Origin of the sequence: Amycolatopsis sp. NPDC024027, assembly GCF_040638975.1 — a bacterium.
Classification (GTDB): Bacteria; Actinomycetota; Actinomycetes; order Mycobacteriales; family Pseudonocardiaceae; genus Amycolatopsis.
Map to the genome: position 1 here is coordinate 54,050 of NZ_JBEZYY010000023.1, position 55,953 is coordinate 110,002.

The following is a 55,953-nucleotide window of genomic DNA, read 5'->3' on the forward strand; positions in this document are numbered from 1 at the left end:
CATTCATGTCGTCGGACGAGGTGAACGAGTCATTCACTACATCGCCGCGGCCGGAAATCCGCACTGACCGGGCCGGTTTCGGGAAGCGAGCCGGCTCCGGCCACCCCGAACGTCAAACAACTTGCGACGCCGCGGCACTAGCTCGAGAACCAGAAGATCGCGCCGCCGATGGCGAGGACGGCCGCGACGCCGAGCACCACCGCCATGAACTTCGCCGTCTTCCAGGTGGAATAGACCCCGCCCGCCAGGAAACCGCCCAGGGCGAGCAGGAGCACGCCGACGACTCCGTTGTTCACAGAACGCCCTTCGTCGAGGGGATGCCGCCCGCGCGCGGGTCCGGCTCGGTCGCCGCGCGCAACGCCCTCGCCACCGCCTTGTACTCCGCCTCCGCGATGTGGTGCGGGTCGCGGCCGTGGATCACCCGCACGTGCAACGCGATCTGGGCGTGGAACGCCAGCGAGTCGAACACGTGCCGGGTCAGCACGAACGGGTAGTTGCCGCCGATGGTGAACGTGGTGAACTGCTCCGGCTCGCCCACGTGCACGCAGTACGGCCGGCCCGAGACGTCGACGGCCGCGTGGGCGAGGGTCTCGTCCATCGGGATCCACGCGTCGCCGAAGCGGCGGATGCCGCTCTTGTCGCCCAGGGCCTGGCGGATCGCCTGGCCGAGCACGATCGCCGTGTCCTCCACCGTGTGGTGGGCGTCGATGTGGACGTCGCCGGTGGCCTCGACCTTCAGGTCCAGCGAGCCGTGGACGCCGAACGCCGTCAGCATGTGGTCGTAGAACGGGACGCCGGTCGAGATGTCGACTTCGCCCGTGCCGTCGAGGTCCAGCTGGACGAAGATCGAGGACTCCTTGGTGGTCCGTTCGACCTTGCCGATGCGGGTCATCGCGAGACTTCCTTACTCGCCTCGAGGAAGGCGTCGTTCTCTTCCGGGGTGCCGATGCTCACCCGCAGGTGACCGGGGATGCCCGGGTCGCGGATCAGCACCCCCTTGGCCAAATAGGACTCCCAGGCCGCGTGCGGGTCGCTGAACCGTCCGAAGAGGACGAAGTTCGAGTCGCTCGGCACCGGGTCGTAACCCAGGCCCGCCAGCGCTTCCACGACGCGGTCGCGTTCCGCGGCCAGCTTGTGCACACTGTCCAAAGTGGCGTCCGCGTGCCGCAGCGCCGCCCGCGCCGCCGCCTGCGTCAGCCGGGACAAGTGGTACGGCAGGCGCACCAGCTGCAGCGCGTCGACGACCGCCGGTGCCGCCGCCAGGTAGCCGAGCCGCCCGCCCGCGAAGGCGAACGCCTTGCTCATCGTGCGCGACACGATCAGCCGCGACGGGTAGTCCGCCAGCAGCTCGACCGCGCTCGGCTGCGACGAGAACTCCGCGTACGCCTCGTCGACCACGACGATCCCGGTGGCCGCGTCGAGCAACGTGCGCAGCTCGGAAAGCGGGATCGAACCGCCCGTCGGGTTGTTCGGGCTGGTGACGAACACGACGTCCGGACGACGTTCCGCGATGACCGCGGCCGCCGCGGCGGTGTCGAGGCTGAAGTCGGCCCGGCGCGGCGCCGGGAGCCACTCGGTGCGGGTGCCCGAGGCGATGATCGGGTGCATCGAGTACGACGGCTCGAAGCCGAGCGCGCTGCGCCCGGGACCGCCGAACGCCTGCAGGATCTGCTGCAGGACCTCGTTGGACCCGTTGGCGGCCCAGACGTTCGCCTCCGACAGCACCACCCGCGTCGACACGCTCAGGTAGTCGGCCAGGTCCTGCCGCAGCGCCACCGCGTCGCGATCCGGGTAGCGGTGCAGCTCGGCGGCCTCAGCGCGGACGGCCTCCGCGATGTCGGCGACCAGCTCCGGCGGCGGCGGGTACGGGTTCTCGTTCGTGTTGAGCCGGATCGGGACGTCCAGCTGCGGTGCGCCGTACGGCGACTTGCCGCGCAGGTCGTCCCGCAGCGGCAGCTGGTCCAGGGTGACCTCTTCGCCGATCGTCATCGGACCGAACCTCCGAAGCGCGCGGTGACGGCCTCGCCGTGCGCGGGCAGGTCCTCGGCGTCGGCCAGCGCGACGACGCGGCCGGCGACCTCGCGCAGCGCGTCCTCGGTGTAGTCCACGACGTGGATGCCCTTGAGGAAGCTCTGCACGGACAGGCCCGAGGAGTGGCGGGCGAACCCGCCGGTGGGCAGGACGTGGTTGGACCCGGCGCAGTAGTCGCCGAGCGACACCGGGGCGTACGCGCCGACGAAGATCGCGCCGGCGTTGCGGACCCGGGCGGCGACCGCGCGCGCGTCCGCCGTCTGGATCTCCAGGTGCTCGGCGGCGTAGGCGTCGACGACGCGCAGTCCGTCGTCCACTGTGGACACCAGGATGATGCCGGACTGCTTGCCCGCCAGCGCTTCCGCGACGCGCTCGGTGTGCTTGGTGGCGGCGACGCGGTTGACCAGTTCCTTGTCGACGGCGTCGGCCAGCTCGGTCGACGTCGTCACCAGGACGCTCGCGGCGAGGGGGTCGTGCTCGGCCTGGCTGATCAGGTCGGCGGCGACGTGCACCGGGTCGGCCGTCTCGTCGGCGAGGATGGCGATCTCGGTGGGCCCGGCCTCGGCGTCGATGCCGATCAGGCCACGCAGGAGCCGCTTGGCCGCGGTGAGGTAGATGTTGCCCGGCCCGGTGACGATGTCGACCGGGGCGAGCTCGGCGCCGTCGGTGTCCGTGCCGCCGTACGCCAGCAGCGCGACGGCCTGCGCGCCACCCGCCGCCCAGACCTCGTCGACGCCGAGGAGCTCGGCCGCGGCGAGGATGGTCGGGTGCGGCAGGCCGTCGAACGCGGCCTGCGGCGGCGAGCAGACGACCAGGGAGCCGACGCCCGCGATCTGCGCCGGGACGACGTTCATCACCACCGTCGAGGGGTACACGGCCAGCCCGCCCGGCGCGTACAGCCCGACGCGCTCGACCGGCACCCACTTCTCGGTGACCGTGCCGCCCTCGACGACGGTGGTGGTGACGTCGGTGCGGCGCTGCTCGGCGTGCACCTTCCGGGCGCGGGTGATCGACTCCTCGAGCGCGGCGCGCACGGCCGGGTCCAGCTCGGCCAGCGCCTTCGTCAACCGCTCGCGCGGCACCCGCACGGACGCGGGCCGCACCTTGTCGAACTTCTCGGTGTAGGAGAGGACGGCTTCGACACCGCGGTCGCGGACCGCCTCGACCACCGGGCGCACGTGATGCAGTGCCGCGTCCACGTCGTATTCGGCGCGGGGGAGCGTGGCGCGCAGTTCGGCGGCGGTCGGGACCTGCCCTCGCAGGTCGGTGCGGTTCAACATGACCACCAGGGTACGAGGTCACGCCGAACGGGTTTTCGGCGATACTCCCTGGTGCGGCGGAATGACGGCCGATCCCAGCATGCAGGAGGCAGCGGTGGCGCGAATCGCGTTGTGCCAGGTCAACTCGGGTGACGATCCGGAAGCGAACCTGAAACTCGTTCGCTCCCGCGTGGAGTCCGCGGTGGCGGACGGCGCGCGGATCGTCGTGTTCCCCGAAGCGACCATGGCGCGGTTCGGCCGGCCGCTCGAGCCGGTCGCGGAGCCCCTCGACGGCCCGTGGGCGTCGGCGGTGGCCGCGGTGGCCGCCGAGCACGACGTGGTGATCGTGGCCGGGATGTTCACCCCGGCGGACGACGGCCGGGTCCGCAACACGCTCCTGATCACCGGCGGCGGGCACCACCGCGGCTACGACAAGATCCACCTCTACGACGCGTTCGGCTTCGCCGAGTCGGACACGGTGGCGCCCGGTTCCGCGGCGACCACGTTCGAGCTCGACGGCGTCGTCTACGGCGTCGCGACCTGCTACGACGTGCGGTTCCCGGAGCTGTTCCGCGCGCTGGCCGACGACGGCGCCGACGTCGTGCTGCTGCCGGCGTCGTGGGGCGCGGGCGAGGGCAAGCGCGAGCAGTGGGAGGTCCTGGTGCGCGCGCGGGCGCTGGACTCGGGCTGCTGGGTGCTGGCCTGCGGCCAGGCCGACCCCGCGGCGACGGACGTCACGGTCAACCCGAAGGCGCCGACGGGCATCGGGTACTCGCTGGTCGCGGACGGCTTCGGCCGGGTGACCGCCCAGGCCGGGGCGGCGCCGGAGACGCTGCTGGTGGACGTGGACCCGGCGGTGCCGGCCCAGGCCCGCGCGGCGACGGGAGCCCTGGCCAACCGCCGCCTCTGACCACCGGACGCAGTGAATGACTCATTCCTGTCGTCGGATGACAGGAATGAGTCATTCACTGCGTCGGCGACCTCAGCGGAGCAGGCCTTCGCGGATGGCGACGCGGACGAAGCCCGCGCGTCGCCGTTCGCCGGTCTTGTCGCGGATGCGGTCCAGGTACGACCGCACCGTGCGGACGCTGATGTTGAGGATCTCGGCCACGTCGACGTCCCGCTCCCCCGCCGCCACCAGGCGGAGGACCTGCTTTTCCCGCTCCGACAGCACGATCTTCGGGCCCGCGTGCCGCTCTTCGCTGTCCTGGATGATCATCCCGGCCAGCGTCGGCGACACGTACGCGTTGTCGTCGGCGATCGTGCGGATCGCGCGCAGGAGCTCGTCGCCGTCGACGTCCTTGGACAGGAAGCCCTTCGCGCCCGCCTGCATCGCGCCGAGCACCTCCGGCTGCTCCGCGTGCGCGGACACCACCAGCACCTTGTGCCCCATCTGCCCGACCTCCAGGACCGCGGCCGCGTCCTGGACGCCCCGCAGCTTGAGGTCGAGGACGACGACGCTGCCCGCCGCCTGGTCCTGGACCGCGAACCGGGCCACCGAGTCCGCCACCGCGCCGAGCTCGATGTCCGGTGCCTCGGTCAGCACGCGGGTCAGCGCGTACCGGTAGAGCGGGTGGTCCTCGATCACGCCCACGGAGATCCGCCGGGAAGACGGCGCCGGCTCGCTCATTTGCGGCCGCCGCGCCGGGGGTTCGCGTCGCCGATCAGGCCGCGCCGGATGGCCTCCTTGACCAGGCCCGGCCGCCGCCGTTCGCCCGTCTTGTCGCGGATGCGGTCGAGGTAGCCGCGGACCGTCCGGACGCCGATGCCGAGGATCAGCGCGATGTCGACGTCCCGCTCCCCCGCCGCCACCAGCCGCAGCACCTGCTCCTCGCGCGGCGACAGCTCGGCTTCGGCCGACACGGCGGGCCGGTCGGCGTTGTCCTTCATGATCATCCCGGCGACCACCGCCGAGACGTACGCGCCGCCGTCGGCGACCGTCTTGATCGCGATCAGCAGCTCGTCCGCGTCGACGTCCTTCGACAGGAACCCGCGCGCCCCCGCCGCGATGGCGCCGAGCACGACCTCCGGTTCCGCCTGCGCGGAGACCACGAGCACGTGGTGCCCGAGCTCGCAGACCTCCAGCACGGCCGCCGCGCCCGCGACGCCCGGCAGGCCCAGGTCGAGCAGGACCACGCTGCCCGGCGGCTGCCGGTGCACGTGGAACCGGGCGACCGAATCGACGACCGCGCCGAGCTCGACGAAGTCGGCCTCGGCCAGCACACGTTCCACGGAGACGCGGTAGAGCGGGTGGTCTTCGATGACCGCGACCCGGACCCGCCCCTGGTCCAGCTCACCCTCGGTCGAACGCTCTTCTGTCATGTGCACGACTTTCACCCCGTTCCACCCGACGGAGCCGGCCGTCCGGCCGTGGCCGGGTCCAGCGCGGGGCCCGTCGGCACCAATGCCAGCAAACTACCTGTGACCGGCGGCTTGGCGACGCCTCCGTAGCCGAGCGAGGCCAAGGCCTGCGCGGTCACCACCGGGTACTTCCGGCCCGTGTCGGTCACCAGGTACGCGGTGGCCGAACCGGCTTCGACGACGACGGCTCCTCCCGAGGGAGGCACGAACACTTCGTCCGCCACCCTTGCTTCGGTCCGGGTGGCGACCTGGATGGCTTTGGCGCCGGCGGGAAGCGGGAATTCGGCCGAAACGAGCAACCGGCTGCCCTGAACGCACAGCGCCACGGCGTTGCCGGTGATCGGCGCCTTGCCGGGGATGCGGTCGGGGTAGGCGGCCGGGTCGGCGCCGCCGGCGCGCGGCGCGGCGGCCTTCGCGACCGCGGCGACGTCGGCCGCGCGGACCTCCACCGGCGCGGGCGGCCCGGGGTAGGCGGCGGCGTTGGCCTCCGTCGTCACCAGCAGGCTCGCCTCGGTCTGCCCGACGGGCTCGAGGCCCTCGCGGCGGACCAGGTAGTACGACGTGGCGGTGCCGGGCGCGGCCATCGCGTCGACGACGGCGAGGACTTCGCCGACCCGGGTGCCGCGGCCGCCCACCGCCGGCCCGGGGTCACCGGCGCCGGCGACCGGCAGCGCGGTCAGGTCGCGGCCGGCCGGGACGGTGTCGAGCCACCGCGACGACACCGCGATCGTCGGGTAGCTGTCGAACTGCAGCGCCGTCGCGGCCTCGTCGCTCAGCCGATAGCGCCGTCCCCCGGCCAGCAGGAAGCGCTCCCCCGCCGGCAGCCGCACGATCACGCCCTGGTCCCGCGGCAGCTCGACGCCGGACGCGGGCGCGGCCAGCAGGACGGCGGTGCGCGGCTCGGCCGACGCGGGCGCGTCCTGGGTGGTCCGGCTGCAGCTCGTCCAGGGTGTGGTCACGAGCGCGCTCGACGCCGGCAGCGAGTCGGGCGCGCCGGGGATGCCGATCTGGGTGCCGCGGCCCGCCTTGCCGAGGTTCTCCGGCGACACGGACACGGTCGCGTCGCCGGTGCCGCCGGCCAGCAGGCGCGCGGAGGCGTAGTTGAGGACCGGGTGCAGGACGCCGTCGGCGCCGAGCACGAACCGCGCGCCGGTGCCCTCCTCGACGATCACCTTGCCGCCGGCCAGCCAGTCCTTGCCGCCGGCGGGGTTCAGCAGGCCGATGATGCCGAAGACGGCGGTGACCAGGAGGGCGGCCACGACGCCCAGCACCGTGCCGAGCACGAGCCGGCGGCTGGGCGAGACGGGGTGGTTGGCGTCGGCGGCGACGAGCGCGGAGACGAGCCTGCGGCGGAGGAACTGGTACGCCTGGATCTGGTCCCGCTGCGTCCACACGCTGCTGTGCCCCCGGCTGTGTCCGTCGACCCTCCGAGTGCTTGATGCTAGGCACCGCACCAGCGGGCGGCGAGGGTAATTTTTACGCCCACGCGGTATCTGGGGAGGCAGTAGCGTCGAGGGCCGGGGAAAGGGGAGCCCGTGTCCGTCGATACCGCTGTCCGCCGCCCGGCACCGTCCCGGCCCGCGTCCACGCCGCTGCCGTGGCTGCTGCCGATCCGGCCGCTGCAGGCGGCGCTGTGGGAGCTCGCCGCGATCGCCGTGCTGCTCGCCTGGCTCGTCGACGGCGTCACGCAGCCGGCGCGGATCGCGGTCAGCGCGGTGGCCGGGTTGCTCGTGCTGCTGACGTCGGTGCGTTTCGCGGGCCGGCACCCGGCGGGCTGGGCGCTGACCTGGACGGCGTTCCGGTTGCGCCGCCACGACACCCGCCGCGACAGCCCGGACCCGCTGCTGCGCGTGGCGGGGCCGGTGAAGGTCCGCCAGCACGTCGACCGGGCGGGCAACCGCTTCGGCGTCGCGGAGATCGACGGCGGGTGGAGCGCGCTGATCCGCTTGACGCCGGACCCGGGCGCGCCGGGCCCCCTGGTCGAGGCCCTGCACTCGGCGTACCGGCGGGCGGACATCCCGCTGGCGTCGGCCCAGCTGCTGACCTGGGCGATCCCGCACGGCGACCAGGTGCTGCGGGTGCGCTGGCTGGCGGTGCGCTACCGGCCGGACCTGGCCCCGGTCGCGGCGCTCGCCCGCGGCGGCGGTGACCTCGGGGCGCTGCGGAGCACGGCGTCGGCGGCGTTGAGCTTGATGGGTGCGCTGGCCGAAGCCGGGTACCAGAGCACGGTGCTGGAAGCCGGGGAGCTGGCGAAGGAGCTGCGGGTGGCCCTGGGGGTCCAGGGCCCGGCGTCCGGGCCGCCCGAGCGGTGGAAGTCGTGGGTGTGGGGCGATTCCACGCAGGTGTGCTTCACCCCGCGTTCGCCGCGCCCGGTGGACTTTTCGGTGCCGGGCGCGGCTTTCACGGCAACGTCGTACACCCTGACCCGGACGCCGGGCGGCAAGGAGAAGGCGGAGGTGACGATCCGCGTCGGCGCGCGGCCGGATGCTTCGGTTCCGGTGCCGCCCTCGGCGGTCCCGCTGCACGGACGGCACGGCGCCGGCGTGCGGCGGACCCTCCCCCTCGCGCTGGACTCCTGAATGCGGCACCCAGCTCAGTTCACCACGAACGTCCGGATGCTGCGGGCCGGCAGCTGAGCGTTGAACGCCCCGTTCGAGATGGTGACGTCCGTGGAGCGCGCGAGGTTCGCGCTCGCGCTCGTCAGCCAGGTCTGGGCGGTCGCGGAACCGGTGTCCCGGAGGGTGAACGCGAGGTCGGCCGCCGAGGTGTTCTTGTTGATGGCGACGACGACGATCCTGGCTCCGCTCTTGAACGCCGAGACGTAGACGTTCGACTGCGGGTTCGCGGTCGCGGTGATCCGCGAAAAGCCGGGGCGGACCCACTTCGCGAAGTGCGCCATGCAGGCGCCGCGCTTGCTGATTTGCCCGTCCTCGCGCATCGGGCCGTACGAGCGGCGGATGTACCACCACACGTAGGTCTGGAACCGGCCGTCCACCAGCGCGCGGTGGACGTGCTCGCCGACGTCGAGCGCCTGCGGCCACAGGTCGGCCGAGTCGGTGCTGTTGGGGTAGTAGACCTCGGTCATCCACAGCTCCTTGCCGCCGCCCTTCTGCTGGAAGAGCGGGTAGGGCAGGTTCGCGAACGAGGTGCCGTAGAGGTGCGTGCCGATGATGTCCACGTTCGCCAGGGCGGTGGCGTCGTTGAGGATGGGATCGGACATCGCCTTGCGGTACTGGAACGACTCGGGCGCGATGACCTTGGTGGTGAGCACGCCGGCGTTCTCGCGCAGGAACTTGACGATCTCGGCGGCGGTCCACGCCGTCCACTGCTGGGCGTAGTCCGGCTCGTTCTGGACGGAGATCCCGTACAGGGGCGCTCCGTTGTTCGCCATGAACGCGGTGAAGTCGTTGAGGTGCTGCGCATAGGCGGCGTAGGAATTGTATTTCAGCCGCTTGCCGCCGGAGAAGCTCTCGGTCATCGAGGCGGGCGGGTTCCACGGCGAAGCGATGACCTTGGCGCCGAGTTCACTCGCCCGCCGGGCCGTGGCGACCTCGCGGCTCCAGTTGTTGCGGTCCTCGTGGACGGGGATGCGCAGCACGGTGAAGCCCAGCTGTCCCGTACCGTTGCCGAACGCCGTCTCGCGCTGGGCGGCGGTGAGGTCGCTGATCCAGACGGTGTGGTTCATCCCGCCGAAGCCCAGGATCGTCTGCTGCACGTTCGACGGCTCGACGACCACCGCGGTGGCCGCCGCGGCCGGCGTCCCCACCGCCAGCACCGGCAGGGCGGCGCCCGCCGCCAGCACGGTCCGCCGGCGCAGGAGCGGCGAACCCTCGATCTCGGAACGGTCTTGGCGTGCTGACATGGCATCTCCCTGGAGTCGACTGGCGGACAGCCTGGGAGCGCTCCCGAAACAGGTTTAACAGTGGCCGCGCCGCACCGTCAATGAAACGTTCAGTCGAATACATCGACGGCTGCCGGGCGCTCAGCCGCGGACGGCCTCGTACACCCCCGCGATCATCGCCACCATCGGCACCAGCGACAGCAGCACCAAGAACTCCGTCACGTCCAAAAGCCGTGACCAGTACGGCGAACGCAGGCCGCGCGCCACCCGCGTCGCGTACACCAGGCAGACCACCGCCGCCAGCACCACCGCGCACCCGGCCGCGAACACCGCCGTGCGGTGGCCCGAGGCCACCAGCCACACCCCCGCGGACACCAGCGTCGGGACGCCGAACCCCACCAGCACCAACCGCTGCGCGCGCCCGGCGTACGACCGCGACCGCAGGATCCAGGCCAGGCCCAGCAAACCGGCCAGCCCCGCTTCCCACGGCCCACCCGACGCAAGCACCACCGAACCGGCCAGCACCACCAGCCCGAGCGCCACCAGCAGCCCCGTCAGCACCGCCTGGGCGCGCGACGTCCGGCCGATCATCTCCGTTCCCAGCGACGGCTGTTCGTCCGCGCGGAACGCCGCCATGTCGTCCGGCACGCGCGGCAGCGGCAGCCGGGCCAGGCGCAACGCCAGCATCGGCGCCACCGCCGCCAGGGCCGTGCCCAGCACCGCGGCCACCGCCGCCGCCGACTGCGGGGAAACGCCCGCCAGGAGCACGACCCCGGAAGTGATCGCGCCGAAGCCCGCCGCGCCGGTGATCGCCACGAACCACGGCAGGCGGTCGGCCACCGAGACCGCCGCCAGCACGCCGTACACCGTCACCGCCGCGAAACCCGCGGCGAGCGGGCCTGCCGACAGCGAGAACAGCGGATGCGGTGGCAGCACGGCCATCCCCGCGAGCAGCGCGACGCCGACACCGGCCAGCGACCCCGCCGCGCCCGCCTCGGCGTCGCCGTAGGCGCGGCTCAACGCGCCACCGCCGAGCAGCAAAACCAGGGCCAGCAACCCCGTCCCGATCGGCGCCAGGACACTGCCCGACGCCGCCGCCTGCACCAGCAGGCCGCCCGCCAGGAGCAGCACCACCGCGGCCACCAGGCCGGACCGCCTAGCCACCGAGGGACCCCAGCCGCCGTCGGCGTCGGCCACACTCGCGATCGAGTCGACGACGTCGTCGAACAGCAGCGGACCCCGCGGGCGCTCCCGCGGGGTCAGGTGCAGCACTTCGCCGTCCCGGATCTGGGCGGCGGCGACGCTCAACCCCAGCGCCAGTGGTGCGCCGCCGAGGCGGGAGAGCACCCAGCCCGGATGCTCGGCCGACGCCTGCCCGGACGCCCCGGCGAGCCGAACGAGCTGCGGGACCAACTCGGCGAACGTCGACTGCTGCGGCAGCGCGACATCGACACGGGCCCGCGGCGTCACGACCGTGACCCGCCGGGTCGTACCGGTCAGAGCGGTGCTCATGCCGCCTCCGCGGGAAAGAGAACGTCGGCGGTGCTCATGCCGCCTCCGCGGGAAAGAGAACGTCGGCGGGCGTCATCACACGTCTTTCGCGGCCGCGATCACCGGGGCGAACTTCGCGGAACTGGCTTCGGCGAGCTTCTGCAGCCCGGCGTTCACCGCCTCCAGGACGATCTCCGAGAGGTTGCGGGCGTCGTACTCGCGGATCGCGCGGGGGTCGATGTCGATCGAGGTGAAGCGGCCGTCGCCGCGGAGGGTGACGGTGACCTCGTTCTGCCGCGAGTGCGCCTTGATCTCCATCGCCTCGACCGTGCGCTGGATCCGCTGGACCTCTTCGGTCTGCTTGCGCACCTGCGCCAGCAGCTCGTCCATGTCCGGCACCGCGTACGGATCGGTCACTGTTGCTTCCCTTCGTGCTGGCGGACGTGGACGCTGGCCACGAACCGCTGGAAACCGGGTGAGAGCGCCCGGGCGGTCGCGGGCGCGGCCGTGCAGGCGAGCTCGAGCACCACGCGGTCTTCCGGGGTGGCCCCGGGGACCGTCAGGTGCACCTGGGTCTGGATCAGCTCGGTGCCTTCGCCGGTGCGCAGGCGCAGCAGCTGCATGACGGCGGGCGCGGCCGGGTCGCCACCGGCGCGGCGGCTCAGCACCTCGAGCCCGGCCAGCGTGCGCGAAAGCCGTTCGACGGCCTCGGCGGCGATGGCGTCGATCGAGGCCTCGTCCGGCCGCTGCCGCACGCTCACCGTGATGTTCGGCGTGAACTCCTCACCCGGCACCGGGTGCACGGCGACGAACACCGCGCCGGAGTCGCCGGGGTCGACGGCGGTCCAGCCGTCCGGGATGACGAAGTCGAGGGGAAGGGTCATCACAGCCCCACGTACGAAACGGCGTCGTCCCAAGCGGAGCCCACGGCGTCCGCGGCGTCGGTGGCCGCGTGGCTGACGGCGTCGACCGCGGCGCCGCCGTACTCACCGATCGTGTGGCCGAGCTTCGGCAGATCGATGTCGATCTTCGCACCGACGCCCAGGCCGAGGCCCAGCGCCGCACCCGCTTTGAAGTTCACCTTGAGGTGCCCGGCGTCGTAGACGGCCTGGGCGTCCAGCTGCGCGCCGAGACCGTACTGCAGGGTGCCGTTCGCGCCGACGCCGATGCCCGCGACGTCCGCGGCGAGCTCCCCTTCGACCTTCCCGCCCACGAACGCGTTGGCGTGCGCGCCGACGCCGTGCGCACCGATCGTGCCGGACGCGCTCACCTCGCCGCCGGCGAACACCGTCCCCTTGGCGTGGGCTTCGGCGACGCCCCACGCCTTCTTGGCTTCGGCTTCGCCGTGCAGCGCCGCGAGTTCCGCGTGCCCGGACGCGCCGGCGTCCCACCCCTTCGACGTGATCTTCCCGTCGTACTCCGGGGAAAGGCCGTCCTGTTCGTGCTGGAACTTGTAGTAGGTGATCTCGGTGTTGCGGCCGATCTTGTTCTTCAGCCCCTCGGCTTCGGGCTGCCCGAACGGCGTGTCCGCCTTCTTCAGCGCCCGGGTGCCTTCGAGGCCGTCCCAGGTGAGCTTCTTCCAGCCGGAGTTGCCGAACCACGACGGCACGGTCCGCGGCCGCTTCCGGCCGTCGAGGGGCTCGCCGTTGAGCCAGTGCAGCGGCCCGCGGGCCCACTTGCCGAGCTCGTGCTCGAGCCGTCCGACGCCTTCGGGCGGGAACAGCTCGGCGAGCGCGTCGGAGAACTCGTCGACGACCTGGCGGGCCGCGGCGACGCTCTCTTCCCCGAGCTGCCGGGCGGCCTGGATGAACGCGCCGACCGAGGCGGAGTTCACCGCCCGGGCCTGCGCGGTCAGCTGGGCCGCGTACTGGTCGAACTGCGCGAGCACCGAGTCGACGGCGGCTTCCGCGGACTGCACGAGCCGGGCCGTGGTGCCGAGCCGCTTCGCCTGGTCGCCGAGCTTCGTGGCCGCCTCGGTGAGCTCTTCGCCGAGTTTCCCGGCGGCCGTCGCGAACGCCGTGTAAGCGTCGCCGTCCCAGTCCGCGTGCAGCGTCTTCGCGGACTCGTCGATCTCACGCGCCTTGCCCGAAACCACCGAAGCCCGGGCCGCGACCCGCTGCGAAGCGGCGCTCAGCGCACCGGGATCCCCGGTGACGCGCCGGCGGCACTCGACGAGCACGCGCCGATAGCCGGACAGCACCGAGCTGACCACCCCGGACGCATCGACCACCCCCGAGCCCGTCACCGGTCAGTTCCCCGCCGCGTCGTAGCCGACGTGCTGGCTGAAGTGCTTGCCGTTGTAGTCCAGCGCGACGTCGAGGTCGAAGTCCTGCCCACCCGGAGCCTCCACAGTGGACTCACCGGTGGTCAGGTTGGTGTGGATGACGACCTCGTCGGCGTGCCCGGCCGCCGGGGCGGGCACCACGGGCGCGGGGGCCGGCTGGGTGACCGGCGCCGGCTGGGCCGGCACGGTCGCGCCGTTCTGCGCGGGGTCGACGGCGATCCAGCTGTCGGCCGGGTTCAGCGGGGTGCCGTTGCCGGTCACCGCCTGGCCGCTGGAACCGCCGCCGGTGGCGAGCGCGGGCGGGGTGTAGTCAGTGAACGAGGGCTGCTGCGGGATCCCCCCGCCGCTCCCGCCCGCCACCGCCTGCTGCCCCGACGGGCTCGCCACCGGCGGCGGGGTCTGCGGCGCGGTGACCGGGGTGTTCCCGATCGACGGCGTCGTGGCGCCCGAACTGCCGGAACCGTGGTGGAAGAGCTTCTCGATCTCGCCGATGACCTGCGCGAGCGTGGTGACCTGCTGGGCCAGGTCCACCGCGCCGAGGGCCTTGAGCAGCGCGCCGATCGCGGTGATGAACGCCCGCAGCGACGCGCTCGTCGCGGTCGACAAAGCGACCGCGGCACCGTAGGTCCACCAGTTCGACATCAGCGCGGCGACCGTGGGGTTCACCGCGGCGACCACCGCGCGGTAGGCCTCCTGCGCGGTCTTGATCAGCGTGCCGGAGACACCGAGGAGCTCGGCGCCCTTCTGGACGACGTCGATGATCTTCGTCAGCTGGCCGAGCGAGTCGTTGATCTTCTTCAGCGCCGACTCGCTCGCCGCGCCCGACCAGATCTTGCCGAGCTGGTCGGCGGCCTTGGTCAGCTCGTTGTACATGCTCAGGAACTGCTCGGCCTTGCGGACCAGGTCCACCACGTGCTTGGCGATCTGCTCCGGCTGGCCGGTGACGATCTGCGGCAGGATCGTGATCGGGCCGCCCGAAGACGCGGTCGCGTCCATCGCGCTGGAGTTCGGGAAAGTCAGCATCGATCCTCACAAAGGTTCAAGGAGTTCAGACGACGGAGGCGGGCCGGTAGACGCTGACCCTCGCCAGCCCACCGGTGCGGGCGTCGAGCAGCCCGTGGTTGTAGAGGCGGCCGCCGTCGCCGGCGACGCCGATGACCGGCCGGCGGTCGGAGAACAGCAGCGGCTCCACGACCACGACGTCGCCGCTGTGCACGCCGCCGGGCACGTCGGAGAACGTGCGCGCGGTGCCCGCGTAGACCTCGATCAGCCCGACCCGCGCCTGGTTGTCGGCGTCGCCGGCGAGCCAGTCGTTGAAGTCGGCGACGCCGTGGAAGCGCGTGTCGGTGATCGGGTGGTCGCCGAGCCGGCCCAGCCGCGCGTCCCCCAGGTAGCGCAGCACGTTCCCGACCGACGACGGCTCGCCGTGGGCGCCCGCGCTGTCGTTGATGGCCAGGGTGGCGAGCTCGGAAGCGTGCGAGCTGCCCCAGATCGACGACGCGGTGCTCGCGGGAGCGTGGCCGCCGCCGTAGCCGGAGGCGACGTCCCGGTCGGCCGCCTGGTAGGCGTCGGCGCTGGCCTTGACGAGCCCGTTGACCTGCTGCAGCAGCTGCAGGAGCGTGCGGACGGCGGTGATCTGGCCGGAGTGCAGGGCCGCGTTCGCGGCGGCGACCGCGCTGCCGAACGTCGCGAACGACATCGGCTGCACGACGAGCCGTTCGAGGTCGGCCACGGCGTTGATGCCGTGGGCGATGATGCCCCCGACGTTGCCCACGGCGGAGCGCATCGCCTCGGGCTCAGCCCGGTACTCGCCGGCCATGGGTCTCCTTCCGGGGGGTCTGCTCGGCTGAGCGTAGGTTCGGCCCCGGAAGCGGGCGGACGGCAAAAGTACCCACCGCGGCGCGGCGGCGAGTGGCCAAAATACCGGTCAGACCGCCCCCGAACTGGAGCAGCCTGTCCTGATGAGCCTGCCGTCCGACCGACCGAGCGAAATCGTGCTGCAGTCCCCGCCGATGCTCCCGAAGAGCTCGTCGGGCGGGATGGTGCAGCTGATGATGTTCCTGCCGATGATGCTCGGCATGGGCGCGATGTCGTTCGTCTACATCGGACGCGACGGCGGCGTGATGACCTGGATCTTCGGCGCGTTGTTCCTCTGCGCCATGGGCGGCATGGTGGTGATGTCGCTGGGCCGCGGCGGGATGGCGAAGAAGGCGCAGATCAACGACGAACGCCGGGACTACCAGCGGTACCTGTCCGGGCTAAGGGCCCAGGTCCGCGACATCGCCGACGGCCAGCGCGCGGCCATGATCGCCGTCCAGCCCGACCCGGCCGACCTGTGGGCCTACGTCGAAACCGGGAAGCTGTGGGACCGCCGGCGCACCGAGCCGCAGTTCGCGCAGGTGCGCGCGGGCACCGGGCCGCAGCGGCTCGCGACGCCGTTGAAGGCGCCGCAGACCGTGCCGCTGGAGGACCTCGACCCGGTGTCCTCGACCAGCCTCAAGCACTTCATCCGCACCTACTCGACGGTGGACGGCCTGCCGGTCGCGCTCTCGCTGCGGTCGTTCGCCGCGGTCACCGTGGCCGGGCGGCGCCCCGCCGTGCTCGGTTTGGTGCGGGCGCTGCTGTGCCAGCTCGTCACCTTCCACTCCCCCGCCGACCTGCGGGTCGCGCTCTGCGTGGCGCCGGACCGCCAGCACGACTGGGAGTGGGCGAAGTGGCTGCCGCACGCCACCGCGGCCGGCTCGGCCGACGCCGTCGGCTCGCGGCGGCTGGCCGACGGCACCGCGGCCGGGCTGGCCGAACTGCTGGGCGCCGACCTGGGTGAACGTCCGGTGTTCAGCCGGCGCGCGGCGGCCGAGCTCGACCTGCCCCACCTCGTGGTCCTCGTCGACGGCGGCAACGCCCACGGCGAGCCCCGGCTGATCGGCGAGGACGGCCGGCTCGGCGTCACGGTGATCGAGGTGGGGCCGGAGCAGCCGCGGGCGTCGTCGACCGAGCGGCTGCTGAGCCTGCACACCGCACCGGAGTCCCTGGGCATGGTCGTCGGCGAAGGCGGCGAACAGCGGCTGGGCTTCCTCGGCCGCCCGGACGTCCTCGACCGCGGCGCCGCGGAAGCCCTCGCCCGGATGCTGACGCCGTTGCACACGCCCGCCGCGGTCGTCGGCGAGAAACCGATGTCGGCGACGTTCGGGCTGGCCGGGCTGCTCGGCATCGGCGACCCGCGCGACACCGACACCGCCGTCACCTGGGCCCCGCGCGCGGCCCGCGACCGGCTGCGGATCCCGCTGGGTGTCAACCCGGAGGGCCGGCCGGTGGAGCTGGACCTCAAGGAGTCGGCCGAGGGCGGGATGGGGCCGCACGGCCTGGTCATCGGCGCGACCGGGTCCGGCAAGAGCGAGCTGCTGCGGACACTGGTGACGGCGCTGGCCGTGATGCACTCGTCGGAGACGCTCAACCTGGCGCTCATCGACTTCAAGGGCGGCGCGACCTTCGCCGGGATGACCGGGCTGCCGCACACGTGCGCCGTCATCACCAACCTCTCCGACGACCTCGCGCTGGTCGACCGCATGGCCGACGCGCTCAACGGCGAGCTGCTGCGGCGGCAGGAACTGCTGCACGCGGCCGGGAACTACGCGTCGGTGCGCGACTACGAGAAGGCCCGCGCGGACGGCGCGCCGCTGGACCCGCTGCCGTCGCTGCTGGTGATCATCGACGAGTTCAGCGAGCTGCTGTCCTCGCGCCCGGAGTTCATCGACCTGTTCGTCGCGATCGGCCGGCTCGGGCGGTCGCTGGGCATTCATTTGCTGCTGGCTTCGCAGCGACTGGAGGAGGGCCGGCTGCGCGGGCTGGACTCCCACCTGTCGTACCGGATCGGGCTGCGGACGTTCTCCGCCGCGGAAAGCCGGGCCGTGCTGGGCGTCGCGGACGCCTACCACCTGCCGCCGGTGCCGGGTTCGGCGTACCTGAAGTCCGACACCGAAACGCTGATCCGGCTCAAGGCGGCCTACGTCTCCGGCGAGCTGCCGCCGCGGAGCACGGTCGTGCGCGAGGACGGCCAAGAGCTCGGCGTGCTGCCGTTTTCCCTGGCCCCGGTGGAGATCCCGGTGACGACGGAAATCTCCCCGGCGCCTTCGGAGGAGGGCGATACCGGCGAGACGATCATCGGCGCGATGCTGTCCCGCCTGGAGGGCCGTGGCCCGGCCGCGCACCAGATCTGGCTGCCGCCGCTGGCCGAACCGCCGACGCTGGACCAGCTGCTGCCGCCGCTGGGCGAGGACGCCGCGCGCGGCCTGTGCCCGCTCGGCTGGGGCGGCAACGGGAAGCTGACAATCCCGGTGGCGCTGGTGGACAAGCCGTTCGAGCAGCGCCGGGACATGCTGTGGGCGGACTTCTCCGGCGCGGCCGGGCACGCGCTGATCGTCGGCGCGCCGCAGAGCGGCAAGTCGACGCTGATGAAGGACATCGCGGGCATGCTGGCGCTGACGCACACGCCGGCCGAGGTCCAGCTCTTCGTGCTGGACATGGGCGGTGGCGCGCTGGCGCCGATCGCCGGGCTGCCGCACGTGTCCGGCTATGCGACCCGCCGTGACGCGCAACGCTGCCGCCGGGTCGTCGCCGAGCTGACGACGTTGCTGGAGCAGCGCGAGGAGTTCTTCGCCGCGCAGGGGATCGAGTCGATGGCGGCGTTCCGCGCCCGGCGTGCGGAGTTCACCGAGAGCACGGACGAGCGCGAGTTCGGCGACGTGTTCCTGTTCGTGGACAACTGGACCACGATCCGCCAGGAGTACGAGCAGCTGGAGGAGCAGATCACCGGGCTGGCCGCGCGCGGGCTCGGCTTCGGCATCCACGTGATCGTCTCGCTCAACCAGTGGATCGGCGTCCGCGCCCAGCTGCGCGACGCGATCGGCACGCGCTTCGAACTGCGCCTGGGCGACCCGATGGACTCCTCCGTCGACCGCAAGGTGGCGGCCAACGTCCCCGCCGACCGCCCGGGCCGCGGCATCACCGCGGAGAAGCTCCACTTCCTGGCGGCGTTGCCGCGCATCGACACCGACCAGCGCCCGGAGACGGTCGGCGCGGGCGGCGTCGACCTGGTGCGCCGGATTTCGGCGGCGTGGCAGGGACCGCGCGCCCCGCAGGTCCGGCTGCTGCCGCCGGAGGTGCCGCTGGACACGCTGCCCGCGGCCCCGGGCAAGCAGGTGACGCTGGGCATCGCGGAATCGACGTTGCGCCCGGTGTACCTGGACTTCGCGGCCGACCCGCACTTCATGGCCTTCGGCGACGTGGAGTCGGGCAAGAGTTCGCTGCTGCGAGCCATCGCTTCGGGGATCACGTCGGCCTACCCGCCGGAGGAAGCGGCGATCATCGTCGCGGACTACCGGCGTGGCCTGCTCGGCGCGGTGCCGGAGCCGCACCTGCTGGGGTACGCCGGCGCCGAGGGCAAGCTGACGGACCTGATCGGCGAGTGCGCCCAGGCGATGCGCAACCGGCTGCCCGGGCCGTCGGTGACGCCCGAGCAGCTGCGGAACCGGTCGTGGTGGCGCGGCCCGGAGCTGTTCGTGCTGGTGGACGACTACGAGCTGGTGGCGACGGTGGGGCGCAACCCGTTGCAGCCGCTGCTGGAGTTCCTGCCGCAGGCCCGGGACATCGGCCTGCACGTGCTCATCGTCCGCGGGTCCGGCGGCGCCGGGCGGGCGTTGTTCGAGCCGGTGCTGCAGCGGCTCCGGGAGCTGGGCACGCCGGGGTTGATCATGTCGGGGACGAAGGACGAAGGCGCGTTGCTCGCGGACGTGAAGCCGTCACCACAGCCGCCGGGGCGAGGAACGCTGGTGTCCCGCCGGCACGGGACGGGGCTGGTCCAGGTGGCGTGGACGAAACCGGCGGAGTCCTAGTCTTCGAGGAGCGGATCGTCCTCGGGCCCGCACGGCCGGCAACGCCGAGCGCGGGAACCGCCGAGAGCAGGGCGACTTCGCAGTACTCCCGGGGCGAGCCGGCCGCGCGCGCCGAACCGATCCGGACGATCGACGCCTTCGCCGCCGCGATTTCCGGACCGCACCGCTCCAGCGCTCGCACCGGATCCGCGACCGGCACCCGCAGGTGGACCCGGACGCCAGGTCGGAGTCCGCTCTCGGCGGGAAGTCGGGCCGTGTCACGTACGTCGGTCTGCGCAGCTCGGCATGGCCGACAGCACGTCGACGAGAAAGCCCGTCCGCCCGGCTTCCGGGTCGGCGCGCCGGATCTCCAACACCGTCGCCCCGAACTCGGCGGCCGCCTCGCCGGCCACCTCGGCCGCCGTCGCGAATTCTCCGGTTTCGACGTTCAGCCCCAGGTGGACCATCACGTCCGAGTTCCGGAACCTCACCCGCGCACGACCTCCCACGCGGTGCGCAGCTCCTCGTCGGTGCGATCGCCCGGCTCGCAGAGATCCGGGTCGATCGGCACCACGTCGTCCGGGGACTGCACGATGCGCGTCCCGGGCGAACCGCGCGCGGGCGTCGTCGATCCCGTGCGGCAGGGCGAGCAGGACCGGAGCGGCGCCGACCAGCTCCGGGGTCAGCCGCTCGTCCAGCGGCAGCTTCACCGGAGCCGTCCCGTGTCGGTGCCCGAGCACCTCGCCCACGCCCCGTCCGCCGACGGCCGGCTGTCCGAGCAGCGGACGGTCCACTCCGGGCAGTGCGCGACCACGGGAGCGGACCCGGGCGGGAGGTTCACCCCACGGGCCCGGTCGTCTCGGCGGCGAAGTGGTAGTAGCAGACCACCCGGTGCTTGCCCTTGGCCCAGCTCGACGACGTCGGCGTCATGACCTGCACGCGGACGTCGGGCACCGGGCGGGCGCCGGCTTCGCACCGGGCCAGGGCGCTGCGGTAGAGCTCGAGGATGTCGGGCATCGGGCCCTCGCCCAGCGGAAGCACGTCGAACGCCTCACCGGTGTGCGGCGCGGCGCACGACGTCAGGAACACGTCGGCCTCGCCCGAGGCCGCCGGAGACCAGAAGCAGTCACGCGCGCCGAGGTCGAGTCCGTGCACCACGTTCTCGGGCAGCCGATTCTGGGCTGCGTACTGCTGCCACCACGCCGTCCCGGTGCTGATCCGGTAGGCGAGCACGCCCATCCAGGCGGTGAAGGCGACCAGGCCGCAGATGACGAGCACGAGCCCCCGCTGCTGCTGTTTCTTGATCCGGGAAATCGCGATGGCGCCGAAGACCGGCGCGAGCAGGCCGCCGAGCAGCCCGGAGACGAGCGTGGCGATCGCGTAGCGGCTGATGGGCTGGTTGCGCAGCTCGGTGCGCATCAGCTCGTCGAAGAGCTCGGGATCGTACTGTGGTGCTGACATGTTTCCCCTCCCCCGCCGATGGGCGGGGACCGTTCAGGACGCCGGGAGCCGGCGGACCAGTCCGGTTCAGGGTCGCGGTGCAGTCGTCGGCCCAGTGGTTCAGCTCGCGGGTCTTCGCCGGCCTCCGGCCCTCCCCGGCCATGCGGGAAGGCTAACCGAGGTCCGCCCACGTCCGCGCCACCTTTTCGAGTTCGCCGACGAACTTCCGGACCGCCTCGCCGTCCGGCCCCGGGAAGCGCGCCGCCACCGCCGGGACCAGCGGTCCCCGGATCAGGTCCAGGACCTCCCGCCGCTGCCCTCGGTGAACGTGTCGAGGTCGATCGTGCGGAAGCCGTGGGTGACAGCCGACGCTCCCGGCCGGCGCCGGGGCAAGAATTGCGGGCACGCCGGAACAACCGCGCGAGAATGCATTTGAACGCCCCTTCATGGCCGCCGCCGCAGCGACAGGCCGTCACACACTACCTCCGGGACGACGGGGTTACCGACTTCGGTAGGTTCCGAAAATCCTTCACGGCTCTTACGTTGAGCTGGACGTCCCGTTCGGGACGGATATCCGGATCACCTGGGCCGAAGGGCATTTTCATGCGAATGTCGAGGGCTGTAGCCGCGGTGGGTGTGGCCGCCGCGGCGCTGAGTCTGGTCTCAGCGGGGGTGGCGGACGCCCAGCAGGACATCATCGGCGGGAGCACGGTCTCCTCCGCGCCGTGGGGCGCCCAGATCTACTGGAACAACGTGACGACGTACGGCGGTTTCGAGTGCTCGGGGACGATCATCGCCCCGCAGTGGGTGCTCACCGCCCAGCACTGCCTGAACTCGCCGGGCATGCACGTCAAGGTCGGCAACGTGACGCTGCAGCAGGGCACGAACGCGAACGTCGACCAGCAGAAGGCGTCCCCGAACGGGGACATCGCCCTGCTGCACCTGACGACGGCGGTCAACACGACGTACATGAAGCTCGGCACGGGCAACCCGCCGGCCGGGTCGACCAACCAGATCTACGGCTGGGGCCGCACGCAGGGCAGCAGCCCGCCGTCGAGCACCCTGAAGACGGCCAACGTGCGCGTGACGGGCCTGAGCTCGGACGCCTTCGGCGGCACGGCGATCGCCAGCCAGGGCATCAACGGCTCGGCCTGGCACGGCGACTCGGGCGGCCCGGAGCTGTACAACGGCGCCCAGGTCGGGGTCTGCTCGACGGGCAGCAACTCCGGTTCGAACCCGCAGGGCACGCAGAACTACGCGAGCATCGCCTCCAGCCGCAGCTGGATCCGCACGACGACCGGCGTCTGACACCGGCTACACCGCGTGCCGGCCGCCGTGGCGGCCGGCACGCGGCATACTCGCGGCATGAAGTTCCGCACGACCGTGCTGCTCGGCGGCAAGACCGCGACCGGCCTGCCGGTGCCCGCCGACGTCGTCGAGGCGCTCGGCGCCGGCAAGAAGCCCGCGGTCACCGTGACGCTCGGCGGCCACACGTACCGCACGACGGTCGCGAGCCGCGGCGGGCAGTTCCTGGTGCCGCTCAGCGCCGAGAACCGCGAGCAGGCCGGGGTCGCCGCCGGGGACGACGTCGACGTCGAGATCACGCTCGACACGGCACCCCGGGAACTCGACATCCCCGCCGATCTGGCCGAAGCGCTCGCCGCCGACGACACCGCCCGGGCCCGGTTCGAGAGCCTTTCCTACAGCGCGAAGCAGCGGTTCGTGCTGCCGATCGGGCAGGCGAAGACCGCGGAGACCAGGCAACGGCGCGTCGCCAAGGTGATCACGGATCTGCGCGCCGGGAAGTAGTCACTCCACAAGGGACGCCCGCAGCGCCGCCTTGTCCGGTTTCCCCGACGGCGCCACCGGAACCGACGCCACGAAGCTGAACCGCGCCGGGACCGCCGCCTCCCCCAGTTCGGCCGCCACCGCCTTGCGCACCTCACCCAGGTCCGGCTCACGACCCGGCACCGGCACCACGAACGCGTGCGCCGCCTCGCCGGTCCGCGCGTCCGGGACCGCGACGACGTACGCTTGGTCGACGTCCGGGCACGCGGCGATCGCCCGCTCGATCGGGCCGGTGTAGTGGATGATCGCGTTCACGATCACCACGTCACGCGCGCGGCCGGACAGGTGCAGGTAGCCCGCTTCGTCGAGGTGCCCGAGGTCCTGCGTGCGCACCCAGCCCTCGCGCAGCACCTCGGCCGTGGCAGCCTCGTCACGCCAGTAGCCCGCGAACGCCGACGGCGTGCGCACCCAGACCTCGCCCTCCCGCACCGCGATTTCCACCGAGTCGCACGCCTTCCCCACCGAACCCGGCCCCTCGTCGGCGCGGCAGATGGTCAGCATCCCCGTCTCGGTCTGCCCGTACGCGTGGTGCATCGCGGGCCCGATCCGCTCGGCCGCCTCGGCGAGCTTGTGCGGCGGCACCGGCGAACCGGCCACGATCAGCCTTCGCAGGCAACTCAGGTCGACGTCCGAACCGCGCAGCACGTCGAGCATCTGGTGCAGCCGCGGCACCGTGGTCAGCGCCGCCGAGATGCCCAGCCGCGGCAGGACGCCCGGGAAGTCCGGCAGCCCCTCGGGGATCACCGCCGTGCCGCCCGCGAACAGGCAGACCCCCAGCTGCTCGACCATCACCGCGCTGGCCAGCGAGCCGAACAGCAGGTACCGGCCGAACCCCGCGCCCAGCCGCTCGTGCGCCGAGCCCGGTACCGGCGGCCGCCAGACCCGGCCTTCGGTCAGCGCGCGGTAGCGGTACGCCACGCCCTTCGGGACGCCGGTGCTGCCGCTGGTGAACACGACCGTCGCGATGTCGTCGAGCCGTCCCTGCGGCACCGGCTCGGTGTAGCGGGCCAGCAGGGACGGCCCCACCCGCAGCACCGGCACCCCGGCGGCCACCGGTTCCGCGTCGGTGACCAGGGCGTCGACGTCGCGGAGGATGTGCCGCAGCTGCGCCTCCGGCAGCCCGGGCCGCACCGCGACCGCGCGGGCGCCGAGCACGTGCACCGCGACGAGCGCGGCGAATCCCTCCGGCGTGACGGCGGTGGCCAGCCCGACGCCGTCGCCCGGGCCGAGCCCGGCGGCCCGCAGGCCCGCGGTGAACCGGCCGATCAGTTCCCGCAGCTCGCCGCGGGTGGTCACCCGGGTGCCGTGTTCGAACGCGGGGACTTCCGGAGCGCGCTCCAGCTCGTCCAGCAGTGCCTGCGGGTGCACCATCGCGACTCACCTTTCGCCCGGGGCGTCCGGTCTACCGGGCGGATCTCAGAATTTCGGCAGAAACGACCCGCTCCGCCCGCGGGAGCGACCGCAGTGAGAGCGTGCCCGCGACGGCGAGCGCCGCGATGAGGCCGGTGGCGGCGGCGAGGGTCCAGAAGTCCGGGTGCACGATGGACTGGCCGCGCTCGGCCTGCCAGGTGAGCAGCGCGATCAGGCCCGCGTAGCCGGCGCCCGTGGTCCGGACCAGCCGGCGGCGGACGACGTCGGATTCGAGCACCCGGTAGCGGCGGGCCAGCAGGAGCAGCCCGAACGCCACCAGCGGCAGCACCTGCAGGGCGTGGATGCCGACGAAGTGCGGGATCCGCAGGTCCCCGCCGACCGTGCTCCAGCCGACCACCGGCAGCCCGGGGCCGCCGTCCTCGACGCCGACCGAGTGCGCACCGAACGTCGAGAACTTGCCGTTCGCCTCGAGCACCGCCTGCTGCGCCGGTGTGGCCGTGAACATCAGCGTCGCGACGTACATCCCCACCACGGCGAGGGCGGCGCCCCAGCGCAGGGCCGACCTCAGCGCGCGGTCCGGGATGCGCTGGAACAGCAGCAGCACGGCGACGGCGGCGGTCATCGACCACGCCGTGTACGCACCCCCGGCGACCAGGTTGTTGATCATGGCGTCGGCCGGGGTCGACTGGTTGAAGTGCAGCGTGCGGCCGCGGACGATGATCTGCCACGCCAGCAGCGCGAAGTCCAGGCCGATGCCCGCGGCGAAGAGCGTCCCGAACCACCAGCCGGCGCGGCGGCCGCGGCGCACGTGCGTCAGCAGCCACGCCAGCGTCAGCGCGTACAGCCCGATCGAGACGGAGAACTTGAACGGCTTGAGCCAGATCGGCGCGTTGACCAGCGTGCGATCATCGAAGAGGAGTCCGAGCAGCGAGACCGCGCACAGCACCCCCATCGCTCCGGCGAGCACCACCAGCGGGCGGTGCCACGCGCGGAGCGTGACCAGCGGATTTCCCTTGTCTGCCATGGCTTCAAGCCTGGCGTGGGGGCGCCGCGGGGTCACTGGAGCGCGCCACCGTCCCGGGGTGGGGAACGCCCTACCTCCGCCCGCGTGGGTAATAGTGCCGTCAGCGCGACCGGCAGTTGTGCCGTTTGACCACACTGGCCTCTTTCCTAGCGTGACTTTCACACGCGCGGACCACCGCGCCAGGGGAAATTCGCTTCAGGAAGGAGGTGGCCCGTCGATGTCCAGTCCGGGATTCCAGGCAGATTCCGCTGCCATGACGCGCGCCGTCCAGGGTTTCGAGGAAACCGCGACGAACGCCAAGTCCACGATGGCCAGCTTGGAGTCCGAGCTGACCGAGGCCCTGCGCAACTACAAGGGTGACCAGGCCGTGGCCTTCTGGGACCTCCAGCGGCGGCTGCAGGAGAAGATGACCGCCGCGGTGAAGGAGCTCGACACGATGTCGCAGCTCGTGCACACCAGCCACGCGAACTACGGCCGCGGCGACGCCGACGTCCACCAGAGCTTCCAGGGGGTCGGCCACACCCTCGAGGGCTCGGGCGTGCTCCCCCGCCTCAACCCCTGACCCGAGAGGACGCCCACCATGGCCGACGTCGTCGAAATCAACTTCGCCGCGCTGCAGCACAGCTCGGCATCCCTGGCCGCCAAGGCCAAGGCGCTCACCTCGCAGCTGGAGCAGCTGCACCAGAACCTGCAGCCGATCACCGCGACCTGGTACGCCTCCGGCAGCTCCGCCGGTGACGCCGCCCGCCAGGCCGAGACGCGCCTGCGCCAGGCCACCGCGGACATCGTCGCGATCATCGCGCAGTTCGGCGGGAAGGTCGGCGAGGCGCACGACCTCCAGCAGTCGCTGGAGAACCGCAACCAGGGACTGTTCGCGGGCTGATCCGCGCACCAGACGTCGGTCGGCCGGTGCGGGAAACCCCCCGCTCGCACCGGCCGACCGGCTTTCCTCCTGTCCGCAAGTCGCGCCCAGAGAGCCGGGACCGATGCCAGACCAGTCGTACTACGTCCACCTGGAATCGCTGAAGGACTTCGTGCGGGAACTGGAAACCCAGATCCACGCGATGTCGAAACCGAACGACTTCCTGCTCACCCTCGGCGAGGAGCCGCTGCTGTTCGGCGAGTTCGGCGAGGCCGGGTCGCTGGCCGACGCCCACCGCGCCGCCGTCTCGGAGATGCAGGGCCTGCTCGACCAGGTCCGCAGCGCGATCGGGTTCGCCCAGGACGTCACCACCACGGTCGCCGACGGTTACGCCGGCGCCGACCAGTCGGTGGCCGGGGACCTGCACGCTTCGGGCGCCGTCACCGGCCTGCTCGACCCGGTGCTGGGGCTGCTGGGCGGCGGAGACACGGACGGGAGCCGCAAGGGATGACGAACACCGCGCACACGAACTTCGCCGCGTACAGCCACCAGCAGCTGTACGCGATGCTGCAGGCCGGCGACCCGAACAGCGCGCGGCACGCCGCCGACAAGTGGAAGTCCGCCGCACTGCACCTGCACGAGCAGGCCCACAACCTCGATTCGGAGCTCACCGAGTTCAAGGACCAGTGGACCGGCGGCGCGGCCGACCAGTACCAGCACATGATCACCGACCTCGCGAACGGCATCTCGAAGGTGGCGCAGACCGCGGAGGCGATGAACGTGATGCTCGGCGACGCCGCCGACGCGCTGGTGAAGGCCAAGAAGGAGATGCCGCCGCCGGTCGCGGTGCCGGACGTCGCTCCCGCCGACGTCGCGCTCGCGGTCAACCCGCCGCTGCTGCCGCCGGACGCCTCGCCCGCCGTCGTGCAGGCCGCGGCGCAACAGCGTCAGCAGGCCATCGCGAACGTCGAAGCGCAGCAGGCCGCCGCGAACGCCGCGGGGTCCGCGCACGGTAAGGCGATCGTCGTGATGACCCAGCTCGCCGGGGAGTACACCGTCGCCGAGGAGTCGATCCCGGCTTCGCCGAACGCCGTGCCGGCGCCCACCACCCCGCCGGCCGGTGGGGGCGCGGGCAGCGCCGGGGCGCCCGGGCTGGTCGGCAACGGCCTGAGCGGTCCCGGTGTCGTCGTCACCCCCACCGACGGGCACCCGCTGCCCGGCGGCGGCGGGACGACCCTGCCGCCGGGGACGCCCGTGCCGGCGTCGAACCCGCTGTTCGGCGACATGTTCACCGCCGGGCTCGCCGCGGCTTCGGCCGCCGCGTTCGGCCGGTTCGGCTCGATCATGCCGAAGGTGCCGTCGTGGGCGACCGGCAAGGATCCCAAGGACGAGAAGGAAGAACCGCCGGGCACGAAGCTCGGCGGGGGCGGCGCGGGCGTCGAAGGCGGTTCCGGCGGCGGCATCCCGATCGGCGGGGGTGACGCGCCTTCGCTCGGCGGCGGCGCCGGTGTCCCGGTCGGCGGCGGCGGGCTCACCGGCCCCGGCGACGTCCCGGCGGCGCACTCCGGCCTGGCCGGCGACGGCGGCGCGGGCAACGCGCTGAGCGGGCTCGCCGGCGGCGCGGCCGGGGCCGTGGGCGCGGCGGCCGCCAAGGGCGCGATGCCGATGATGCCCATGATGCCGATGGGCATGGGCGGCGGCGGGGACATGGGGTCCGGACGGCGGATCCCGGCGTGGCTGGTGGAGACGGAGAACGTCTGGGGCCAGTCGGCACCGGTCGCGCCGCCGGTCATCGGCGAAGACGGCTCCTGATGACGGCGGCGGGCTATCGCGTGGCCCCGGCGCGCCTCGACGCGGTGGCCGGCGAATCCGGTTCCCGCGCCGAGGCGCTTGCGGCGGCGCAGTCGGCGGTGGCGGGCGAGAAGCTGCCCGCCACCGCGTTCGGCCAGGTGAGCGAGTCCGCCGCCGCGGCCAAGACGTTCGAGAAGACCATGACGGAGCTGGGCGGCGAGCTCGGCTCGCACGTGGAGCTTTTGCGGCGGCTCCAAAGTGGACTCGTCGCTTGCGCGGCCGGATACCGGCGCGCCGACGCCCAGGTCGCCGCGATGTACCGGGCGTTGCTGCCCGAGGATCCGTTGCCCCGCGCGGGAAATCCCGCCGGGATCGGTGGCCCGGCCGACACCGGGGCGTGGGCGCGCGCGATCGCGGGCAACCGCGTGAAGGTCGCCGACGCGCTGACGGCCGAGCGTGCGCGGCTGGCCGCGTTGACCGATGCCGACGAGATCGCGCGATCGCAGGCGCGGGTCAAGCTGTACGAGGACATCCTGGCGAACGACCGGCAGATCCTCCGGTTCGACCCCTCGGGCAACGGGCGGATCGCCGAGCTCGTCGGGCACATCGAGCCGGGGACACGGAACGTCGGGCTGTTCGTGCCCGGCGTCAACACGCAGCTGTCGAACTTCGACGCCTACGCCGGTCTCGGCCGCAGCCTGGTGGCCGCGGACCCGGCCGGGCGCACGGCGGTCGTCGTCTGGGCCGACGGGGTGTTTCCGCAGGGCCCGGTGGCGCAGGGGCCGGACGCGGGGTACGCGCGGGCGATGGCGCCGGACCTCAAGCACTTCGCGGACGACCTGCGCGGCGAGATCGCGAGCCACGCGGGTTCCGGCGTCGCGCTGACCGCGATCGGGCACAGCTACGGCGGGGCGACGGTCGGGCTCGCCGAGACGCACGGCCTCGACGTCGACCGCGTCCTGCACGTCGAGTCGGCCGGCATGGGCCACGGCGTGTGGTCGCCGGCCGACCTGCCGCCGAGCCAGGCGGGCGTCCAGCGGTTCTCGATGACGGCCCCGCTCGACCCGATCGTGCTCGCGCAGGGCAACGCGTGGGGCCTGGAGTGGACGGGTATCGGCCACGGCGCGGACCCGGACGTCTTCCCGGGCGTCACCGAGCTGGGCACCGGCGACCAGGCGGACGGCTCGCCGTCGTGGGGCGTGTCGTCGCACAACGACGTGCTGAAGCCGGGGTCCGATTCGTGGACGAACATCTACCGCGTCCTCACCGGTGGTGGGAGCGTGGCCCCGTGACCCCGGAACTGCGCCGCCTCGCGGCCGAGCTGACCACGGTGATCGACGCGATCGCGGCATCCTTCGGCCCGGCGGACCGGACGTTGGACGGCGAGCTGGACTGCGACCCGACCACCCCCGGCCGGCTGCTGTGCTGGCAGTACGGCGTCCGCGTGGAGCACCCGGCGTCACCGGAAACCCACCTGCCGTCGCTCCTCCCGGCGTTGCACGCCGACGGCTGGGAATCCCACGACCGCAGCACCCCCGCCGAGCAGATCACCCGCTTCACCCGCGACGGCACGGACTTCACGATCCACGTCGCCGGAGCACTCACGATCATCGGCTCCACCCGCCCCGTCCCCGCCTGACGTGTCGCCCCCCCCAATCACGCGAGATGCCCCTCCAATCACACGAGATGCCTCTCCAATCACACGTGATGCCTCTCCAATCACGCGTGATGCCTCTCCAGATACGCGAGTCGTCCGTCCAGGTACGCGAGTCGTCCGTCCAGGTACGCGAGTTCGCCGTTCCGGTACACCGAATCGCGGGCGGAGAAAGGCATCTCGCGTGATTGAGCGGGCATCACTCGTGATTGGAGGGGCATCACTCGTGATTGCGAGGTCGACACGGCTTACGGGGTGAAGCGGGTGGGGCGCCAGGCTCGGCGGCGGGCGCGGCGGATCGCCGCCACCGTCACTCCGGCGGCCGCGGCCAAGGCGACCCCGGCCAGGGCGATCGTGCCCGCGGGGACGTCCGGCGGGCGGGGTGCCGGGGCCGCGGCCGGGACCACCACCGGTGCCGGGGCCGCCTGCGGAACCGCGCCCGGCGGGGGGACGTCGGCCGGCAGGGTCGAAGACACCGCCGCGTAGGCGTCCAGGACTCCCCAGCCCAGCCGCGGGTCGTGGCCACCGGACGGCGGGCGGTGGGCCGTCAACGTCAAGCGCGTGACGACCTGGTCGCCGGACAGCTCCGGGTGGTACGCCCGCACCAGCGCCACGACGCCGGCGACGTACGCCGCCGCGAGGCTCGGGTCGGTCACCGGCCAGCGGTGGGCCACCGCGCCGCCCGCGCCCGCCGACGTGCTCACCAGCTCCGCTCCCGGCGCCGCGACGCCGACGTAGTCCCCCGCTTCCGTCTGCACCGGCTCGCCCGCGGCGTTCACCGAGCCGACGGCCAGGACGCCGGACGTCGCCGTCGGGTACGTCCGCGCGCCCTGCTGGGTCGCCGACGCCGCCGAGACGACCACCGCCCCTTTCGCGCGCGCCCGCGAAACCGCCGCCGCCAACGCCGGGCTGTCGGCCGCCGCGGGCACGGCGACCAGGATCACGCCCGCCCGGCGGTCCGCCGCCCGGTCGATCGCCCCGGCGAGCGCGCCCGGATCACCGCCGTCGCCGGTGGTGTACCGGATCGGCAGCAGCCGCACGCCGGGTGCGACGCCGGCGAACGTCGTCGACGGATCCGGCTGGGCGCCGACGATCCCGGCCGCGATCGTGCCGCGGCCGTCGCAGTCCGTGCGCTCGGTGCCGGCGCCGCTGTCGAGCTGGCCGGGTGCGAACTGCGTGTTCTGCGCGTCGACGCCGGTGCCGACCACGGCCACCAGCTGGCCGCCGCCGCGCGTCAGCGGCCACAGCCGCGCCGGGTCGACCAGGCGCTGGCCCCACGGGACCTCGCCGGTGTAGGTGCCGGACGGGTTCGCGCAGCCCTGTGCCGAAGCGGCCGGCGCGCAATAGCCGCCCGACACCGCCACGAGGCCCGCCACCGCGAGCACCGCCGGTAACCGCACCCGCACCCCCGAAGCCGAAAGACGGTGGCGGACAAGGAAGTCCGCCACCGTCAGTCTAGCCCGGAACGCCCCCTCAGCGAAGGTCCATGCCGAGATCCAGCGCGGGCGACGAATGGGTCAGCCCGCCCACCGACAGATAGTCCACACCGGACCGCGCGTAGGCCCTACCACGGTCGATGGTGAGCCCACCAGAGGATTCCAGCCGCGTCTTCGGGGAGACTTCGTCGCGGCGCGCCACCGCCCGGCGGCACTCCTCCGGCGTGAAGTTGTCCAGCAGCACCTCGTCCGCCCCGGCGGACAGGGCTTCCTCGAGCTGGTCCAGGGTGTCGACCTCGACCTCGCAGGCCAGTTCCGGCGCGTGCGCCCGGGCCGCGGCCAGCGCCGCCGTCACCGAACCGGCGGCGACGACGTGGTTGTCCTTGATCAGCACCGCGTCGCCGAGGCCCAGCCGGTGGTTGACGCCGCCACCGCAGCGGACGGCGTACTTCTGCAGCAGCCGCAGCCCCGGCAACGTCTTGCGGGAGTCCCGGATCGCGCAGCCGGTACCGTCCACTTCGGACACCCAGGCGGCGGTCGCGGTGGCGACGCCGGAGAGGTGGCACAGCAGGTTCAGCGCCGTGCGCTCGGCGGTGAGCAGCCCGCGCACCGGGCCGGCCAGCACCAGCGCCGGCTCCCCCGCGACCAGCCGGTCGCCGTCTTCGCGCCGGGCCAGCACCTCGTAGCCGTCGCCCAGCACCATGTCGAACACCGCGAGCGCCACCGGCAGGCCGGCGACCACGCCGTCGACGCGCGGGGTCAGCTCGGCGACCGCCACCGCCGAAGCGGGCACGGTCGACGCCGTCGTCGCGTCGGGCCCGTACCGCAGGTCCTCGCCGAGCGCCGTGGTGACCACGCGCGTGACGTCGTCGACGTCGAGGCCCGCCGCCGCGATCAGGCGCCGGACGGCTTCGGAGATCGGGAACGTCATGCCACGCCCTCCAGGGGGATCGGGTCGGTCAGCACGGGCTGACCGGACGGGCTGAGCCGGATGTGCTGGCTGCGCCGCCAGCCGTCGTCGCGCGCCGGGAAGTCGGTCCGCACGTGGCAGCCCCGCGACTCGGTGCGCCGGACGGCCGCGGCCAGCAACGCCTGCGCCACCACGGTCAACGCCGCGTCCTCGACCGCCGCGTGCGTCCACAAGGGAGTGTCCGAAATCGACAGATCGAGCACGGAACCGGCCGCCGCCAGCCCGTCGGCGTCCCGGCCGATCGCCGCGTACCGGCTCATCACGCGCTGCAGGGAGTCGCGGTCCGCCGCCGGCGCGCCGGTCCGCGACGGCAGCCGGCCGCGTGCGGGATCGGCCAGCAGCCCGGCCGCGAGGTCCGCCGCGACGGCCTCCGCGACACGCTGCCCGACGACCAGGCCTTCGAGCAAGCTGTTGGACGCCAAGCGGTTCGCGCCGTGCAGCCCGGTCCGCGCGACCTCGCCGGCCGCGTACAGCCCGGCCACCGACGAGCGTCCGTCCACAGTGGTCACCACCCCGCCGCACGAGAAGTGCGCCGCCGGGGTCACCGGGATCGGGTCCACGGTGGGGTCGAGGCCCAGCGCCGCGCACGCCGCGAACACCGTCGGGAACCGCTGCGCGAACCCCGCGATCGAAGTCGCGTCGAGGAAGACGTGGTCGTCGACGCCGCCCGGCGCGGTCGCCATCCGCCGCGTGATCGCCGCCGAAACGACGTCGCGCGGCGCGAGGTCGCCGAGCGGGTGCACGCCCCGCATCACCGGCAGGCCGGCGCCGTCGACCAGCGTCGCGCCCTCCCCGCGCACCGCCTCGGTGACCAGCGGGCAGCGGCCGCGCGCGCCCGGGGTGTAGAGCACGGTCGGGTGGAACTGCACGAACTCGATGTCCGCGACGGTCGCGCCGGCCCGCAGCGCGAGCGCGAGCCCGTCGCCGGTGGCGATCTCCGGGTTCGACGTCGCCTGGTAGAGCTGCCCGATCCCGCCGCTGGCCACCAGCACCGCCGAAGCGCGGACGACGCCGGGCACGCCGTGGCGGTCCAGCACCGTCACGCCGGCCACCCGCCCGCCGGGGGTGCGCAGCGCGTCGACGGCGATGTGGTGCTCCAGCACCGGCACCCCCGCCTGCCCGGCCTGCGCGACCAGGGCGCGTTCGACCTCGGCGCCGGTCGCGTCGCCGCCCGCGTGGATCACGCGGAACGCGCTGTGCCCGCCCTCGCGGGCCCGGGCGAGCAGGCCGTTGCCGGAAGCGTCGAACCGCGCGCCGTCGGCCCGCAGCCGGGCGACCGCGGCCGGCCCGCCGTCGAGGATCGAGCGCACCGCCGCCTCGTCGCACAGGCCGGCGCCCGCGGTGAACGTGTCCTCCGCGTGCTTGGCGACGGAGTCGTCGAGGTCGTGCTGGTCTTCCAGGACCACGGCGACGCCGCCCTGGGCCCAGCGCGTGTTGCCGTCCGCGACGGCGGCCTTGGTGATCACCAGGACGTGCAGCCCGAGGGCCTGCGCCCGCAGCGCCGCGGTCAACCCCGCGACGCCGCTGCCGATCACGACCAGGTCGGCGCGCGCTTCCCAAACCGGGGTTTTCGCCCGTGGGTCACTAACCGGCGGCGTCATTCGCCGCCGCCGGGCTGCCCGATCTCGATCATCCGCTGCACCGAAGCCCGCGCGCGGGCGGCCGTCTCGACGTCGACGTGGACCTCGTCGAGGCCGTCGCGCAGGCAGCGCAGCAGCGCTGCGGGCGTGATCATCTTCATGTACCGGCAGGACGCGCGGTCGTTCACCGCGCGGAAGTCGATGCCCGGCGCGGCCTTGCGGAGCTGGTGGATCATGCCGATCTCGGTGGCCACCAGCACGGTCTTGGCCTTGGTGTCGCGCGCCTCGTGGACCATGTCGCCGGTGGAGAGGATCTTGACCCGCTCCGGCGCCACGGCACCCTCGCCGGCCAGGTAGAGCGCCGACGTCGCGCAGCCGCATTCGGGGTGGATGAACAGGTCGGCGTCCGGCTCCGCGGCCGCGCGCTCGGCCAGCTCGGCGCCGTTGATGCCCGCGTGGACGTGGCACTCCCCGGCCCAGACGTGCACGTTCTCCCGGCCGGTGACGCGCTTGACGTGCGCGCCGAGGAACTGGTCCGGCAGGAAGAGAACTTCCTGGTCAGCGGGGATGGAGGCGACCACGTCGACCGCGTTCGAGGACGTGCAGCAGATGTCGGTCTCGGCCTTGACCTCGGCCGTGGTGTTGACGTAGGAGACGACCACCGCGCCCGGGTGCTCGGCCTTCCAGGCGCGCAGCTCGGCGCCGGTGATGGAGTCGGCCAGCGAGCAGCCGGCCCGCGCGTCCGGGATCAGCACCGTCTTTTCCGGCGCCAGGATCTTCGCGGTTTCGGCCATGAAGTGCACGCCGCAGAAGACGATGGTGGACGCGTCACTGCTCGCCGCGATCCGGCTGAGCGCGAGGGAGTCGCCGGTGTGGTCGGCGATGTCCTGGATCTCCGGGACCTGGTAGTTGTGCGCGAGCAGGACCGCGTCGCGCTGCTTCGCCAGGCGCCGCACCTCCTCCGCCCAGGCCGCGTTCGCCTCGACCCCGCCGTAGGGGGTGAGATCTTGTTCGAGCGTCGAAGTCATGCTGGCCCTCCTGGACCTGTCTCCGGTTTTCGCCTTACAATCGAAAACCGTGCGAAGTCATCTTAACACCCAGGCCCCCCTGGCCCACGAGGTTTTGGGCGCGGTCCTTCAAGTGCGCTCGGACACACTGCGGGTGCTGCTGTGGCGGCGCGCGCTCGACCCGCACCTCGGCCGCTGGTCGCTGCCGGGCGGCCGGCTGCGCCCCGACGAGGACGTCGAGACGTCGATCCGGCGCCAGCTCGCCGAGAAGGTGGACGTCCGCCAGCTCAAGCACGTCGAGCAGCTCGCGGTGTTCAGCAATCCGGACCGGGTGCCGGGCCCGCGCGTGGTGGCGACGGCGTTCCTCGGCCTGGTCCCGTCCGACGTCGACCCCGAGGTGCCCGAAGACACCGAGTGGCACGACGTCGCGAAGCTGCCGCGCACGGCGTTCGACCACGAGGCGATCGTGCTGCGCGCCCGCGACCGGCTGCGGTCGAAGCTTTCGTACACGAACCTCGGCTTCGCGCTCGCGCCCGACGAGTTCACGATTTCGGCGTTGCGCGGCCTGTATTCGGCGGCGCTGGGCTACCGCGTCTCGGCGACCAACCTGCAGCGGGTGCTGTCCCGCCGCGGGCTGCTGGTGCCGACCGGCCACACGGCCGCGCCGGGCCGCGCGGGCGGCCGTCCCGCGGCGTTGTTCTCCTTCGCCGGCAAGGGCATGCAGATCACCGACCCCTTTGCGGTGTTCAAACCGCCCAACCGGTGACCATCCTGCGGCGAAGGCGTTCTGCCCGTACGGTTGACGCGTGACCGAGCCGGAATCGGATAGTGACGCGACGACGACGATCCTGCCGTTGTTCCCGCTCCAGACCGTGCTGCTGCCCGGCACCAACCTCCCGCTGCACATCTTCGAACCGCGGTACCGGCAGCTGATGGCGGACCTGGTGGGCGGCACGGTGCCGGGCCGCGAGTTCGGCGTGGTCGCCCTGCGGTCGTCGCTCACCCGCGAGGTCCGTGGTCTGGACCAGTTGTACGAAATCGGCTGCAGCACGGTGCTGCGCGAGGCGAAACGCCTGCCGGACGGCCGGTTCGACGTGGTGACGCAGGCGCAGCGCCGCTTCCGCCTGCGCGACCTCGACTGCGTCTCGGCGCCGTACCTGATCGCCTCGGTGGAATGGGTCGACGACGACCCGGTGACCCCGGCCGGCGGCATGGCCGAGCGCCTGGCGACGGTCGCCCGCGCGGCGCACCAGCGGTACTGCGAAACGGCGTGGCGCAGCGACGACTGGCACGCCCCGGACCCGGACACGACGATCGCCGAGCTGGCCTACGTGCTGGCGGCGGACTGCCTGCTGCCGCTGGAGGACCGCCAGCGGTTGCTGGAAGAACGCCACCCGCTGCGCCGGCTTCGCATCGCGTGCCGGCTGCTGACGCGGGAGGCGGGCTTCCTGCACACGCTGGGCGCGGTGCCGCTGCCCCCGGGCGAGCTGACCGATCTGAGCCGACCGGCCAGCTTGAACTGACTCAGTCCGCGGCGCCGTTCCCGTTCCCGTTGCCGAACTTGTTCCACACCTTGCCCGCGGCGCCCGAAACCGCCTCGCCGACGTCGCTGAACACCTTCGTCAGCGGGTCCGTCGACGAGTTCCACGATTCCTTGTACGACTGGGCCGCCGACTTCAGGTCGTCCTTCCAGTCCGACGACGGGCTTTCGGCATCCCGGCGCAGGTAGTCGCCGGCCAGGATCGCGCGGTAGTTCTCCGAGGCCGCCCACTTCTGCAGCTGCGCCGCGCGGACCACCGCGAACGGGTGCGACTCCGTCTCGACCGACCTCAGCTTCAGGAAGCTGTCGCGGATGTCCTCGACCGACTCGTATTCCGCGGCCTGCTGGAGGAACGACGGGACGTCGATGCGCGCCGGGTCGATGCCGCCCGCCACCTGGATCTGGGCGCGCAGCGCCGCCGTCGGGTTCTGGCTGCACAACAGGCCGGCGCGGTCGCACGACAGCTCGGCCTTGCGGAACCACTCGCGCAGCGCCGCGATGATCGCGCGGATGCCGAGCGCGCTGACCGGCGTCCAGGACATCGCCAGCTGCAGGCTGATCAGGCGCACCATGATCGTGCGGTAGACCGCGTGCCCGGAGAGCACGTGCCCCATCTCGTGGCCGAGCACGAACCGCAGGGACTCCTGGTTCATCAGCTCGACGAGCCCGGTGCTGATCGCGATGAACGGCTCGTCCATGCCGACCGTCTGCGCCTGGATCTGGGCGTTCTGGAAGACGAACAGGTTCGGCACCGCGGGCAGGTCCAGCGTCTCGGCGCATTCGTGGCGCAGCCGGTCGAGCTCCGGGTACTGCTTCGGCCCGACGCGAATCGACGACGCGAGCGCCATCAGCCGCTCGCCGCGCTCGTTGTAGAAGCCCGAAACGGCCTTGACGACCTGGGCGAAGCCGGGCACCGCGCGCAGCGTGGCGAGCGCGCCGCGGTCCACCGGGTGCTCGTACGCGCGTGGGCTGATGCCGGGAAAGCGGACGGCGTTGTGCCGCGAAACCTCGATGTCCTCGGTCACTGCTGGATCCCCCCTGTAGGTGACGGACACCACCTTAGGGGAAAGCGATCAGCCGAGGCGGCGGCCCAGGTCGTCGCGACCGTTCCAGGTGGCCAGCAGGCTGTAGGCGATCGACACGCCGAGCGGGCCGGTCAGCAGCACCCACCACGACTCCAGGCGCGGCGCCAGCTCGATCACCGACCCCAGCGCGGGCGGGCTGGAGATGGCGTAGTGGCTGTTCGCCCAGCCGACGCCGAGCAGCATCGCGAGCGCGCCGGCGAGCGCGACGCCGAGCACCGCGGCGAGGAACACCACCGGCCCGCGCCGTTCGCGCAGCAGCCAGCAGACGACGCCGACGACGATCCCCAGCCCGAGCATGAGGAACCCGAAGACGGCCAAGTCGTCGAACCGGTGCCAGCTTTCCAGCTCCAGGGCGCCCTGGGTGCCGTCGGCGGCGACGATGCGCACCCGTTCCGGCGGGGCGAGCCGGGACCACGCGAAGGCGAGCGGGAAGCTCAGCAGGCTCAGGGTGCCGAGCACGCTGATGGCGGGCAGCAGGTCGGCCTTCACGACGACGCGCGGCCGCCGCTCCCGGAACAGCACGGGCACCGACCACGGGCCGGACACGGCCGACGGCCGGTGCGCGGGCCCCGACGACTCACTCACCCGGACTCCCTCCTGCGATCAGTGCCACCGAGCGTAACCGGTCGATGCGGGGACGCGGTGAGCCGCTCGCCGTGTCGGCCACGCGGGGCCAGGCGGGCGGTAGTGAACGATCTGGTTAGTTACATCCAAGCACCGGTCCGCGCTGATGAACGATCTGGTCCGTTACGCGCCGCGCCAGGCGGCACAATGAACGATCTGGTTCGTTACAGCCTCGCAGCGAGGCAAGCCGATGAACGATCCGGTCCGTTACACCTCGCAGGTGCGCCGACTAATGAACGATCTGGTCCGTTACCGAGCTAGGCCAGCCAGCGCAATGAACGATCTAGTTCGCCACACCCCGCAGCACGCAGGCTAATGAACGATCTGGTCCGTTACCGAGCCACGCCAACCAGCCAATGAACGATCCGGTTCGTTACCCTACGCGGCCGTCAGCCGCTCGCGGTCTCGCCGTGCCGGCTGCAGCGGGCCGTCCAGCCGAGCGGGCTGACCTGGACCACCAGCCGGCGCGCGCAGAACGTGCAGTACCGCGGCGGTTCCAGCGCCGTCCGGGGGTTGTGGCACGCCGGGTGGTCCGCCCCACCCGGCGACTCCTGTCCACAATGGACGCAAAAGGCAGCGGCTGTCGCAGCGTCAGAGGCTGTCACTGAGCGCCTTGATGGGCATCTTGAGCTCGTCCAGCATCTCCAGGTCCGCCGAAGCCGGCCGGCCCAGGTTGGTCAGGTAGTTGCCGACGATGATCGCGTTGATGCCGCCGAGCATGCCCTGCTCCGCGCCGAGGTCGCCCAGCGTCAGCTCGCGGCCGCCGGCGAAGCGCAGCATCGTGCGCGGCATCGCGAGCCGGAACGCCGCGACCGTCCGCAACGCGTCGCGCCCCTCGACGATCTCGTAGTTCTCGTACGGTGTGCCCGGCTGCGGGATGAGGAAGTTCATCGGCACCTCGTGCGGGTTCAGCTCGGCCAGCTGCACGGCGAACTCCGCGCGCTGCTCGACCGTCTCCCCCATGCCGATGATGCCGCCGCAGCAGACCTCCATGCCCGCGTCGGCCACCATGCGCAGGGTGTCCCAGCGCTCTTCCCACGTGTGCGTCGTGACCACCGACGGAAAGTGCGAGCGCGCCGTCTCGAGGTTGTGGTTGTAGCGGTGGACGCCCATGTCGACGAGCTCGTCGACCTGCTCCTGCGTCAGCATGCCCAGCGAGCAGGCGATCTGGATGTCGTTCCCGTCCTCGCGGATCGCGCGAACGCCCTCGCGGACCTGCGAAAGCAGCCGCTGGTCCGGGCCGCGGACGGCGGCGACGATGCAGAACTCCGTCGCGCCGGTTTCGGCGGTCTGCCGGGCGGCCTTGACCAGGTTCGGGATGTCGAGCCACGCCGAGCGCACCGGTGTCGGGAAGCGGCCGGACTGGGAGCAGAAGTGGCAGTCCTCGGGGCAGCCGCCGGTCTTCAGGCTGATGATGCCCTCGACCTCGACCTCCGGCCCGCACCAGCGCATCCGCACCTCGTGCGCCAGGGCGAGGAGGTCGGGTAGCCGGTCGTCAGGCAGCCGGAGCACGTCGAGGACCTGCTGTTCACTCAGGCCGACGCCGTTTTCGAGGACCTGCTCGCGCGCCATGGCGAGAACATCGGTGTCCGGGACTGCGGTCACGGGCGGCTCCTTGATCGAGGTGGTGCGGAAAGCGTCCCTCATCGTGCACGAAGGTACGTCGAGGCGACAGCGATGCAGGTCACTTCCCGGCAGAAGCGCAACCGGCGAAAAGTTCCGGGTCGAATTCGCCGCCGAACCACGGCGAGAGCCCGGCCCGGGCCGCGGCCAGGAAGTCCTCGCGGGAGGACTGGCCGAGGCCGGCCGGCAGCACGCCGAGCAGGGGCGCCCCCGCCGCGACCGGCAGGTCTTCGAGGTTGGACAGCGCCGCGAGGTCCGGTTCGGCCGGCCACGCGCCGATGATCACGCCGGCGACGGTCAGCCCGCGCTTGCCGGCGACCTCGGCGGTGAGCGCGGTGGCGTTGAGCGTGCCGAGACCGGCCTCGGCCACGATGATCACGAGCGAGCCGAGTGACCAGGCGACGTCGGCGAGGCTGGCGCCGGTGCGGTCGAAGCGCACGAGCAGGCCGCCGGCGCCCTCGATGAGGGTGAGGTCGTGCGCGGTGTCGAGGTCGGAGGCGGCCTGGGCGATTTCGCCGGGATCGAGCGCCGGCAGCCCGCTGCGCCGGGCGGCGGCCTCCGGGGACAGCGGATCCGGGTAGCGGCGCAGTTCGCGCGTGGTGACGTCCGGTCCGGCGAGCCGGACGACGTCCTGGAGGTCACCGGGCTCATCGGGCCGCACCCCGGTCTGGGCCGGCTTCAGCACGGCCACCCGCTGTCCCCCGGCCACCGCCACGGCCGCGATCGCCGCCGTGGTGATCGTCTTGCCGACCCCGGTCCCGGTTCCCGTCATCACCAGCATGGTCACGGGCCATCAACATAGTGACTCCGGGCCCGGGTGCGCACGCGGGCCGTGGTCAGAGCGGCCGGCGGACCTCGCGGCGCCGGACTTCACGGGCCCGCGGTGGCGGGCCACCGTGCGCCGCTGCCGCCCGCGCGAGGCGAGCCCGGCCCACGCGAGGCGAGCCGGCCCCCGCGGTGCGAGCCCGGCCCGCCGGAAGCCGCGGAGCGAGCCGGGACCGCCGGAAGCGGACCCGGCTCGCACCTCGGGCAACGCGTGCGGCGGGTCAGGCGCCCGGCACCACCACCGGCGCCCCGGCCGGGCGGAACGTCCGCTCGGCCGCGTCGAACATGTACACCTGGGCGTCGCCGACGTGGAAGTACATCGCCGTCAGCTGCAGCTTCCCGGCGGACTCGGCCGCCGCCACCGACGGGTACTCGCGCAGGTGCTCCAGCTGCTGGAGCACGTTGTGCAGCGCCAGCCGATCACCTTCCCGGTCCGGGACCCCGCCGTCGAGGGTGGCCGAGCCGAGCCGGTGCGCGCTCGGTTCGGCGTGGTGCAGCCAGGCCGACAGCGGCCCCGGCGGCGGACCGTCGGCCAGCGCCGCCATGGCCCCGCACGAAGAGTGGCCGCACACCACGATCTCCTCGACCCCGAGGACGCCCACCGCGTACTCGATCGACGCGTTCATCGACGCGTCCGCCTGGCCCGGCGGCACCAGGTTGCCGATGTTGCGGATGGTGAACAGGTCGCCCGGCCCGCTCGTCGTGATCAGGTTCGGCACGATCCGGGAATCGCCGCAGGTGATGAACAGGGTGCGCGGCCGCTGGCCGTCGGCCAGGCCCGACAGCGTGTCGCGCAGCAGCGGGGCCGCGCGGCGGTGGAACTCCGTGGCGCCGCGGCGGGTCTGCTGGGCCGGGATCTCGATCCCTTCCGCCGCCTGCCACTCCGACCACGGTGCGAGCCAGCGCGGCACCGCCCGGCTCGCGGCGACCCGGGACCGCGTCGGGCGGCCCGCCTTGCCCTCGCCGAACCAGGGGTGGCCGACCTCGTCGACCTCCACCGTGCCGCCGGCGCGCTCGTACGCCTGCTGCCAGGTGTGCAGGCTCTCGAACGCGGCGTGGTCGAGGTAGTCGACGACCAGCTCCAGCCGCACGGTGACCCCGCCGGGGACGGTCCCGAGCACCTTCGACAGCCGCGGCACCGACAGGAACGTCAGGACGCCTTCGACGACGACGCGCCAGTCCTCGCCTTCGCGTTCGACGTGGATGCCCGACCAGACCGTGCGGCGCAGCATCAGCACCACCGCCAGCCCGATGCCCGCCAGCACGCCGGTGAGCAGGTCGAACACGACGACGCCGGCGAGGGTGAGCAGGTACACGGGCAGGTCGCCGTGGGCCAGCACGGTCTTCATGTGCCCGGGGTTGACCAGCTTCGCGCCGACGTGCACGAGCAGCCCGGCCAGCGCGGCCAGGGGGATGCTCTGGATCAGCCCGGCGAGCAGGACGACGAACAGCAGCACCCAGAGGCCGTGCAGCACCGCCGACGCCCGGGACTTCGCCCCGGCGGTGACGTTGGTGGAGCTGCGGACGATGACACCGGTGACGGGCAGGCCGCCCAGCGCTCCGGAGAGCATGTTGGCCGCGCCCTGGCCGACCAGTTCGCGGTCGAGGTTGGCGCGCGGGCCGGTGTGCATGCGGTCGACCGCGACCGCCGAGAGCAGGCTCTCCACGCTGGCGATCAGCGCGATCGTGACGACGGCGAGGGCGAACCCGCTCCAGCCGCCGTCCGGCAACTGCGGGACGAGGTGGACGTTCAGCAGGTCACCGGGCAGTTCGACGCGCGGGAGCGTCATCCCGAACGCGACCGACACCACCGTGGCCACCGCGATCGCGGCGAGCGGCCCCGGCACCTTGCGGACCGCTGCCGGCAGCTTCGGCCAGATCAGCAGGAGGCCGATGGTGATCAGGCCGACGATGGTGGCGGAGTCGTGGTGGGCGATGATCTGGGCGGGCAGCTCGGCGACGTTCTCCACGGCCGAGCTCTGGGCTTTGCCGCCGAGGATGACGTGCAGCTGGCCGAGCACGATCGTGACGCCGATGCCGGCCAGCATGCCGTGCACGATCGCCGGCGAGATGGCCAGCGCGGCCCGCGCGATGCGGCTCAGCCCCAGCAGGATCTGGCACGCGCCGGCGGCGACGGTGATCGCGCAGGTGACGACCCACCCGAAGGTCTGGATGGTTTCGGCCATGACCACGGTCAGACCGGCGGCGGGCCCGCTGACTTGCAGCGCGGAGCCGCCGAGCGCGCCGGCGACCACGCCGCCGACGACGGCGGCCACCAGCCCGGCGGCGACCGGGGCACCCGAAGCGAGGGCGATGCCGAGGGACAGGGGAACAGCTACGAGGAAGACGACCAGTGAGGCCGGCAGGTCGTGTCGGAGCACGGCGAGGGGTCTCATGATCACCATGCAACCGGAAATCGAGTGAAATGTCCGCTATGTTCCACCCGATCGAGTGAACGACTGGCGATAATTCACCCTTATGTCATAAATCGGACAGGGCGTTAACAGAGCGGTAACACAGCACCGCCTGTCACCCGACAGTTGAAACCGTTACCACACAAGGGTTTCACCGAGGCGTCGAGCGCCCGGGTGGGCGCCGGGTGCGGCGAAGGCCGCCTCCGGAGCACGAGGTGTCCGGAAGCGGCCTTCGGTCCGCGATCAGTGCTCCAGCGCCCCCGCGGGGACGAACCCGCGCGCGGCATTGTCCAAAAGGGACACTTGCGCCGCGCCGACGTCGAAGTACATCCCGGTCAGCCGCAGCGCACCCCGCTCCAGGGCCGCCGCGACCACCGGGTAGCCGCGCAGCGTTTCCAGCTGCTGCACCACGTTCTGCAGGGCCAGCTGGTCGGCCTCGGCGGCCGGCCGCTCGCCGCCGAGCAGCAGCGGTGCCTCGCGGCTGCGGCGCCGGAGCGTCGCTTCGCCGTGGCGCAGCCAGCTGCCGAGCTGGTCGAGCCCGGCCGGGGCGCGGCCGAGCAGCGCCTTCATCGCCCCGCAGCCGGAATGGCCGCACACCACGATTTCGGCCACCTCGAGCACCCCGACGGCGTACTCGATCGCCGCGCCGACCGACGAGTCCGTGCCGTCGGCCGGCGGCACGAGGTTGCCGATGTTCCGCACCGTGAACAGGTCGCCCGGCCCGCTGGTGGTGATCAGGTTCGGCACGATCCGCGCGTCGCCGCAGGTGATGAACAGCGTGTGCGGCTGCTGGCCGTGCGCCAGCCCGCTCCACGTGTCGCGCAGCAGCGGCGCCGTGCGGCGCTGGAACTCCGAAGCACCGCGGCACAGCAGGGAACTGGCGGTGCGCTGGGCGGGCAGCACGACGTGCTCGGCCTGCCACTCCGACCACGGCGCGAGCCACCGCGGCACGACGCGCGCGGCGACGCTGCGGCGCACGGTCGGCTCCCCCGCGCGGCCGCGGCCGAACCACGGGTGCCCGATCTCGTCGACCGTGACGCACCCGGCGTGCGCCTGCTGCCAGCCGCGCAGGCAGTCGAACGCGGCGTGGTCGAGGTAGTCGACGTGCAGCTCGAGGGTGACCTCGGCGTGCGGGGGCACCTCGGCGAGCACGCGGGTCAGCCGCGGCACGGACAGGAACGTCAGCGCGCCTTCGATGACGACGCGGTGCCGGTCACCCGCCCGTCCTGTGCTTTCCCTTTCGACGTGGATGCCGGAGAAGATCATCCGCCGCAGCATCATCGCCAGGGCCAGCAGGACCCCCGCCGCGACGCCGGTGAGCAGGTTGACGGCCACCGCACCGGCCAGGGTGACGGCGTACACCGGCAGGTCGCCGTGGCGCCGCACTTCCTTGAGCCCGTGGAGGTTCACCAGCTTCGTCCCGACGTACACCAGCAGCGCGGCCAGCGCCGCCAGCGGGATCTGCCGCAGCACGCCGGTGAGCAGCAGGCAGGCGGCGAGGATCCAGCCGCAGTGCAGGATCGCCGACGCCCGGGTGCGCGCGCCGGCCTCGAAGTTGGTCATGCTGCGCACGATGACGCCGGTGACGGGGAAGCCGCCGAGCGCGCCGGCGGCGACGTTCGCCGCGCCCTGCCCGATGAGTTCGCGGTCGAGGTCGGTGCGCGGGCCGCCGCGGAGCTTGTCCACCGAGACCGCGGACAGCAGGCTCTCCAGGCCGGCGATGAGCGCGATGGTGACCGCGGCGACGGCGAAGCCGCTCCAGCCGCCGTCCGGCAGCCGCGGCACGAGGTGCAGCGAGGGCAGCCCGGCGGGGAGGTCGACGCGCGGCAGGCTCATGCCGGTCGCGATGGAGAGGCCGGTGGCCAGCGCGACGGCCGCCAGCGGGGCGGGCACGCGGCGGACGGCGTTCGGCAACCGCGGCCAGGCCAGCAGGACGCCGAGGGTGACGACGCCGATCAGCACGGCCTGGTCGTGGTGCGCGGCGACCTGCCCGGGCAGCGCCAGGACGTTGGCCAGCGCGGAACCCTGGGCCGAGCCGCCGAGGACGACGTGCAGCTGGCCGAGCACGAGCGTGACGCCGATGCCGGCGAGCAGGCCGTGCACGACCGCCGGGGACACGGCCAGCGCGGCGCGGGCGGCCCGGGTGAGGCCGAAGAGGATCTGGAACAGGCCCGCGGCGACGGTGATCGCGCAGGTGACGGGCCAGCCGTGGGTGGCGATCGTGTCGGCCAGCACCACGGTGAGGGCGGCGGAGGGGCCGCTGACCTGCAGCGGCGATCCGCCGAAGAGGCTCGCGACCAGCCCGCCGACGACGGCGGAGATCAGGCCCGAGAGCAGCGGCGCCCCGGCGGCGAAGGCCACGCCGAGGGACAGGGGGACGGCGACGAGGAAGACGACTATCGACGCGAGGAAATCGTGCTTGAGGTTCTCCAGGTGCTCGGAGTGCTTCGGGGGTCCGGTGTCGTGCTCGCCACGAACGATCTCGATCATGGGGGCAGGATCGCCGAAACCGCGCGAAAAGTCTGCTACGCAAGCATTTCTCGCGTTCGGCCGGGTACAGGATGGACCGGCGGGAGCCGCCTCGTCACACTTGCCCCTCCGCCGTTCGCGTGGTTTCGATCATGCTCTGCCACGCAGCGCGACGGTGAGGCACCTTCGGGTCTCGGTGTGCCGGTGGTCACACCCGATGTGCTGAATTCAGGCCTTTTCGGCGACCGCGAGCATCGCGCGGGTGATCACGGCGAGGTCGTCGTCAGTCGAAACGTACGGCGGCATGGCGTAGACGAGGTCCCGGAACGGCCGCAGCCAAGCCCCGTGCGCGGTGACGACGTCCGTCGCGACGGCCATGTCGACGGGGTGGTCGAGCTGCAGCACGCCGATCCCGCCCAGGACCCGCACGTCGGTCACGGCGGGCAGGTCGCGCGCCGGGGCCAGGCCGTCGAGCAGGCCTTTTTCGAGCCGGGTGACGTCGGTGCGCCAGCCGCCGCCGGCCAGCAGCCCGAGGGAGGCGTTGGCGACGGCCGAGGCGAGCGGGTTGCCCATGAACGTCGGGCCGTGCGCGAGGACGGGCAGTTCGCCGCGCGCGATGCCGGCGGCGACCTCCGGGGTGCACAGGGCGGCCGCCATGCTCAGGTAACCCCCGGTGAGTGCCTTGCCGACGCACATGACGTCGGGCGTGACACCGGCGTGCTCGGCGGCGAACAGCGCGCCGGTGCGGCCGAAGCCGGTCGCGATCTCGTCGAAGATCAGCAGCACGTCGTGCGCTTCGGTGAGTTCCCGCAGGGCACGCAGGTAGGCGGGGTGGTGGAACCGCATCCCGCCGGCGCCCTGCACCACGGGTTCGACGATCACCGCGGCGAGTTCGTCCTCGTGCCGCTCGATTTCCGCGGCCAGGAGGTCCACATAGGACTGGTCGGGCGGGGTGTCGAAGCCGGACGGCGGCGCGGGCACGAAGACCTGTTCGGGCAGGACCCCGCGCCACAGCGAGTGCATGCCGCCGTCGGGGTCGCAGACGCTCATCGGGGTGAAGGTGTCCCCGTGGTAACCGCCGCGCCAAGTGAGCAGCCGCCGTTTCCCGGGCAGCCCGCGAGAGCGTTGGTACTGCAGGCACATCTTCGCGGCGACTTCGACCGAGACGGAACCGGAGTCGCAGAGGAAGACGTGCTCGAGGCCGTCGGGGCTGAGGTCGGCCAAGGTCTTCGCGAGGGTGATGGCGGGTTCGTGGGTGAGGCCCCCGAACATGACGTGGCTCATCCGCCCGGCTTGCGCGGCGAGGGCGGCGTCGAGCACGGGGTGCCGGTAGCCGTGGATGGCCGACCACCAGGAAGACATGCCGTCGACGAGTTCCCGGCCGTCGGAGAGCTTCAGCCGGACGCCGCTCGCCTCGGTCACCAGCAGGGCCGGCACCTTCGCCGGCATCGGCGCGTAGGGGTGCCAGACGTGCTGGGCGTCCAAGGCGAGCAGGTCGGCGGAGTCCATCCGCCGACCCTACGACACCGCCTCAGCCGGGTTCCCGCGCCTCGGCGGCGGGTGGAACCGACCGGCCGGAATCCGCCCGGCCCGCCCCATCCCCTCGCTCCCCGGCCCGGAGCGCCCTCACAACCGGACCGGCAGCGTCTCCAACCCGTGCACCAGCGAACTCGGCCGGTAGACCAGCTCGTCCGCCTTCGCGTCCAGCGCCAGCCCCGGGAACCGTTCCAGCAGCCCGCCGAGCGCGATCTCCGCCTCCAGCCGCGCCAGTGGCGCCCCCACGCAGTAGTGGATCCCGTGCCCGAACGCCAGGTGTCCCCCGGCCGCGCGCGTGATGTCCAGCTTGTCCGGCTCCGGATACCGCTCCGCGTCGCGGTTGGCGCCCAGCAGGGAAACCAGGACGAACTCGCCCTCCGGGATCGTCACCCCGGCCACCTCCACCGGCTCCGCGGTGAACCGCAGCGTCGCCAGGTGGATCGGGCCGTCGAACCGCAGGAACTCCTCCACCGCGCCCGGCAGCAGTTCCGGCTCCGCGCGCAGCCGGGCCAGCTGCTCCGGCTCGCGCAGCAGCGCCAGCACGGCGTTCGCGATCAGGTTGACCGTGGTCTCGTGGCCCGCCACCAGCAGCAGGAACGCCATCGACACCAGCTCGGGCTCGGACAGCGAATCGCCGTCGTCGCTCGCGTGCACCAGGTCCGACAGCAGGTCTTCGGCCGGCTCGGCGCGCTTCTGGGCGATCAGGTCGGTCAGGTAGGCGAACATGCTCGCCGCCGCGGCCTGCACCGGCTCCGGCCGGACCGACGCGCTCAGCAGCGTCTTGGACCAGCCGGAAAACTCCGCGCGGTCCTCTTCGCGCACGCCGAGCAGCTCGCAGATCACCGTGATCGGCAGTGGCGCGGCGAACGACGCCACCAGGTCGGCCCGCTCCTGCCCGGCCAGCGCGTCGAGCAGCTCCGCGGTGATCTCCTCGACCCGCGGCCGCAGGCGCGACACCGTCCGCGCGGTGAACGCCTTGTTCACCAGCTTCCGCAGCCGCGTGTGGTCCGGCGGGTCCGAGTTCAGCATGTGCCAGCTCAGGTCCTGCCCGAGGCCGTTCTGCAGCAGCTCCGGCGGCAGCTTCCGTTCGAACACCTCGCGGATGCCCTGGCTGTTCTTCCGCAGCCGCGGATCGGCCAGCAGCGCCCGCGCCTCCGCGAACCCGGTGACCAGGTAGCAGGGCAGCCCCCGCGGTGGCAGCCGCACCCGGCGGACCGGGCCGCCCCCGCGCAGCAGTTCCGCGAACAGGTGCGCGTCCTGCGCGAAGTCTTCGGCCACCTCGACGATTTCGTCGGTCGTCATCCCAGCCCCCAGAACTCACGGCGTCAGCGTTCGGCGAGTGCCGCCACGACGCGCTCGGTCACGTCCTGCCAGTATGCCCGCTGCTGCTCGCGCTCTTCCGCGTCCGCAAGCCATTCCTGGTGGAACCGCAGCGTGGTCTTGCCTCCCGCCCCGCTCAGCCGCACCTGCACGGTCGAGTCGTGGTCCCAGTCGCTCGGCCGCCACGTGAGCCGCACGCGGTCGCCGTCGGCGAAGCCGCGGATCTCGCCGACCGTGCCGTTCGCCGTTTCGTACTCCACGCCCGGTTCCCTGGGCAGTTCGACACCGGGGCCGAGCCAGATCGTGACGCCCTCGCGGCTGACCAGGAAGTCCCACACCACCTCGGCCGGGTACGGCAAGGTGCGCGAAACGCCGATGTTCCACCCGACATCGGCCGTCTTCCCCACTGAAGAAGTCATGTCCTCATCTTCCCACCGGGGTACGACAAAAACGCCGGGCGGCCCGGGTGGAGGATGGGAACCCGTGCGCTACCGCCCGATCTCCCCCGCCGTCCTCGCCGAAGAACTCACCGACCGCATCGACGCACTGACCTCGCCGCGGATCGCGGTGGCCGTCGACGGCGCGGCGGGCGCCACCGGCACCGCGGAACTCGCCGACGCCCTGGTCGATCCGCTGCGCCTGCGCGGCCGCGCGACGCTGCGCGTGTCGGCCCGCGACTTCCTGCGTCCCGCGTCCCTGCGCTTCGAACACGGCCGCACGAACCCCGACGCCCGCTACACCGACTGGCTGGACCTCGGCGCCCTCCGCCGCGAAGTCCTGGAGCCGCTGAAGGGTTCCGGCGAGGTCCTGCCGTCGCTGTGGGACGCCGAACGCGACCGCGCCACCCGCGCCGAGCGGGTGCCGCTGCCCGAGGGCGGGGTCGTGCTCCTCGACGGCGAACTGCTGCTCGGTGCCGGGCTGGCCGTCGACCTGGCCGTGCACCTGTGGCTCTCCCCCGCCGCCCTGCGCCGCCGCGTGCCGGACGCCTGGGCGGTCCCGGCCTACGAGCGCTACGAGGAGGAGGTGGATCCGAGCTCGCTCGCCGACGTCGTGGTGCGCGTCGACGATCCCCGGCACCCGGCGCTCTACACGCCTTAGCGGACCGCGGCCACCGGATCGCCGTCCAGCAGGCCGGACAGCCGCCGCGCCATGACGTCCCAGCGCCAGTTCGCCGTCACCCACTCGCGGCCGGCCTGGCCCATCCGGCGCGCGCGCACCGGGTCGGCCAGCAGGCTGGTCAGGGTCTCGCTCAGCTGGACGACGTCCCGGCCTTCGACTACGTGCCCGGTGACCTCGTCGAGCACCGCTTCGGGCGCCCCGCCGGAGTTGCCGGCGACCACCGGCAGCCCGGTCGCCGAGGCCTCCAGGTAGACGATCCCGAGGCCTTCGACGTCGAGCCCCTTGCCCCGGGTGCGCGCGGGCATCGCGAAGACGTCGCCGGCGGTGTAGTGCGCCGGCAGCTCGGCCCACGGCACCGATCCGGTGAGCACGACGTCGCGCTCCAGGCCGAGCTCGGTGACCAGTTCGGTGAGCTTCTTGCGGTACGGGCCGCCGCCGACCAGCAGCAGGGCCGCGTCCGGGACGCGCTCGCGGATCGCCGGCAGCGCGCGGATCAGCTGGTCCTGACCCTTGCGCGGGACCAGCCGCGACACGCAGACGACGGTCGGCCGGTCGCCGAGGCCGTGGCGGGCGCGGATCTCCGCGCGCGCGGCGGGATCCGGCCGGAACACCTCGGTGTCGACGCCGGAGGGCAGCAGCTCCAGCCCGGCCATCGCGCCGAACGCCGCGGCGAAGCGGGCGCGGGTGTACCGGCTGACGTAGGTGACGACGTCGGCGGTGTCGCCGATCCGCCGCAGCGCCTGCCGCGAAGCCGGGAGCATCGACCAGCCGACCTCGTGGCCGTGCGTCGACGCGACGACGCGGCGCGCCCCGGCCCGGCGCAGCGGGTGCCCCAGCAGCGCGAGCGGCGCCGCGGCACCGAACCAGACGGCTTCGCAGTCCCGCGCCCGCATGATCTGCTTCGCCCGGCGGAGCACGTCCGGCGTCGGCAGCATCAGCGACGTCGGGTGCCGGACGACCTCGAACGGCGCCTCGGCGTCGAACTCCTCGTGCGACCCCGTCCGCGACTCCCACGACGGCGCGTAGACGACCAGGTCGTCCGCCGGCAGCCGGGTGGCGAGGGAGTTCAGGTAGTTCTGGATCCCCCCGGGCCGGGGCGGGAAGTCGTTGGTCACGAGCAGGGTCTTGAGCACGCCCAAAGGCTAGCCATCCACACCGGAGGGGCGGCACCGCGTGTGCGGTACCGCCCCTCCGGGCCGATGATCGAGGGTCACGCCGTCGGGCGGCGCGCTCCCGAGTACTGGCTCTGCAGCGGCGAGATCTTCACGACGTCACCCGTGTCGGGCGCGTGCACCATCTTGCCGTCGCCGATGTACATGCCGACGTGCGAAACCGGCGAGTAGAAGAACACCAGGTCGCCCGGCTGGAGCTGGTCCCGCGGCACCGCGGTGCCGAAGGTCGACTGCTCGCGGCTGGTCCGCGGCAGGGTCAGCCCGGCCTGCTTGTACGCCCACGAGGTCAGGCCCGAGCAGTCGAAGTTGGTCGGGCCCGTGGCGCCGTACACGTACGCGCTGCCGAGCTTGCCCAGCGCGGCCTCGACCGCCGCCTGGGCGGCCGCGGTCGGGGCCTGGATGTTGGTGGGCGCGGACCCGCCGGTGTCCTTCCGGGCGGCCTTGTCCGACGTGCTGAGGTTCTTGTTCGCCGCTTCGAGCTGGCCGATCTGGTCCTGCAGCGTCTTCTGCTTGGCCTTGATGTCCTCGGTCAGCTTGGCTGCCGTGTCCCGCGCGTCCTGCGCGCGCTTCGCGGCGTCGCTGGCCTTGGCGGCGGCGTCGGTGGCCTGCTGGACGGCACCGGTGAGGTTGCCCATCGCGGCGTTCTTGCCGGTCGCGATGACCTCGAGGGCCGAAGAGCGGTCGAGGAAGTCCTGCGTGGACGTGCCCGCCAGCAGCGCCGACAGCTTGTTCAGCTGGACACCACTGGTGAACGACGCGCCGGCGAACTTGTCGACCTCGGTCTGGTACTTCTTCTGGCTTTCGGACGCCTGGGCAGCCTGCTGCTTCGCCGCGTTGACGTCGCCGGTGGCCTTGTCGAGCTCACCCTGCTTCTTCTTCAGGTCGTCCTGAGCCGAAAGCAGGTCTTCGTTGAGCTTCTCGGCCTGCGCCGCGAGGTCGCGGTACTTGTTGAGGGCGTCGGAGCCGGTGGGCGGGGTCTGGAGAACGGGGACGGGGGCGGCGGTGGCCATCGGCTGGGCCACGGTGACGAGGGTGATCACCGAGGCCGCGGCGAGGGCACCTGAAACCACGCGCCTGAGGGAATGCGACTGCACGGTCGCGCGGGTCTCCTTTGCGTCTCGGCCGCCGAAGGGGACCGGGGCACGAAGAGGTCGGGGAGTTCCTCTTCGCCGCTGTCCCGCCACCACGCGCCCGAGCCGTGCACTTTTGCCATGCACGAGCCGCAACAGGTGAAGCACGCGGTGGTGGTTCCGGTTCCCAGCTTCCCGACAAAGCTGCGTCCGGCGGCGATCCCGTGTCGCCGCCTCCACAGACGGCCGGGGGCCACGAGATCTCGGACAGATTACGAAAAGAGCGCCACCACGTCCACCACCTCACCGCCGAAAACGCTGAGTGACGCCGCGGACCACCATCGGACCAGGGCAAGAAGAAACATGTGATGGGCGTTACACGCTGGGGTTTCTCCGCGGCGCTTTTCGACTACCGACCGTTCACCGATTCAATCGACCATTCGGCGCGCCGCCACGAAACGGTGGAAATCAGGCGGGGTGCCGGATCGGTTCTTCGATCAACCGGAGGTGCGGCACCATCCCGGCCTCGGCCAGCGCGTCGACCGCGCGCCGCTCGTCGGCGTCCCACACCACGGCGGGTGGCGCGCCGAGCAGCACGCTCACGACGCAGTCGTGGCACGAGATGCCGCGCACGGCGCAGCGGTCGCAATCGACCACCAGGTTCTCGATGTCCGAAACGGCGATGTGCGAGACGTCCACTTCGGACAACTCGGGAGTGCCGGTCATGTGTCCTCCTCACGTGGGAACTGCTGCTCCACACGGTAGGGGCCACCACCGACAGTTTCGGGCGGTCAAACCCGGGAGAGGCGGCTGACCAGCACCGATGACGGCGCGGGATGGGCGCCGCGGCCGCGCACGGAGTCCGCCACCGCGCGGTCGGACGTCGCGACGACCATCGGCCGCCCCGCGGGCTCGGCCGCCACGATGTTGCGGATGACGTCGTCGGCCAGCACCCCGCGGTCGGAGAACAGCACCCGCACCCCGCGGGGCACCGAGGCGGGGACGGACAGCACGCCGGCGCCGTCGAACACGACGGTGACCTCGGCGGCGGTGCGCGCGGCCAGCGCGGACAGCTGGTGGATCAGCCGGTCGCGCTGGTCGGCGAGGGCGAGTTCCGGGTAACCGGTCTTGGTGACGTTGTAGCCGTCGACGATCAGGTGCACGTTGGGCAGCGCGAGGTAGCGGTCCAAGGTGGTCACGTCGGCGATCTTGCCGCCCTGGCCGGTGCCGGCACTGGCGCCGCGGACCATGTCCGCCGGGCGGGCGCCGCGCGCGCCGAGGGCGAGCTCGCGGCGCAGGCCGGTGACGGCGCCGTCGATGGTGTCGATGAGCAGGGCGAGCCGCACCTCGTCGGCCTGTCGCGCCTCGCGCGCGGATTGGCGGGCGATCTCGGCGTCGGTGACCGCGCGTTCGGCGCGGGCGCGCTCGCCGGCGACGCGCTGGCGTTCGCGCTCGAGCTGGGCGGTGAGGGCGGCGATCTCGGCGTTGCGGGCGGCGGAACCGCGTTCGGCGTCGGCGGCGGCCGCTTCGGTCGTGTCTCGGGCCTGGCGCAACTGGACGCCTTGTTCGCGAAGGCGCTTCAGGAGCTTCTCGACTTCGCCCTCGCGCTCGCCCCGGGCGCTCTCGGCGGCTTGTTTCGCCTCGGCGAGTTCGGCGCGGACCTGGGCGAGCTCGGTCTCGAGCCGCTGGGTGCGGGCGAGCGCGGCGTCGCGTTCGGCGCGCAGGGCGTTTTCCTCGGCGTTCCGGGCGACCAGCCGGACGCGCCCGGCAGCCCCGGACTCGCCGAGCAGGACGGCGGCGGCCGCCGCGGCGACGGATTCGGTGGCGTTGGGGTCGAGGGCGTCGGTGCGGTGCTCGCGCAGCCACTCGATGACGGCGGTCCGGAACTGGGAGGAGTCGCCGAGGGCCGCCAGCAGGGCGGCGCCGCCGAGCTTGGCGCGCTTGGCCGGGGCGAACTTGGCGACCGGCCGCAGCTGGCGGGGCACGTCGGTGGCGGGCAGCTTGGCGACGGCGGCCGCGGCGAGCTCGGCGATGCGGTCGCGCACCGGTTCGGGTAGCGCGGGCCAGGTGGCGGGTTCGGGATGTCCCGCCTGGTCAGCGGGCTCCTCGGCCGGCTCGGTGCGCGACGCGACACCCGAGGGACCGACGGGGTCCCCGGGTGGCTCCGGCACGAGCGGCTGCGGGTGCATTGGTCCAGGGTAGGCCCCGCCCCCGCATCCCGCCCCGCGCGCCACACGGACCGCGCCGGTGGCCCGCGCGGGCACTGCGCCGGCCACCGCACCGAGCACTGCACCGGCAAAACTGTCGGGGGTCGCCCCTAGAGTCCCGCCCATGCGTCCGGTCCAGGCTCAGCTCGCTTTCGACGAGCTCGGAACCCCCTTGCGGGACACCACTTTCGTCGTCTTCGACCTCGAGACCACCGGGGCTCCGCCGGGTCCGTCGGTGATCACCGAGATCGGGGCGGTGAAGGTGCGCGCCGGCGAGGTGCTGGGTGAGTTCGCGACGCTGGTGAACCCGGGCTCGCCGATCCCGCCGCAGATCGTCTCATTGACCGGGATCACGCAGGCCATGGTCTACGACGCGCCGCCGATCGAGGAGGTGCTGCCGGCGTTCCTCGAGTTCATCGGGGGTGCGGTGCTGGTGGCGCACAATTCCGGCTTCGACACCTCGCACATGCGGGCGGCGTGCGAGGGGCACGGGTACGTGTGGCCGAAGCTGACGGTGGTGTGCACGGTCCGGCTGGCGCGGCGGGTGGTGCCGCGGGACGAGGTCGGGCGCTACAACCTGACGGCGCTGGCGATGCTGTTCGGCGCGCGGACGCGGCCGACGCACCGGGCGCTGGACGACGCGCGGGCGACCGTCGACGTCCTGCACGGCCTGCTGGAGCGGGTCGGGAACGTGGGCGTGCACTCGCTCGAGGAACTGATGGGGTACCTGCCGGAGGTGACCGTCGCCCAGCGGGCGAAACGGCACCTGGCGGCGGACCTGCCGTCGGCCCCGGGCGTCTACCTGTTCAAGGGGCCGAAGGAGGAGGTCCTGTACGTCGGCACGGCGAAGGACCTGCGGCGGCGGGTGCGGAGTTACTTCACGGGCTCGGAGAACCGCAGCCGGATCCGGGAGATGGTCGCGCTCGCCGAGCGCGTCGACCACGTCGTGTGCGCGCACGCGCTGGAGGCGGAGGTGCGGGAGCTGCGGCTGATTTCGGCGCACCGGCCCGCGTACAACCGGCGGTCGAAGAACCGGCACCAGGGCTGGTGGATCGGCTTGACCGACGAGGCGTTCCCCCGGCTGTCGGTGGTGCGGCTGCCGCGGCCGGGGGTGCTGGGACCGTTCCGCAACCAGGCGGACGCCCGCACGACCGCGGACACCCTCGCCGGGGCGTCCGGCCTGCGGACGTGCACGCAGCGGATCTCGCCGCGGTCGGCGAACGGGACACCGTGCGTGCTGGCGGAGCTGGGGCGCTGCGGAGCGCCGTGTGCGGGACGCCAGAGCGTGGAGGCGTACAGCCCGGCGGTCGAGTCGGTGTCGGGGCTCATCGCGGGCCTGGACGGCCGTCCCCTGCACACGGCGGCCGCGCACGTGGAGCACCTGGCGGCGGGCCGGCACTACGAGCAGGCGGCCCGGCACCGCGACGAGCTGGCGGGCCTGATCCGCGCGCTGGGCCGCGCCCACCGCCAGGGCGCCCTGGCATCGATCGGCGAGCTGATCGCGGCGGCCCCGGACGGCGAGGGCGGCTGGGAGCTGTCGGTGATCCGCTACGGCCGCCTGGCCTCGGCCGGCGTGGCCCGCCGCGGGGTGCCGCCGATGCCGGTGGTGGAGGCACTGGTGGCCTCGGCGGAGACGGTCCTCCCGGACCCGGGCCCCCTCCACGGCGCGCCCCCGGAGGAGGTGGGGGTGCTGCTGCGCTGGCTGGCCCGCCCGGGAGTACGGCTGGTCCGCACAACACGCCCCTGGTCCGAGCCGGCCGCGGTGGCGGGCTGGCGGAGCTGGCTGGACCTGGTCGCGAACGCACATTCGCTGGAACACGCCGACTGACCCACCCGGCTCCCCCGCCCGCCCCGCCTGCCCGGCTGGGTACCCGGTCGGCCCGCGTACCTGGGGAGTCGGCTGGCGTACCCGGCGGGTCGGCCGCCGCACCGGGAAGGTCGGTCCGTGGCCGACCATCCGCGCACGCGAACCGACCGCCCAGGTACGCAAGCCGACCCTCCAGACACGCAAGCCGACCGTCCGGGTACGCGAGGCGACTGTGTGGGTACGCAGGCCGACCCAGGGGTACGGGAGGGCGGGGTGCGGGAGGCTGGCGGGGCGGTTAGGCGACCGAGGTGTTCAGGGCGTCCAGCAGCCAGGTGTGGGCGAGGCCCATCGGCGCCGCTTCGCCCGTGATCTCCCCCGTCAGGTGCCAGTAGCGGCGCAGCCGCGGATTGCGGTCCGGGGCCGTCCGGTGGTTCAACGCCCGGCGGAACGACGGGCTGTCCGCCGCGCCCAGTGCCGATGCGTGGGCCGCCACGAAGCGGTCCAGTTCCGGCCCCGGGGCCGGCCGGGCTCCGGCCGCCAGGAGGGCTCCGGCCAGGACGCATGCCTCGCCCACCTCCGCGTGGAGCGCGCCCAGGTCCGCGATGCCGTCTTGGCCGGCCAGCGTGCTCGCCTTCAGGTCGAACGCCAGCCGGGCGTCCGCCGCCAGCAGCACCAGCTCCGCGTACGCCACCACCTGGGCCGTCGTCGGCTGGGACGGGGGCTCCGGGGCGCTGATGTCCAGGAACATGCGGGCCGCGTCGGGTGGGTCGGGCCCGTTGTCATCGGACGCCACAAGCGGACCAGCGTCTCGTGCGCCGAATACCCGTCCTGGACCGCCGACAGCAGCTCCAGCCGCGCCGCGCGGTCGGCGGGCGCCGCCTCGGAGACCGCGCGGAGCACCGAACGCCGCCAGTTCAGCGTCGCCAGCTCGCGATCCACTGCCGTCCGCTCGGCCGCCACGGCTTCGTCGAGGGAACAGCGGCCGGCGAGGACGTCGGTGATCGGGCGCAGGCCCAGCCCGA

The 55,953-nt window shown here is 72.8% G+C and carries 53 protein-coding genes (1 of these 53 running past the window's edge); 15 read left to right on the forward strand and 38 right to left on the reverse strand.

The features are described 5' to 3' along the window. Positions 1–137: 137 nt before the first annotated feature. The 4 genes from AB0F52_RS40595 to hisD are packed head-to-tail and all read right to left on the reverse strand — an operon-like array spanning position 138 to position 3,311. The gene (locus tag AB0F52_RS40595; RefSeq protein WP_360182819.1) at positions 138–296 is read right to left on the reverse strand and encodes a hypothetical protein; all 159 of its coding nucleotides are present in this window, start codon (positions 294–296) and stop codon (positions 138–140) included. Next, entirely contained in the window at positions 293–892 is a 600-nt protein-coding gene (gene hisB / locus AB0F52_RS40600; RefSeq protein ID WP_360182821.1) for an imidazoleglycerol-phosphate dehydratase HisB, read from the reverse strand. Before hisB ends, AB0F52_RS40595 begins: the two co-directional genes overlap by 4 nt. Further along, entirely contained in the window at positions 889–1,989 is a 1,101-nt protein-coding gene (locus AB0F52_RS40605; protein WP_360182823.1) for a histidinol-phosphate transaminase, read from the reverse strand. Before AB0F52_RS40605 ends, hisB begins: the two co-directional genes overlap by 4 nt. After that, positions 1,986–3,311, reverse strand: a complete 1,326-nt coding sequence (hisD, locus tag AB0F52_RS40610; protein ID WP_360182825.1) for a histidinol dehydrogenase — start codon at positions 3,309–3,311, stop codon at positions 1,986–1,988. The genes AB0F52_RS40605 and hisD overlap by 4 nt, the downstream gene beginning before the upstream one ends. Before the next feature lie 94 nt (positions 3,312–3,405). Here hisD and AB0F52_RS40615 point away from each other — a divergent pair, with 94 nt between their 5' ends. Continuing rightward, on the forward strand, positions 3,406–4,200 hold the full coding sequence (locus tag AB0F52_RS40615; protein ID WP_360183003.1) for a carbon-nitrogen hydrolase family protein: 795 nt from the start codon (positions 3,406–3,408) through the stop codon (positions 4,198–4,200). Between the two features lie 72 nt (positions 4,201–4,272). Here AB0F52_RS40615 and AB0F52_RS40620 read toward each other — a convergent pair whose 3' ends face one another. The 3 genes from AB0F52_RS40620 to eccB are packed head-to-tail and all read right to left on the reverse strand — an operon-like array spanning position 4,273 to position 7,045. Continuing rightward, positions 4,273–4,920, reverse strand: a complete 648-nt coding sequence (locus tag AB0F52_RS40620) for a response regulator transcription factor (protein ID WP_360182827.1) — start codon at positions 4,918–4,920, stop codon at positions 4,273–4,275. Further along, on the reverse strand, positions 4,917–5,612 hold the full coding sequence (locus AB0F52_RS40625) for a response regulator transcription factor (protein ID WP_233225884.1): 696 nt from the start codon (positions 5,610–5,612) through the stop codon (positions 4,917–4,919). The genes AB0F52_RS40620 and AB0F52_RS40625 overlap by 4 nt, the downstream gene beginning before the upstream one ends. 11 nt (positions 5,613–5,623) lie before the next feature. Beyond that, positions 5,624–7,045, reverse strand: coding sequence for a type VII secretion protein EccB (gene eccB / locus AB0F52_RS40630; RefSeq protein ID WP_360182829.1), 1,422 nt, complete (start codon positions 7,043–7,045; stop codon positions 5,624–5,626). Between the two features lie 141 nt (positions 7,046–7,186). Here eccB and AB0F52_RS40635 point away from each other — a divergent pair, with 141 nt between their 5' ends. After that, complete coding sequence (locus tag AB0F52_RS40635; RefSeq protein ID WP_360182831.1) at positions 7,187–8,230, forward strand: type VII secretion protein EccE; 1,044 nt, start codon at positions 7,187–7,189, stop codon at positions 8,228–8,230. Between the two features lie 14 nt (positions 8,231–8,244). On the opposite strand, the gene AB0F52_RS40640 is transcribed toward AB0F52_RS40635, so the two are convergent. The 7 genes from AB0F52_RS40640 to AB0F52_RS40670 all read right to left on the reverse strand — a co-directional run bounded on the left by AB0F52_RS40640 (position 8,245) and on the right by AB0F52_RS40670 (position 15,086). Continuing rightward, positions 8,245–9,513, reverse strand: coding sequence for a glucuronoxylanase (locus AB0F52_RS40640; protein ID WP_360182833.1), 1,269 nt, complete (start codon positions 9,511–9,513; stop codon positions 8,245–8,247). A gap of 120 nt (positions 9,514–9,633) precedes the next feature. Further along, on the reverse strand, positions 9,634–11,004 hold the full coding sequence (gene eccD, locus AB0F52_RS40645; RefSeq protein WP_360182835.1) for a type VII secretion integral membrane protein EccD: 1,371 nt from the start codon (positions 11,002–11,004) through the stop codon (positions 9,634–9,636). Positions 11,005–11,079: 75 nt separating this feature from the next. Next, entirely contained in the window at positions 11,080–11,400 is a 321-nt protein-coding gene (locus AB0F52_RS40650) for a YbaB/EbfC family nucleoid-associated protein (protein WP_013224119.1), read from the reverse strand. After that, on the reverse strand, positions 11,397–11,867 hold the full coding sequence (locus AB0F52_RS40655) for a hypothetical protein (protein ID WP_360182838.1): 471 nt from the start codon (positions 11,865–11,867) through the stop codon (positions 11,397–11,399). The genes AB0F52_RS40650 and AB0F52_RS40655 overlap by 4 nt, the downstream gene beginning before the upstream one ends. Continuing rightward, positions 11,867–13,228: a WXG100 family type VII secretion target gene (locus AB0F52_RS40660; RefSeq protein ID WP_360182840.1), complete on the reverse strand. Its 1,362-nt coding sequence runs from the start codon at positions 13,226–13,228 to the stop codon at positions 11,867–11,869. The genes AB0F52_RS40655 and AB0F52_RS40660 overlap by 1 nt, the downstream gene beginning before the upstream one ends. Positions 13,229–13,231: 3 nt before the next feature. Further along, positions 13,232–14,290, reverse strand: coding sequence for a hypothetical protein (locus AB0F52_RS40665; RefSeq protein WP_360182842.1), 1,059 nt, complete (start codon positions 14,288–14,290; stop codon positions 13,232–13,234). 25 nt (positions 14,291–14,315) lie between these two features. Then, positions 14,316–15,086, reverse strand: a complete 771-nt coding sequence (locus tag AB0F52_RS40670; protein ID WP_360182844.1) for a WXG100 family type VII secretion target — start codon at positions 15,084–15,086, stop codon at positions 14,316–14,318. Between the two features lie 142 nt (positions 15,087–15,228). Between AB0F52_RS40670 and eccCa the strand changes: the two genes are divergently transcribed. Continuing rightward, on the forward strand, positions 15,229–19,158 hold the full coding sequence (gene eccCa / locus AB0F52_RS40675; protein ID WP_360182846.1) for a type VII secretion protein EccCa: 3,930 nt from the start codon (positions 15,229–15,231) through the stop codon (positions 19,156–19,158). A gap of 257 nt (positions 19,159–19,415) precedes the next feature. Here eccCa and AB0F52_RS40680 read toward each other — a convergent pair whose 3' ends face one another. Both AB0F52_RS40680 and AB0F52_RS40685 read right to left on the reverse strand, forming a co-directional pair. Next, positions 19,416–19,628 carry a hypothetical protein gene (locus AB0F52_RS40680; protein WP_360182848.1) on the reverse strand — a complete coding sequence of 71 codons (213 nt, stop codon included), beginning with the start codon at positions 19,626–19,628 and terminating at the stop codon, positions 19,416–19,418. Positions 19,629–19,974: 346 nt separating this feature from the next. Next, on the reverse strand, positions 19,975–20,598 hold the full coding sequence (locus AB0F52_RS40685; RefSeq protein WP_360182850.1) for a hypothetical protein: 624 nt from the start codon (positions 20,596–20,598) through the stop codon (positions 19,975–19,977). Between the two features lie 588 nt (positions 20,599–21,186). Between AB0F52_RS40685 and AB0F52_RS40690 the strand changes: the two genes are divergently transcribed. Both AB0F52_RS40690 and AB0F52_RS40695 read left to right on the forward strand, forming a co-directional pair. After that, positions 21,187–21,885, forward strand: a complete 699-nt coding sequence (locus tag AB0F52_RS40690; protein ID WP_360182852.1) for a trypsin-like serine protease — start codon at positions 21,187–21,189, stop codon at positions 21,883–21,885. A 57-nt stretch (positions 21,886–21,942) separates the two neighbouring features. Continuing rightward, complete coding sequence (locus tag AB0F52_RS40695; protein ID WP_360182854.1) at positions 21,943–22,386, forward strand: YdeI/OmpD-associated family protein; 444 nt, start codon at positions 21,943–21,945, stop codon at positions 22,384–22,386. On the opposite strand, the gene AB0F52_RS40700 is transcribed toward AB0F52_RS40695, so the two are convergent. Together AB0F52_RS40700 and AB0F52_RS40705 are read right to left on the reverse strand one after the other, a co-directional pair. Then, a complete protein-coding gene (locus tag AB0F52_RS40700; protein ID WP_360182856.1) occupies positions 22,387–23,796 on the reverse strand; it encodes an AMP-binding protein in 1,410 nt (469 codons plus the stop codon). 31 nt (positions 23,797–23,827) lie between these two features. Beyond that, entirely contained in the window at positions 23,828–24,820 is a 993-nt protein-coding gene (locus AB0F52_RS40705; RefSeq protein ID WP_360182858.1) for a hypothetical protein, read from the reverse strand. Positions 24,821–25,037: 217 nt separating this feature from the next. Here AB0F52_RS40705 and AB0F52_RS40710 point away from each other — a divergent pair, with 217 nt between their 5' ends. The 6 genes from AB0F52_RS40710 (at position 25,038) to AB0F52_RS40735 (ending at position 29,112) form a co-directional block, all read left to right on the forward strand. Then, positions 25,038–25,382: a WXG100 family type VII secretion target gene (locus AB0F52_RS40710; RefSeq protein WP_071831485.1), complete on the forward strand. Its 345-nt coding sequence runs from the start codon at positions 25,038–25,040 to the stop codon at positions 25,380–25,382. A gap of 18 nt (positions 25,383–25,400) precedes the next feature. Continuing rightward, positions 25,401–25,703, forward strand: a complete 303-nt coding sequence (locus AB0F52_RS40715; RefSeq protein WP_003057455.1) for a hypothetical protein — start codon at positions 25,401–25,403, stop codon at positions 25,701–25,703. 103 nt (positions 25,704–25,806) lie between these two features. After that, a complete protein-coding gene (locus tag AB0F52_RS40720) occupies positions 25,807–26,193 on the forward strand; it encodes a hypothetical protein (RefSeq protein ID WP_360182861.1) in 387 nt (128 codons plus the stop codon). Next, positions 26,190–27,494 carry a WXG100 family type VII secretion target gene (locus tag AB0F52_RS40725; protein ID WP_360182863.1) on the forward strand — a complete coding sequence of 435 codons (1,305 nt, stop codon included), beginning with the start codon at positions 26,190–26,192 and terminating at the stop codon, positions 27,492–27,494. The genes AB0F52_RS40720 and AB0F52_RS40725 overlap by 4 nt, the downstream gene beginning before the upstream one ends. Beyond that, entirely contained in the window at positions 27,494–28,765 is a 1,272-nt protein-coding gene (locus tag AB0F52_RS40730; protein ID WP_360182865.1) for an alpha/beta hydrolase, read from the forward strand. Before AB0F52_RS40725 ends, AB0F52_RS40730 begins: the two co-directional genes overlap by 1 nt. After that, positions 28,762–29,112 carry a hypothetical protein gene (locus AB0F52_RS40735; protein ID WP_360182867.1) on the forward strand — a complete coding sequence of 117 codons (351 nt, stop codon included), beginning with the start codon at positions 28,762–28,764 and terminating at the stop codon, positions 29,110–29,112. Before AB0F52_RS40730 ends, AB0F52_RS40735 begins: the two co-directional genes overlap by 4 nt. A 263-nt stretch (positions 29,113–29,375) precedes the next feature. Here the strand turns inward: AB0F52_RS40735 and AB0F52_RS40740 are convergent, their stop codons facing one another. The 4 genes from AB0F52_RS40740 to nadA form a co-directional block, all read right to left on the reverse strand. Continuing rightward, positions 29,376–30,512 (reverse strand): S8 family serine peptidase, encoded by a 1,137-nt coding sequence (locus AB0F52_RS40740; protein WP_360183005.1) that lies wholly within the window; start codon positions 30,510–30,512, stop codon positions 29,376–29,378. A gap of 88 nt (positions 30,513–30,600) precedes the next feature. Then, positions 30,601–31,494 carry a carboxylating nicotinate-nucleotide diphosphorylase gene (gene nadC / locus AB0F52_RS40745; protein WP_360182869.1) on the reverse strand — a complete coding sequence of 298 codons (894 nt, stop codon included), beginning with the start codon at positions 31,492–31,494 and terminating at the stop codon, positions 30,601–30,603. Beyond that, on the reverse strand, positions 31,491–33,134 hold the full coding sequence (locus AB0F52_RS40750; RefSeq protein ID WP_360182871.1) for an L-aspartate oxidase: 1,644 nt from the start codon (positions 33,132–33,134) through the stop codon (positions 31,491–31,493). The genes nadC and AB0F52_RS40750 overlap by 4 nt, the downstream gene beginning before the upstream one ends. Next, positions 33,131–34,141 carry a quinolinate synthase NadA gene (gene nadA, locus AB0F52_RS40755; RefSeq protein WP_013224102.1) on the reverse strand — a complete coding sequence of 337 codons (1,011 nt, stop codon included), beginning with the start codon at positions 34,139–34,141 and terminating at the stop codon, positions 33,131–33,133. Before nadA ends, AB0F52_RS40750 begins: the two co-directional genes overlap by 4 nt. A gap of 112 nt (positions 34,142–34,253) precedes the next feature. On the opposite strand from nadA, the gene AB0F52_RS40760 reads away from it, so the two are divergent. Then, entirely contained in the window at positions 34,254–34,886 is a 633-nt protein-coding gene (locus AB0F52_RS40760; RefSeq protein WP_360182873.1) for an NUDIX domain-containing protein, read from the forward strand. Positions 34,887–34,926: 40 nt separating this feature from the next. Continuing rightward, positions 34,927–35,643 (forward strand): LON peptidase substrate-binding domain-containing protein, encoded by a 717-nt coding sequence (locus AB0F52_RS40765; RefSeq protein ID WP_360182875.1) that lies wholly within the window; start codon positions 34,927–34,929, stop codon positions 35,641–35,643. A 1-nt stretch (position 35,644) separates the two neighbouring features. Here AB0F52_RS40765 and AB0F52_RS40770 read toward each other — a convergent pair whose 3' ends face one another. From AB0F52_RS40770 to AB0F52_RS40815, 10 genes are all read right to left on the reverse strand, one after another. Continuing rightward, entirely contained in the window at positions 35,645–36,685 is a 1,041-nt protein-coding gene (locus AB0F52_RS40770; protein WP_360182877.1) for a M48 family metallopeptidase, read from the reverse strand. Between the two features lie 48 nt (positions 36,686–36,733). Continuing rightward, complete coding sequence (locus tag AB0F52_RS40775; RefSeq protein WP_360182879.1) at positions 36,734–37,330, reverse strand: DUF2567 domain-containing protein; 597 nt, start codon at positions 37,328–37,330, stop codon at positions 36,734–36,736. 428 nt (positions 37,331–37,758) lie between these two features. Then, positions 37,759–37,974: a hypothetical protein gene (locus AB0F52_RS40780; RefSeq protein ID WP_360182881.1), complete on the reverse strand. Its 216-nt coding sequence runs from the start codon at positions 37,972–37,974 to the stop codon at positions 37,759–37,761. Beyond that, positions 37,961–38,941 (reverse strand): biotin synthase BioB, encoded by a 981-nt coding sequence (gene bioB / locus AB0F52_RS40785; RefSeq protein ID WP_360183007.1) that lies wholly within the window; start codon positions 38,939–38,941, stop codon positions 37,961–37,963. Before bioB ends, AB0F52_RS40780 begins: the two co-directional genes overlap by 14 nt. Before the next feature lie 112 nt (positions 38,942–39,053). Next, positions 39,054–39,773: a dethiobiotin synthase gene (gene bioD / locus AB0F52_RS40790; protein WP_360183009.1), complete on the reverse strand. Its 720-nt coding sequence runs from the start codon at positions 39,771–39,773 to the stop codon at positions 39,054–39,056. 265 nt (positions 39,774–40,038) lie between these two features. Continuing rightward, positions 40,039–42,222, reverse strand: coding sequence for a bifunctional SulP family inorganic anion transporter/carbonic anhydrase (locus AB0F52_RS40795; protein ID WP_360182883.1), 2,184 nt, complete (start codon positions 42,220–42,222; stop codon positions 40,039–40,041). A gap of 252 nt (positions 42,223–42,474) precedes the next feature. Then, complete coding sequence (locus tag AB0F52_RS40800) at positions 42,475–44,721, reverse strand: bifunctional SulP family inorganic anion transporter/carbonic anhydrase (RefSeq protein WP_360182885.1); 2,247 nt, start codon at positions 44,719–44,721, stop codon at positions 42,475–42,477. A 207-nt stretch (positions 44,722–44,928) separates the two neighbouring features. Beyond that, the gene (locus AB0F52_RS40805; RefSeq protein WP_360182887.1) at positions 44,929–46,209 is read right to left on the reverse strand and encodes an adenosylmethionine--8-amino-7-oxononanoate transaminase; all 1,281 of its coding nucleotides are present in this window, start codon (positions 46,207–46,209) and stop codon (positions 44,929–44,931) included. A 117-nt stretch (positions 46,210–46,326) separates the two neighbouring features. Further along, positions 46,327–47,538, reverse strand: coding sequence for a cytochrome P450 (locus tag AB0F52_RS40810; RefSeq protein WP_360182889.1), 1,212 nt, complete (start codon positions 47,536–47,538; stop codon positions 46,327–46,329). Positions 47,539–47,561: 23 nt separating this feature from the next. Then, a complete protein-coding gene (locus AB0F52_RS40815; protein ID WP_360182891.1) occupies positions 47,562–47,975 on the reverse strand; it encodes an SRPBCC domain-containing protein in 414 nt (137 codons plus the stop codon). A 64-nt stretch (positions 47,976–48,039) separates the two neighbouring features. On the opposite strand from AB0F52_RS40815, the gene AB0F52_RS40820 reads away from it, so the two are divergent. After that, complete coding sequence (locus AB0F52_RS40820; protein WP_360182893.1) at positions 48,040–48,654, forward strand: uridine kinase; 615 nt, start codon at positions 48,040–48,042, stop codon at positions 48,652–48,654. On the opposite strand, the gene AB0F52_RS40825 is transcribed toward AB0F52_RS40820, so the two are convergent. The 4 genes from AB0F52_RS40825 to AB0F52_RS40840 all read right to left on the reverse strand — a co-directional run bounded on the left by AB0F52_RS40825 (position 48,651) and on the right by AB0F52_RS40840 (position 53,106). Beyond that, positions 48,651–49,808, reverse strand: coding sequence for a glycosyltransferase family 4 protein (locus AB0F52_RS40825; protein WP_103339843.1), 1,158 nt, complete (start codon positions 49,806–49,808; stop codon positions 48,651–48,653). The genes AB0F52_RS40820 and AB0F52_RS40825 overlap by 4 nt on opposite strands. A gap of 77 nt (positions 49,809–49,885) precedes the next feature. Then, positions 49,886–50,941 carry an NlpC/P60 family protein gene (locus AB0F52_RS40830; RefSeq protein WP_360182895.1) on the reverse strand — a complete coding sequence of 352 codons (1,056 nt, stop codon included), beginning with the start codon at positions 50,939–50,941 and terminating at the stop codon, positions 49,886–49,888. Between the two features lie 444 nt (positions 50,942–51,385). Further along, positions 51,386–51,643: a hypothetical protein gene (locus AB0F52_RS40835; RefSeq protein ID WP_360182897.1), complete on the reverse strand. Its 258-nt coding sequence runs from the start codon at positions 51,641–51,643 to the stop codon at positions 51,386–51,388. Positions 51,644–51,708: 65 nt separating this feature from the next. Beyond that, a complete protein-coding gene (locus tag AB0F52_RS40840) occupies positions 51,709–53,106 on the reverse strand; it encodes an NYN domain-containing protein (RefSeq protein WP_360182899.1) in 1,398 nt (465 codons plus the stop codon). A 142-nt stretch (positions 53,107–53,248) separates the two neighbouring features. On the opposite strand from AB0F52_RS40840, the gene AB0F52_RS40845 reads away from it, so the two are divergent. After that, a complete protein-coding gene (locus AB0F52_RS40845; RefSeq protein ID WP_360182901.1) occupies positions 53,249–54,952 on the forward strand; it encodes a DEDD exonuclease domain-containing protein in 1,704 nt (567 codons plus the stop codon). A 274-nt stretch (positions 54,953–55,226) separates the two neighbouring features. On the opposite strand, the gene AB0F52_RS40850 is transcribed toward AB0F52_RS40845, so the two are convergent. Next, a complete protein-coding gene (locus tag AB0F52_RS40850) occupies positions 55,227–55,622 on the reverse strand; it encodes a hypothetical protein (RefSeq protein WP_360182903.1) in 396 nt (131 codons plus the stop codon). Then, a protein-coding gene (locus AB0F52_RS40855) for a MerR family transcriptional regulator (RefSeq protein ID WP_360182905.1) crosses the window boundary here: on the reverse strand, positions 55,565–55,953 show its 3' portion. It continues 178 nt past the right edge of the window; the window shows 389 of its 567 coding nt (coding positions 179–567); the start codon falls outside the window, past its right edge; the stop codon is at positions 55,565–55,567. Before AB0F52_RS40855 ends, AB0F52_RS40850 begins: the two co-directional genes overlap by 58 nt.

Excerpts from the sequence above, each read along its gene's own strand:
- AB0F52_RS40655 (WP_360182838.1), bottom strand. The coding sequence starts at position 11,867 with ATGACCCTTCCCCTCGACTTCGTCATCCCGGACGGCTGGACCGCCGTC.
- AB0F52_RS40625 (WP_233225884.1), bottom strand. The coding sequence starts at position 5,612 with ATGACAGAAGAGCGTTCGACCGAGGGTGAGCTGGACCAGGGGCGGGTC.
- AB0F52_RS40750 (WP_360182871.1), bottom strand. The coding sequence starts at position 33,134 with ATGACGCCGCCGGTTAGTGACCCACGGGCGAAAACCCCGGTTTGGGAA.
- AB0F52_RS40685 (WP_360182850.1), bottom strand. The coding sequence starts at position 20,598 with ATGTCAGCACCACAGTACGATCCCGAGCTCTTCGACGAGCTGATGCGC.
- AB0F52_RS40810 (WP_360182889.1), bottom strand. The coding sequence starts at position 47,538 with ATGACGACCGACGAAATCGTCGAGGTGGCCGAAGACTTCGCGCAGGAC.
- AB0F52_RS40700 (WP_360182856.1), bottom strand. The coding sequence starts at position 23,796 with ATGGTGCACCCGCAGGCACTGCTGGACGAGCTGGAGCGCGCTCCGGAA.
- AB0F52_RS40840 (WP_360182899.1), bottom strand. The coding sequence starts at position 53,106 with ATGCACCCGCAGCCGCTCGTGCCGGAGCCACCCGGGGACCCCGTCGGT.
- bioD (WP_360183009.1), bottom strand. The coding sequence starts at position 39,773 with ATGCTGGTGATGACGGGAACCGGGACCGGGGTCGGCAAGACGATCACC.
- AB0F52_RS40730 (WP_360182865.1), top strand. The coding sequence starts at position 27,494 with ATGACGGCGGCGGGCTATCGCGTGGCCCCGGCGCGCCTCGACGCGGTG.
- hisB (WP_360182821.1), bottom strand. The coding sequence starts at position 892 with ATGACCCGCATCGGCAAGGTCGAACGGACCACCAAGGAGTCCTCGATC.
- nadC (WP_360182869.1), bottom strand. The coding sequence starts at position 31,494 with ATGACGTTCCCGATCTCCGAAGCCGTCCGGCGCCTGATCGCGGCGGCG.
- AB0F52_RS40710 (WP_071831485.1), top strand. The coding sequence starts at position 25,038 with ATGTCCAGTCCGGGATTCCAGGCAGATTCCGCTGCCATGACGCGCGCC.
- AB0F52_RS40835 (WP_360182897.1), bottom strand. The coding sequence starts at position 51,643 with ATGACCGGCACTCCCGAGTTGTCCGAAGTGGACGTCTCGCACATCGCC.
- bioB (WP_360183007.1), bottom strand. The coding sequence starts at position 38,941 with ATGGCGCGCGAGCAGGTCCTCGAAAACGGCGTCGGCCTGAGTGAACAG.
- AB0F52_RS40605 (WP_360182823.1), bottom strand. The coding sequence starts at position 1,989 with ATGACGATCGGCGAAGAGGTCACCCTGGACCAGCTGCCGCTGCGGGAC.
- nadA (WP_013224102.1), bottom strand. The coding sequence starts at position 34,141 with ATGACTTCGACGCTCGAACAAGATCTCACCCCCTACGGCGGGGTCGAG.
- AB0F52_RS40805 (WP_360182887.1), bottom strand. The coding sequence starts at position 46,209 with ATGGACTCCGCCGACCTGCTCGCCTTGGACGCCCAGCACGTCTGGCAC.
- AB0F52_RS40815 (WP_360182891.1), bottom strand. The coding sequence starts at position 47,975 with ATGACTTCTTCAGTGGGGAAGACGGCCGATGTCGGGTGGAACATCGGC.
- AB0F52_RS40670 (WP_360182844.1), bottom strand. The coding sequence starts at position 15,086 with ATGGCCGGCGAGTACCGGGCTGAGCCCGAGGCGATGCGCTCCGCCGTG.
- AB0F52_RS40715 (WP_003057455.1), top strand. The coding sequence starts at position 25,401 with ATGGCCGACGTCGTCGAAATCAACTTCGCCGCGCTGCAGCACAGCTCG.
- hisD (WP_360182825.1), bottom strand. The coding sequence starts at position 3,311 with ATGTTGAACCGCACCGACCTGCGAGGGCAGGTCCCGACCGCCGCCGAA.
- AB0F52_RS40795 (WP_360182883.1), bottom strand. The coding sequence starts at position 42,222 with ATGGTGATCATGAGACCCCTCGCCGTGCTCCGACACGACCTGCCGGCC.
- eccD (WP_360182835.1), bottom strand. The coding sequence starts at position 11,004 with ATGAGCACCGCTCTGACCGGTACGACCCGGCGGGTCACGGTCGTGACG.
- AB0F52_RS40845 (WP_360182901.1), top strand. The coding sequence starts at position 53,249 with ATGCGTCCGGTCCAGGCTCAGCTCGCTTTCGACGAGCTCGGAACCCCC.
- AB0F52_RS40720 (WP_360182861.1), top strand. The coding sequence starts at position 25,807 with ATGCCAGACCAGTCGTACTACGTCCACCTGGAATCGCTGAAGGACTTC.
- AB0F52_RS40690 (WP_360182852.1), top strand. The coding sequence starts at position 21,187 with ATGTCGAGGGCTGTAGCCGCGGTGGGTGTGGCCGCCGCGGCGCTGAGT.
- AB0F52_RS40665 (WP_360182842.1), bottom strand. The coding sequence starts at position 14,290 with ATGCTGACTTTCCCGAACTCCAGCGCGATGGACGCGACCGCGTCTTCG.
- AB0F52_RS40705 (WP_360182858.1), bottom strand. The coding sequence starts at position 24,820 with ATGGCAGACAAGGGAAATCCGCTGGTCACGCTCCGCGCGTGGCACCGC.
- AB0F52_RS40725 (WP_360182863.1), top strand. The coding sequence starts at position 26,190 with ATGACGAACACCGCGCACACGAACTTCGCCGCGTACAGCCACCAGCAG.
- AB0F52_RS40620 (WP_360182827.1), bottom strand. The coding sequence starts at position 4,920 with ATGAGCGAGCCGGCGCCGTCTTCCCGGCGGATCTCCGTGGGCGTGATC.
- AB0F52_RS40800 (WP_360182885.1), bottom strand. The coding sequence starts at position 44,721 with ATGATCGAGATCGTTCGTGGCGAGCACGACACCGGACCCCCGAAGCAC.
- AB0F52_RS40640 (WP_360182833.1), bottom strand. The coding sequence starts at position 9,513 with ATGTCAGCACGCCAAGACCGTTCCGAGATCGAGGGTTCGCCGCTCCTG.
- AB0F52_RS40695 (WP_360182854.1), top strand. The coding sequence starts at position 21,943 with ATGAAGTTCCGCACGACCGTGCTGCTCGGCGGCAAGACCGCGACCGGC.
- eccCa (WP_360182846.1), top strand. The coding sequence starts at position 15,229 with ATGAGCCTGCCGTCCGACCGACCGAGCGAAATCGTGCTGCAGTCCCCG.